This is a genomic window from Rhodoferax saidenbachensis (assembly GCF_031457975.1).
Classification (GTDB): Bacteria; Pseudomonadota; Gammaproteobacteria; order Burkholderiales; family Burkholderiaceae_C; genus Allorhodoferax; species Allorhodoferax saidenbachensis_A.
In genome coordinates this window covers 280,008-337,678 of record NZ_JAVDXO010000003.1, presented here as the reverse complement: position 1 = coordinate 337,678, position 57,671 = coordinate 280,008, and the positions used below count along the sequence as shown (strand labels likewise).

The window sequence follows — 57,671 nt, the reverse complement described above, 5'->3', positions numbered from 1 at the left end:
CGTGCTGGGCCGCATGTTCAGCGACACCTTTGCCGGCATTGCGCCGGCCAGCGCACTCGGCTTCGTGTTGGCGCAATGCGTGGGGGCCATGCTCGGCGCGGGCCTGGCCCACACCCTCTCTCCCCAGAAAGTACCTGTATGACCATCACCATCTTGCACAACCCCGCCTGCGGCACCTCGCGCAACACCCTGGCCCTGATCCGCAACAGCGGCGCGGAGCCCGAAGTGATCGAGTACCTGAAAACGCCGCCCACCAAGGCGCGCCTGCAGCAACTGCTGACCGCCATGGGTGCCGGCCCGCGCGAACTGCTGCGTGAAAAAGGGACGCCCTATGCCGAGCTGGACCTGGCCAATACGAAATGGACCGACGACGAGTTGCTGGACTTCATGCTGGCCCACCCCATCCTCATCAACCGCCCGATTGTGGAAACCCCGCTGGGCACGCGCCTGTGCCGCCCCTCCGAGTTGGTGCTGGACATCCTGCCCCATGCCCAGCAAGGCGCGTTCAGCAAGGAGGATGGCGAGGTGGTCATCAACGCGCAGGGACAGCGGGTCTGAACCCCATGCTGCTTACCGAGCCCTCCCTCACTACGCTGGCCGATGCACTGAACCACAGTTGCCGCTGCCAGACGCTGGATACAGCGCAACTGCAGCGGGAACTGGGCCGGAATGCGGGCCTGCGCGATGTGGCGGGCACGCTGGCACGCACCCATCCACACCTGTTCTCCAATACAGCGGTATTTGCATCGCAAGCCACGGTGCAGGCGGTCCAGAACGCCGTGGCAGCCTTGGAACGCACCCTCTCCCTGCCGGCCTGGACCCAGCAGGTACTGCCCATCGCCAACCCGATTGCACAAGCAGACCATGGTCCATTGGGCGTCTTCATGGGTTACGACTTTCACATCACACCCCAAGGCCCCCAGCTCATCGAGATCAACACCAATGCGGGTGGCGCCATGCTCAACGCGGTGCTGCTGCGCGCACAGGCCGTGTGCTGCGGGTTGATGAACCCGGCGCTGAACGCCTACCGCAACATGGCCACACTGGAGGACGAGTTTGTGGCCATGTTCCACGCCGAATGGGACTTGTTCAACCGTGCGCGCGGGCAGGCACCTCGCCCGTTGCGCAGCATTGCCATCGTGGACGAAGCGCCACAGAGCCAATACCTCGCGCCCGAGTTCGCACTGTTTGCCGAGCTGTTCCAGCGCCATGGCATACAGGCCGTAGTGACAGACCCGAGCCACCTGCAACTGCGCGACGGTGTGCTCTACAGCGGCGCACTGGCGTTGGACATGGTCTACAACCGCCTGACCGACTTTGACCTGTCGGACCCAGCCCATGCCGCGCTGGCACAGGCCTACACCGAAGATGTGGTGGCGGTGACTCCGCATCCACGTGCCCACGCGCTGCGTGCCAACAAACAGCATCTGGTCACGTTGGGTCAAGCCGCAGCACTACAGGCTTTGGGCGTACCACTCGCCGACCAGCAAACCTTGTTAGCCACCGTCCCCGCCTGTGAACGGGTGCACGCTGACAACGCCCCTGCCCTGTGGGAACAACGTAAACACCTGTTCTTCAAACCCCTGGATGGCTTTGGCGCCCGTGCGGTCTACCGCGGTGACAAGCTCACCAAGAAAGTTTGGGAGCAGATCCAGCAAGGCGACTACATCGCCCAGGCGCTGGTGCCGCCACCGCTGCGCGCCATGCAGGTGGGCGATGCGGCCACAGAGCTGAAGTTTGACCTGCGCGCCTACACCTATGCCGGACGCGTGCAACTGCTAGCCGCACGCACCTACAGCGGACAGACCACCAACTTCCGCACCGAGGGTGGTGGCTTCGCCCCGGTAATGTGGGTACCGGATCTGCCCGACCAGGCTTGCGGCTGCTAGGCCAGCCACTTCTGCATAAATCCAGCCTGCCCCATGGCGGGGTCCAGCTCGTAATAGGCAAAGCCCACACGCTGGTACAGCTTGACCGCGCCGCCGTTGCCAGACAGTACTTCCAGCGTCAGCTTGCAGGCACCGCGCTCCACGGCTATCTGCTCCACCAGCGCCAGCATCTTCTCGCCAATGCGCTGGCCGCGGTAACCGGGCAGCACCGCCACGTCGTGCACATTCACCAGCGGTTTGCAGGCAAAGGTGGAAAAGCCTTCGATGCAGTTGATCAGGCCTACGGGCGTGGCATCGTCCTCGGACGCGAACGCGAACGCCAGCACGCTGAAGGCCTGGGGGCGCGCAGCCAGCGAAGGCACCAGGGTCGCCTTGGCAAAATCACTCAGGCCCTCGCCACCGCCCATGGGGTCGCTGGCATAGGCGTCCAGCAGCATGACCAGCGCCGCGGCATGCACGGGGTTGGCGTAGTCAGCACGAACCACGCGGATCGTATTCGTCATGAGGTCAGACCTTCAGGGTATCGGCGATGCGCTGGGCGCAACTTTGAGCTTGCGCAGCATCGCGCGCCTCCACCATCACACGCACCAGAGGTTCGGTGCCACTGGCACGGATCAAGACACGGCCGGTGTCGCCCAGTGCGGCTTCGGCCGCCTTGGTTTCCTCCGCCATACGGGTGTTGTTCTTCCAGTCTTGGCCCGGGGCCAGGCGCACATTAATCAAGGTTTGCGGGAACAGTGTCACGTCGGCCAGCAGCTGCGCCATGGTCTTGCCACTGCGCACGCAGGCCTGCAGCACCTGCAGGGCCGAGACCAAGCCATCGCCCGTGGTGTGTTTGTCCAACGCCAGCAAGTGGCCCGAGCCTTCGCCGCCCAGAATCCACTTGTGCTTCTCCAGCTCTTCGAGCACGTAGCGGTCGCCCACCTTGGCGCGGACAAACTGCACGCCGCGTTTTTTCAGCGCCACTTCCACGGCCATGTTCGTCATCAGCGTGCCGACCACGCCGGGCACGTGCTCGTCACGGCCCAGGCGGTCGTCGGCCATGAGGTACAGCAGCTCATCGCCGTTGTAGAGGCGACCGTCCGCATCCACCAATTGCAAGCGGTCGGCATCACCGTCTAGCGCAATGCCAAAGTCGGCCTTGTGATCCTTCACGGCCTGCACCAAGGCCTCGGGGTGGGTGGCGCCCACACCCTTGTTGATGTTGAGACCATCGGGCGAGCAGCCAATGGCGAAGACCTCGGCACCCAACTCGTGGAACACCTTGGGCGCGATGTGGTACGCCGCACCATGGGCCGCGTCCACCACGATCTTCAGGCCTTTGAGGGTCAGGTCATTGGCAAAGGTGCTTTTGCAAAACTCGATGTAGCGGCCCGCTGCATCGTCCAGGCGGCGGCTTTTGCCCAGGCTGGCAGAGTCCACCCACACCGGTGGTTTCTCCAGCTCGGCTTCCACGGACAGCTCCCAGGCATCGGGCAGCTTGCTGCCTTTGGCGCTGAAGAACTTGATGCCGTTGTCAGCAAATGGGTTGTGGCTGGCGCTGATGACCACGCCCAGTGAAGCACGCTGTGCGCGGGTCAGGTAGGCCACGCCCGGCGTGGGCAGCGGCCCCAGCAGCACTACATCCACCCCTGCAGAGTTGAAACCGCTCTCCAGCGCGCTCTCCAGCATGTAACCCGAAATACGCGTGTCCTTGCCGATGAGCACCGTGGGGCGCGCCTCGGTCTCCTTGAGCACATGGCCCACGGCGTGCGCCAGACGCAGCACAAAGTCGGGGGTGATAGGGGCTTGCCCCACGGTACCGCGAATGCCGTCGGTGCCGAAATACTGTCGTCCCATTTGAATTCCTGTTGTGTTGTTGTTTTGGGTGGCGGGTTTACGCCTGTGCCTGCATTGCGGCCAGCACCTTGAGGGCGCCGACGGTGTCGCGTACATCGTGCACGCGAACCACATGCGCACCGTTCTGCACGGCCAGCACCGCAGCCGTCACGCTGGGTGCCCGGCGCTGGTCCACATCCATGCTGGCCATTTGGCTGAGCGAAGTTTGGGTCACTGCGGCCAGCGACGATTTGCGCGACCAGCCTGCCAGCACCGGGTAGCCCGCGGGCACGGCCTGGACTTGGCGTGCCAGTAGCGCAAAATTTTGCGGCACCGTCTTGCCAAAACCAATGCCTGGGTCCAGGCAAATACGCGCCGAATCGACCCCTAGCCCCCGTAAACGCTGCGCGAGCAGCTCTAAAAACGATAGCACCTGCGGCACCACGTCGCCCTCCATGGGCGCCACCTGCATGGTCTGTGGGTCGCGGTGCATGTGCATGAGGCACACGCCGCAGCTCGGGTGCGCTGCCACGACCGCATCCCCAGTAGGCCCGCCCTGGTCATCGCGCCAGCGCAGGGCCCAGATGTCGTTGATGATGTCGGCACCCAAATCCAGCACCGCCTGCATGACAGCGGGCTTGTAGGTGTCCACCGAGACCGGCACACCCAGCGTCACGGCATGTTTGACCACGGGCAGCACACGCGCCAGCTCTTCGTCTAGCGGCAGCGCTTGCGCACCGGGGCGGGTGGATTCACCGCCAATATCCAACATGTCGGCGCCGTCCCTGAGCAGCTTCTCGCAATGGGCCAGCGCTGCATCTCGCGCGGCGTACTGCCCGCCGTCGGAAAACGAATCAGGAGTGACGTTGACGATGCCCATGATCTGGGGCCGGGACAGGTCAATCGCGAAGCGGGTGGTTTGCCAATGCATGGGCTGGATTATGCAAGCCCTGAAACGCACACAGGGCCCGAAGGCCCTGTGGGTTCAGCGCGGCCTGGACTCAGGCGGCTGTGGGTGCCGGGTCGGCCGCCACGGCGGGAGCGCCACCACTGCCACCGCCACCATTGGTGGGGGTACGAGGCGTCCAGTCCTTGGGGGGACGGGGTTCACGGCCAGCCATGATGTCGTCGAGCTGGTCGCTGTCGATGGTTTCCCATTCCAGCAGGGCCTTGGCCATGGCGTGCATCTTGTCCTGGTTGTCCTCGATCAGCTTGCGCGCCAGAGCGTACTGCTGGTCGATGATGCGGCGCACTTCAGAGTCCACCTTTTGCATGGTCTGTTCGCTCATGCTGGTGGTCTTGGTCACGCTGCGGCCCAAGAAGACTTCACCTTCGTTCTCGGCGTAGACCATAGGGCCCAGCGCATCGGTCATGCCGTAGCGGGTCACCATGTCGCGGGCGATGGAGGTGGCGCGCTCAAAGTCGTTGCTGGCGCCAGTGGTCATCTGGTTCATGAACACTTCTTCGGCGATCCGGCCACCAAACAGCATGCTGATCTGGTTCAGCATGAATTCGCTGTCGTAGCTGTAGCGGTCTTGTGCGGGCAGGCTCATGGTCACGCCCAGGGCACGGCCACGGGGGATGATGGTGACCTTGTGCACCGGGTCGCACTTGGGCAGCAGCTTGCCGATCAGGGCGTGGCCGGACTCGTGATACGCCGTGTTCTTGCGCTCGTCTTCGGGCATCACCATGCTCTTGCGCTCGGGGCCCATGAGGATTTTGTCCTTGGCCTTCTCGAAGTCCTGCATTTCCACCAGGCGCGCATTGCGGCGCGCGGCCATCAGGGCGGCTTCGTTGCAGAGGTTGGCCAGGTCGGCACCGCTCATGCCGGGAGTGCCGCGGGCAATGGTCATGGCGCTCACGTCTTGGCCCAAGGGCACTTTGCGCATGTGCACATTCAGAATCTGTTCTCGGCCGCGGATATCGGGCAGCGTCACATAGACCTGGCGGTCAAAACGGCCGGGGCGCAGCAAAGCAGCATCCAGAATGTCAGGGCGGTTGGTGGCAGCGACCACGATCACGCCGACATTGGTCTCAAAGCCGTCCATCTCGACCAGCATCTGGTTGAGGGTCTGTTCGCGCTCGTCGTTGCCACCGCCCAGGCCTGCGCCACGCTGGCGGCCCACGGCGTCAATTTCGTCGATGAAAATGATGCAAGGCGCATTCTTCTTGGCGTTCTCGAACATGTCGCGCACACGGGATGCGCCCACGCCTACAAACATTTCCACGAAATCAGAACCCGAGATGCTGAAGAACGGCACCTTGGCTTCACCCGCGATGGATTTGGCCAGCAGCGTCTTACCGGTGCCAGGGGGCCCGACCAACAGCAAACCACGGGGAATGCGGCCGCCCAATTTCTGGAACTTGGAGGGGTCTTTGAGGAAGTCCACGACTTCCTTCACTTCTTCCTTGGCTTCGTCACAGCCGGCCACATCGGCAAAAGTCACAGTATTGGTGTTTTCGTCCAGCAGGCGGGCTTTGCTCTTGCCGAAGCTGAACGCCCCGCCCTTGCCGCCACCTTGCATTTGCCGCATGAAGTACACCCATACGCCAATCAGCAGCAGCATGGGGCCCCAGCTGACCAGCAGGGTCATGAGCAGGGAGCTTTCTTCACGGGGTTTGACGTCGAACTTGACGCCGTTGTTGATCAGGTCGCCGACCAGGCCACGGTCCAGGTAGGTGGCGGTGGTGCGGACCTTGCGGTCGTCGGTGGTGACGGCCAAAATTTCGGTGCCGCCCTGGCCTTCCTGGATGATGGCGCTCTTGATCTGCTTGTTGCGTACCTGCTCCAGGAAGTCGGAATAGCCGACCATGCCTGTGCTGCCCGCACCGCGCGAATCGAATTGCTTGAACACGGTGAAAAGCACCAAGGCGATCACCAACCACACTGCAATTTTTGAAAACCACTGATTATTCAAGCGAAGCTCCAATACTGGCGCAAGTAGACGAACCTTGCGTACTTGGGATCCATTTTAGGCGTTTCAAGGCATGAAAGCGGGTAATTCAAGGTTTACGGCCATAGAAACCGCATGGGAATAGCCCGGCGGCGGCTCAAACGCTACGCAAGCCCATGCCCACCAGAAAGGTTTCCGACGAACGGTCGCGGGATGCCTTGGGCTTGAAGGGCTTGACGGTGACAAAGGCCTCCTTGAAACGCTTCACCACATCGTTGTAGCTGCCGCCATGGAAGACCTTGGCCACCAGCGCGCCCTGGGGTTTCATGTGGTTTTGGGCGAATTCAATCGCAAGCTCCACCAAATATTCAATACGCGCCGCATCGGCCGAAGAAATGCCGGACAGGTTGGGCGCCATGTCAGACACCACCAGATCCGCTTGCTTGCCGGCCAGCGCGGTCTCCAATAGGGCCAGCGTCTCGGCCTCCCGAAAGTCGCCCTGGATAAACGTGACACCTTCGATGGGATCCATGGGCAGCAGGTCCAGGCCGATGATGGTGCCATCCAACTGCCCGACAGCAGCCCCCTGGGGCGACATGCGGCGGCGCAGGTATTGGCTCCAGGCGCCGGGCGTGCAGCCCAAATCCACCACGAGTTGGCCGGGTTTGATGAGCTGCAAGGTTTCGTCAATTTCCTTGAGTTTGTAGGCAGCGCGTGCCCGATACCCTTCTTTGGCCGCCAGTTTGACGTAGGGGTCGTTGATGTGGTCGTGCAACCAGGCCTTGTTGACCTTTTTGCCTTTGCTGGGTGTTTTCATGCGGGCCTTGAATGCGTTCCCTTTGTCAGGGAGGGTTCCGATTGTCGGGCTTTTCCGGGTGGGCCCGTCTGTCCTCTATAGTTGCGGCCTGCCCTTTGACGGAGATCGCCCTCGAAGGTGGCCCCAGATCGAGAGGAAGGCATGCCCCTGTTCAAGCGAAACGTCAAGCTCCACGTCACCATCAGCTGGCTGTTCGTCGTGCTGACATTGCCGGTGATCATCGCGTTTTTACTGGTCAGCTACCGGGCCAACACGCTGCTGATCGAAGACTACTCGAACAAGTTCATCGAGAAGTCCGTCCACGAGAACTTCAACAATGCCGAGCGGCTGCTGAATCCCTTCATCAGCAATGCGCGTGCCGCGGGCACCCTGATGCGCGACAAGCCCGACTACTTCCGGGAGCCCAGCGCATCCGACTACCTGCATGAAATCGTGGCCTCGAACGAAGCGGTGTATGCGGCCTACGCCGCCTTTGAGGACGGCAGCTTTCGCCAGGTCCGGCGCGTGGTGCCTGGCCGCCCGGTGCTGGACAAGCCGGTGCCCACCGACACCCAGATCATTGAACGCTTCATAGACCAGCGCAACCTGACTGGCGCCAGCGATCCGCAAGACCAGTACCGCTTCCACAGCCGCTGGGGCACGGTCGTCGGTAGTGATGCCGGGCCGGTGGCCTACGACCCGCGCACCCGTGGCTACTACAAGGAGGCGGCACGCCTGCAGACGCTTACCGTGTCCGACGTCTACCCCTTTGCCAGTTCGGGCGAGTTGGGCATCACGGTGACGGCGCCCATCGTGACCGCGGGGCATACCTCCGGCGTGTTTGCGATTGACCTGACCCTCAAGACCTTGTCGGGCTACCTCTCGGTCAACCGGGTCAGCCCCAATAGCATCACCATCATTGCCGACGACCACGGCGGCGTCATCGCGCACCCGGAGTTCGAGCGCGGTCTGACCCTCAAGGACAACGAACTGGTGCAAAACCAGCTCGGCAAGCTGGGCGATGTGCGCGTGACATCGGCACTGGCCGAACGGATTCGCAGCGGGACCGACCGCTTCCATTTCACGGCAGGGCCAGACGACACCGAGTACATCGGCGTTTTCTCCCCCTTTCCCAAAAACTTCAAAAAACCGTGGGAGCTGCTGATCATTGCCCCCACCGACGACTTTGTGGGTGGCATCAAGGACACCAACCGCCGTCTGCTGATTTTTGGAACCTTGGTGTTTTTCCTGCAGTTGGTGCTGATCTACCGCCTGTCACGCGCGCTGTCGCGCCCCATTGAGCAGTTGGCGGAAGAAGTGGTGCATATCCGCGACTTCGAATTCTTGCAAGCGCCCATGGTCGAGTCGCGCATTGCCGAAATCAGCCACCTGGCCAAGGCCGTATTCACACTGACGCGCGCGCTGGAATCGTTCACCTCTTACGTACCACGCGGGCTGGTCAAGCAGCTAATCGATTCTGGCCAGGGCACGCGGCTTGGGGTGGAGAACCGCTACCTGACGCTGTTCTTCACCGATCTGGAAGGCTTCTCCACCCTGTCGGAGTCCGAACCTTCGCAGCAGCTGTTGTCCCGGGTGTCCGACTACTTCGCCAGTGTTACCCAATCCATCGAGCAGGAACATGGCACGGTGGACAAGTACATTGGCGACGCCGTGATGGCGTTCTGGGGCGCGCCCACCCCACTGGAAAACCACGCCTACCTGGCGTGCGTGGCGGCGGTGCGCTCGCAGCGCCGCATGGCGCTGCGCAACCAGGAGTGGACCTCGCAGTCAATGTCCGCCTTGAAAGTGCGCATCGGCATCCACAGCGATTCGGTGCTGGTGGGCAATGTGGGATCGGCCGAACGGGTGAGCTACACCGTCATGGGCGATGGCGTGAACGTGGCCGCGCGGCTGGAAGGCCTGAACAAGGAACTGGGCACTTGGGTGTGCGTCAGCCACGCGGTTTACAGGGCGGCCGGTGAACGCCTGTGGCTACGCCCTATCGACACAGTCGTGGTCAAGGGCCGCAAGGGCGAGCTGCTGGTCTATGAGCTGCTGGCCATCCGCGATGGCGACGAGGAAACCGCGGCTACCCCCGAAGAAGCCCGGCTCTGCAACCTGACGGTGGAGGCCTATGCCCACTACGCAGACAACAACTTTGCGGCAGCAGCCGAGGCCTATGCCGCCATCCTGGCACGCTTCCCGCACGACACCGTGGCCCAACGCATGCTGGAAAAATGCCAGGGCCAGCGCACCAAGGACCAGTCGCCGACCTGAATGGTGCTGCCGCCATTCCGCGCCGGCACCATTGCGTCGATAATATGGGCATGCCCCAAATCCAACTGACTCCTGCCCAGCGCAAGGAACACCGCGCTGAAGCCCACCACCTGGACCCCGTTGTCATGGTCGGTGGCGATGGCCTGACAGCCAACGTCAAAAAAGAAGTTGACGCAGCACTCAACGCCCACGGCCTGATCAAGGTGCGTGTGTTTTCCGACGATCGTGTGGCCCGCGAAGAGATGTTCAAGACCCTGGCCGACGAACTGAACGCCGCGCCCATCCAGCACATCGGCAAGCTGCTGGTGCTCTGGCGCCCCCAGCCGGTGAAAGAAAAAGTGGTTGACGAAGACCGCATGGCGGGTCCGCGTGATTTCAAGGTGCTGAAGTTCAGCAAGCGCCCCGGTCAACGGCCTGAGGTCAAAACGCTGCGCGTGTTGGGCAACCAGCGCCTCACGCCCGGTGGCAACATCAAGCGCGCCAAACCCAAGCCAAAAACCAGCGTCAAGAAACGCAGCCAGACCTGAGTCGGGCACCCTTCCCTTGCAAACCGGAGCCTGGTGCTCCGGTTTTTTTATGCCTGTGCGGTGGGTTCGACTGGCAACCGGGTAGCGGCGTGGGCCAGTTTGCCAAACACCACCAGCGCACACAGCCACTGCGCCAGGTACATGGCGCTGCCCACCTTGTGCCACAGCGCCAGGTTGTCACGTGCCACGATGCGTGGCGCCACCGCCAGCTCCACCAGCAGTGCAAGCAACACACCAGCCACTACAAAAAGCGTAGCAGCTTGCGCAGTGTCCACGGGGGCTAGAGGCTTGTTTGATCTAAACACCACCAGAAGTAGCACGCCACAGGCGACCGACACCCAGGTCTGCACGGTGAACAGCTTGGCCGCCATGTGCCCGGCCATGGCGGGCGTGGGCAGGTGGACAAACAGCATGGGCACCACGAACAGGCCCAACACGCTCAGGCTGATGGCCCAGCCGGCGGCCAGCCACAGGGGCAGGCTGCGCATCAGAGGTAGTGAACGGCCACGATCTCGTAGGCCTTCTCGCCACCGGGGGCTTGCACCACGGCGGTGTCGCCCTCTTCCTTGCCGATCAGGGCACGGGCAATGGGGGAGCTGATATTGACCAGGCCCAGCTTGAGGTCGGCCTCGTCTTCACCCACGATCTGGTACTTCACGCGGTCGCCCGTGTCTTCGTCTTCCAGCTCCACGGTGGCACCAAACACCACACGGCCACCCGCATCCAGCTCGGCCGGATCGATGATTTGGGCGGCGGATAGCTTGCCTTCCACTTCCTGGATGCGCCCTTCGATGAAGCCTTGGCGGTCCTTGGCGGCTTCGTATTCGGCGTTTTCGCTCAGATCGCCTTGGGCGCGCGCTTCGGAAATCGCGTTGATCACCCAAGGGCGCTCCACGGTCTTGAGCTTGTGCAGCTCGGCCTTCAGGATTTCAGCGCCGCGCTTGGTAATAGGAATGGTTGCCATGGTGGATAGAGAAATTACAGGGCCTCAAAGTGACAAGGACAGTGCAACGCTTGCGCGCGGCACTGTCCCATGCAGTTGGATCGGATTATGCCAACTTATGCGGTGGCTTAGGCTGCAAGTTGTGCGTGCATTTCCTGCACCGACACCACCCCCAGATTGTCCAGGTACTTCATGCCTTCCACCGCGGCTTCGGCGCCAGCGATGGTGGTGTAGGTGGTGACGCGGGCCAGCAAGGCCGAGGTGCGAATCTGGCGCGAATCGGCAATCGCGTTGCGGCGCTCTTCCACGGTGTTGACCACCATGGAGATTTCCTCGTTCTTGATCATGTCCACAATGTGCGGGCGGCCTTCGGCCACCTTGTTCACCACGCCGCAGGCCACACCGGCGGCATTGATGGCAGCTGCCGTACCCTTGGTCGCCACAATCTCAAAGCCCTGCGCTGCCAGGCTGCGGGCCACTTCCACGGCGCGCGGCTTGTCGGTCTGTTTGACCGAAATAAAGGCCTTGCCACCGCGCGGCAGTTTGGCTCCCGCGCCCAGCTGCGACTTCACAAATGCTTCGCCGAAGGTCTTGCCCACGCCCATCACCTCGCCGGTGGACTTCATCTCGGGGCCGAGGATGGTGTCCACACCGGGGAACTTCACAAACGGGAACACGGCTTCCTTGACGCTGAAGTAAGGTGGTGTCACTTCTTTGCTAATACCTTGGCTGGCCAACGACTGGCCGGCCATGCAACGCGCGGCCACCTTGGCCAGCTGAATGCCCGTAGCTTTGGAGACAAAGGGCACGGTACGGCTGGCGCGGGGGTTCACTTCCAGCACATAGATGACGTCCTTACCGTCCACGTTCTGGATGGCGAACTGCACGTTCATCAGACCGACCACATTCAGGGCACCGGCCATGGCCTTGGTCTGGCGTTTGATCTCGGCCACAGTGTCCGTGCTCAGGCTGTAGGGTGGCAGGGAGCAGGCAGAGTCGCCGCTGTGCACGCCGGCTTGCTCGATATGTTCCATCACGCCGCCGATGAAGGTGTCGCCAGAGCCATCGCGGATGCAGTCCACATCGCACTCAATCGCATCGTTCAGAAAGCGGTCCAGCAGCACGGGCGAATCGTTGCTCACCTTGACGGCTTCACGCATATAGCGTTCCAGGTCGCGCTGCTCGTGCACGATTTCCATGGCGCGGCCGCCCAGCACATAGCTGGGGCGCACCACCAGGGGGTAGCCCAGGGCGGCAGCTTTTTCCAGCGCTTCAGGTTCGGTGCGGGCCGTCGCATTGGGTGGCTGGCGCAGCTTGAGTTCGTGCAGCAGCTTCTGGAAGCGCTCACGGTCTTCGGCCGCATCGATCATGTCGGGCGTGGTGCCGATGATGGGAACGCCATTGGCTTCCAAGTCCAGCGCCAATTTCAAAGGCGTTTGGCCACCGTATTGCACGATCACACCGACGGGCTTTTCTTTGTCGACGATTTCCAGCACGTCTTCCAGCGTCAGCGGTTCGAAGTACAGGCGGTCAGACGTGTCGTAGTCGGTGGACACGGTTTCGGGGTTGCAGTTGACCATGATGGTCTCGTACCCGTCTTCGCGCATGGCCAGCGCGGCGTGCACGCAGCAGTAGTCAAACTCGATGCCTTGGCCGATACGGTTGGGGCCACCGCCCAGCACCATGATTTTTTTCTTGTCCGTGGGCGCAGCTTCGCACTCGGAGCCTTCGGCCTCGTAGGTGGAGTACATGTAGGCGGTGTTGGTGGCGAACTCGGCCGCACAGGTGTCCACGCGCTTGTAGACAGGGCGCACACCCAGGGCGCGGCGCTTCTCGCGCACGGCCTTGTCGGTGGTCTTGAACTGGCGCGCCAGGCGGCGGTCCGAGAAGCCCTTTTGCTTCAAGGCACGCAGAGTGGGCGCATCGATGTTGTCTAAGGCGCTGCCGACGGCAGGCTGGGGCAGGCGCTCGATTTCGAGTTCGAGCTTCACGATCTGTTCGATCTGCACCAAGAACCAGGGGTCGATCTTGGTCAGCGCGAACACTTCGTCCACGCTCATGCCCTGGGCGAACGCGTCGCCCACGTACCAAATGCGCTCAGGGCCGGGCTCGCCCAGCTCTTTTTCCAGCACTTCGCGGTCCTGGGTCTTCTCGTTCATGCCGTCCACGCCCACTTCCAGGCCGCGCAGGGCTTTCTGGAAGGATTCCTGGAAGGTACGGCCCATGGCCATCACCTCGCCCACCGACTTCATCTGCGTGGTCAGGCGGCTGTCGGCCGTGGGGAATTTTTCAAACGCGAAACGTGGGATCTTGGTGACCACATAGTCGATGCTGGGCTCAAACGATGCGGGGGTGGCACCACCGGTGATGTCGTTGCGCAGCTCGTCCAGCGTGAAGCCGACGGCCAGCTTGGCCGCGACCTTGGCGATGGGGAAGCCCGTGGCCTTGGAAGCCAGCGCGGAGGAACGTGACACACGGGGGTTCATTTCGATGACCACCATGCGACCGTCCACCGGGTTGATGGAGAACTGCACGTTGGAGCCACCCGTGTCCACACCAATTTCGCGCAGTACTGCCAGGGAGGCGTTGCGCAGGATCTGGTATTCCTTGTCGGTCAGCGTCTGGGCTGGGGCGACGGTGATGGAGTCACCGGTGTGCACGCCCATGGGGTCCAGGTTTTCGATGGAGCAGACGATGATGCAGTTGTCCGCCTTGTCGCGCACCACTTCCATCTCGTACTCTTTCCAACCCAGCAGCGACTCTTCAATCAGCAGCTCGTTGGTGGGCGAAGCTTCCAGGCCGCGCTTGCAAATGGTCTCGAACTCTTCGGAGTTGTAGGCAATGCCGCCACCCGTGCCACCCAGCGTGAAGCTGGGGCGAATGACCGTGGGGAAGCCCAAGGTCTTTTGCACAGCCCATGCCTCTTCCATGCTGTGGGCAATGCCCGAGCGCGCAGAACCCAGACCAATCTTGGTCATAGCGTCCTTGAACTTCAGGCGGTCTTCAGCCTTGTCGATGGCTTCGGGTGTCGCGCCAATCAGCTCGACTTTGTACTTGTCCAGCACGCCGTGGTGCCACAGGTCCAGCGCGCAGTTCAGCGCGGTCTGGCCACCCATGGTGGGCAGGATGGCGTCGGGCTTTTCCTTGGCGATGATCTTCTCGACCGTTTGCCACGTGATGGGCTCGATGTAGGTGACGTCGGCGGTGGCCGGGTCGGTCATGATCGTCGCAGGGTTGCTGTTGATCAGGATGACCTTGTAGCCCTCTTCACGCAATGCCTTGCACGCTTGCACGCCGGAGTAGTCGAACTCACAAGCCTGGCCAATGATGATGGGGCCGGCGCCGATGATGAGGATGCTTTTGATGTCGGTACGTTTTGGCATGGTGAGACTCGTAGCTTTTGGGGCTCTTTACGTTTTAATTAATTCAGGCTCGCGGTGGCCAGCTTGGCGCCAAACCACACGAACAGGCCGCCCACGGCGCTGGACAGGCTGGCAGACAGGCGCTTGCGGCGGCCAAAACCCTGGGCCAGGCGGGCGCCGGCAAAGATCAGGGCAGACAGGTAGAGGGCGCTGAACACCATGATGATGGAGCCCAGGATCAGGAAGGGAATGGCGGGCGTGTCGTAGTTCGGGTCGATGAACTGCACGAAGAAGGACAGCAGAAACAAAATCGCCTTGGGGTTGAGCAGGCTGATGACCAAGGCGCGTTTGAAGGGCTGCTGCATATTGGCGGTGGCCTCGGCCACGGCTGTATCGGCAGACAGGTCCACTGCATCGGCGCTGCGCCACTTCTTGAACGCGGCGATCAGCAGGTTCACACCCACCCAAGTGAGGTAGGCGGCACCGGCGTACTTCACCACCATGAACAACGGCGGATAGGTGCGCAACAGGCTGGCCGCACCCAGCGCGGTGAAGATCAGCAAAATCGTGTCGCCCAGAAACACGCCGAACGCGCCCAGATAACCGGCTTTGACGCCACGTACGGTCGCCACCGACAGGACATAAAGCGAATTGGGGCCGGGCAACAAAATAATGCCGAACGCACCTATCACGTAGGTCCAGAGGTCAGTGACGCCGTAGAAGCTCATGCGCGTTTTTCCATCTCGGTGATGAAGCGGTCGAACAGGTAGCCGATGTCATGCGGGCCAGGCGACGCTTCAGGGTGACCCTGGAAGCAGAAGGCTGGCTTGTCGGTACGCTCCAGGCCCTGCAGCGTGTTGTCAAACAGGCTGATGTGGGTGGGGCGCAGGTTGGTCGGCAACGATTTCTCGTCCACCGCAAAGCCGTGGTTCTGGCTGGTGATCGACACGCGGCCGCTGTCCAGGTCCTTGACCGGGTGGTTGGCGCCGTGGTGGCCAAACTTCATCTTGAAAGTTTTGGCGCCGCTGGCCAAGGCCATGATCTGGTGACCCAGGCAGATACCGAACGTCGGCGTGCCGGTTTCGATAAGTTCTTTGGCCGCGGCAATCGCGTAGTCGCAAGGCTCGGGGTCGCCAGGGCCGTTCGACAGGAAGATACCGTTGGGGTTGAGCCTAAGCACCTCGGCGGCAGATGTTTGTGCGGGCACCACGGTGACCTTGCAGCCGCGCTCGGCCAGCATGCGCAGAATGTTTTTCTTCACGCCAAAGTCGTAAGCCACGACGTGGAACTTGGGCGCGGTTTGCTGGCCGTAGCCTTGGCCCAGTGTCCATTCGGCTTCGGTCCATCCATAGCGCTCAGTGCTGGAAACCACCTTGGCCAGATCCAGACCGGCCATGCTAGGCGCGCCCTTGGCAGCGGCCACGGCCTTTTCAATCGCCTCCTTGGTCACCGACTCACCGGCAGCCAGCGCCAGGATGCAGCCGTTTTGCGCACCTTGGGTGCGCAGCTGGCGGGTCAGCTGGCGGGTGTCGATGTTGGCAATCGCCACCGTGCCCTCGGCGACCAGGTACTCAGTCAGCGTCTGGGTTTTGCGGAAGTTGCTGGCCACCAGCGGCAGGTCTTTGATGATCAAGCCAGCGGCGTGGACCTTGTTGGACTCCACGTCTTCCGGGTTGACACCGTAGTTGCCGATGTGGGGGTAGGTCAGGGTGACGATCTGCTGGCAATAGCTGGGATCGGTGAGGATCTCCTGGTAGCCGGTCATGGAGGTGTTGAACACGACTTCACCGACGGTGGAGCCGGCGGCTCCAATGGAATTGCCAATGTAGACCGTGCCGTCTGCGAGCGCCAGGATGGCGGGTGGGGTGGTTCCCTTGAGAGACAAAAGCACTGGTTTCTCCGGATGGGTTACGGGTACGCCCAAACGCGCTCAAGAATGGCTCTTGGCGGGTGCTGCTGTGAGGGGATGTTCAGAGGTGCGCTTGGGACGGCTGTTTTCTGGATAGCCTCTTATTATAGCTGAGCTGCCGTCTACAGCGATGCACTCAAGCCTTGATGGGCCAAGATTTCCCCTCTCAAATAAGGCCATCTTCCTTCAGCTTGAAAACTATGACCTCCAGCACCCGTTGTGCCAACACATCGTCATAGAAACCGCCTTCATTCTTCGGGCTATCCTTGGAGCTGGCGGTCATCGTATGGGTATCCAGCGTCGCTTGCCAAACGGTTTTGCGCGAGCCCACATCAACCAATTCCACCCTGAATTCATAGTCGGCCGCCAGACTCGACGACTCATAGCTACCACGCCGCGTGGTTGTGCCAGTGCGGATTAGGCCTTTGACAGGCGCTATTCTCAATACGGCGAAAGCTCTGACGGGGTCTTCAGAAGGCTGGCGGGATACGACGATCGAACCACCCACGCGGACCACGTCGGCACTGACTAGTTCCAGCCCCTGGGCAGGCAAGAAGGTTTGTGCGCTTTTGACTACGCGCGTGCCAAAGATTGCGAAACCGTTGGTTCCGTTGTCATTGCTGGGCATACCCTGCACCCAATTGGGCGTCTGGTACGCCAATTGCACTGAGCTGAGCTTGTACGGCGTCACAAGCAATTTTTTATTGTCGTGCAGAGCTACAGAGGTGGCACAGGCGGTCAGCAATGCAACTACAGCCAACGCCATCACACGCAACAGCATCCGTCCGACAATGTGCATTCTTATCCTCCCTGATTTGAATATGCTTCCAATGTAGCAGGCAGCCGAGAGCTACTCAGGCGCAGACTGCTCGCGTGCAGGCAGATCGCGGCGGCCGCGGCCACATTGAGCGACTCTTCGCCGCCCGGCTGGCCGATACGCGCAAACACGCTGGCGCGGGCCATGAGTTCGCTGGACACGCCCTGCCCTTCGTGGCCCATGGCCCAGGCGCATGGATGGGGCAAGACCAGTTGTTGCACCAGATCACCCTGGTGCGAGCTAGTCACCACCAACGGCACCGCCAAGGCGTCCAGGTCGGACAGCGCAAGCCCTTCCACCAGCGTCAGGCCGAAATGCGCGCCCATACCGGCGCGCAACACTTTGGGACTCCACAGCGCCGCCGTACCCTTGAGCGCCAACACCTGACGAAAGCCAAAGGCCCCGGCACTGCGCAGGATGGAGCCGACGTTGCCGGCGTCCTGCACACGGTCCAGGATGACGGTGGCGGCCTTGGGCTGCAGCGCGGTATCCAGCGGCAAGTCCAGCACAAAGCCCACCTTCGCGGGCGACTCCAAACCGCTCAGTTCACGGAATAGTGCGTCGGGAATTACTATGGTTTTGATAGCTGCTCGCGCATATTCCACAGGGGCTAGCGGCCCGGACTTGGGGTTTTGCCAAAATGACTCAGCAACCACGAGCACGGCAGGCGTCAAACCACGGTGCAGGGCGGCACTGCAGAGGTGGTCACCCTCGATCCAGAAGCGCCCGGCCTTGCGGTAGGCCGTGTTGTCGGTGCTGAGCTTGCGCAGCTCCTTGAGCAGCGTGTTCTCACGGGAGGTGACGAAGACGGGTTCGCTCATGCCGATGCCCGCAGCACCTGGGTGACGGGCGCAAAGGTCTTGCGGTGTTCGGGGCATGCTCCGTGCGCCTTGAGGGCGGCCAGGTGCTCGGCCGTTCCGTAGCCCTTGTGGCCAGCAAAACCGTACTGCGGGTACTGCTGGTCCAGCGTGGCGCACCAGCGATCCCGCGTGACCTTGGCCAGGATGGACGCGGCGGAGATGGCGGGCACCGTGGCGTCGCCGCGCACAATGGCCTCGGCCAGCACATCCAGCACCGGCAGGCGGTTGCCGTCCACCAGCACCTTGGCGGGTTTCAGCCGCAGGCCTTCCACGGCGCGACGCATCGCTAGCAAGGTAGCTTGCAGGATATTGATTTCGTCAATTTCTTCCACACTAGCCTGCGCAATGGAGCAGCACAGCGCCTTGGCGCGGATTTCGTCAAACAGCTTTTCACGCCGCAGCGCCGTGAGTTTCTTGGAGTCGTTGAGGCCGGCAATGGGATTGAGGTCATCCAGAATCACCGCGGCGGCCACCACGGGCCCAGCCAGCGGGCCGCGGCCGGCCTCGTCCACGCCGGCGATCAGCCCGGGCAGGTCCCAGGCAAAGGCGACCTGCTGGGCAGGCTCAGGCTTGGAGAACTTTTTCGATGGCATCGGCGGCAAGGGTGGCGGTGTCACGCTGCAGCGTGGCGTGCAACGTGGTGAAGGTGGCGTGCAAAGCCGCTATTTTCGCAGGATCGGTGTCGCGTGCATCGAGCCAAGCCAGCACTTCGCGCGCCAAGGCCTCCGGCGTAGCGGCCTCCTGCAGCAGCTCAGGCACCACAAAGCGCTTGCACAGGATGTTGGGCAAACCCACCCAGGGCTGCAGACGTTTGCGCCGCATGATCTGCCAGGACAACCAAGCCATGTGGTAACCGATCACCATGGGACGCTTGAACAGCGCCGCCTCCAGCGTGGCGGTGCCGCTGGCAATCAGCGTCACATCGCAAGCCGCCAGCGCGGTGTGGGACTGCCCAGTGAGCAGCTGCAAGCGACCCTGCATGCCACTCTTGAGCGCCAGTGTTTCGATCTCTGGCAATAGACCGGGCACACAGGGCACTATGAATTTGGTAGCTGGTCGCGCAGATTGGACGCGGGCTGCAGCCCGAAAGAAGCGCAAAGCCAGGTGACGAATCTCTGACTGGCGGCTGCCGGGCAGGATGGCGACCACCGCATCGTCATCGTCCAAACCCAGGGCACGGCGAGCCGTAGCCTTGTCAGACTCCATGGGGATCACATTGGCCAGTGGGTGGCCCACGTAGGTGGCCGCAATACCGTGGGCCGCGAGCAGCTCGGGCTCGAACGGAAAAATGCACAGCACGTGATCAGTGCTACGGCGGATTTTCTCCACCCGCTCGGGTCGCCAGGCCCAGATGGACGGGCAGACGAAATGCACGGTTTTGACGCCCTGCCCTTTCAGGCGCGCTTCCAGGTCCAGGTTGAAGTCGGGCGCGTCCACGCCGATGAAGACATCGGGCTTATCCGCCAGCAGACGATCCCCCAACTGCCGGCGGATGCCAACGATCTCGCGGTAGCGCTTGAGCAGTTCCCAACTGAAGCCGTGCACGGCCAGCTTGTGGTGGGGCCACCAGGCCTGAAAGCCCTGCTTGGCCATCTGCGGGCCACCTATGCCCTGCGCCACGGCCTCTGGCCAGCGCTGGTGCACGCCACCGAGTAGCAAGCCGGCCAGCAGGTCGCCCGAGGCCTCCCCTGCGACCATGGCCACCGTGGGGGCGCCATTGGAGGCGTGGGATGGGTTCATACCTGGGCGAAACGCTGTGCTTAGCGAACGATGCCGCGCTGGGCGGACACGGCGCCCAGAAAGCCATTCATCATGGCCACATCGGGGGCTGTTTCAGGGTGCGCAGCTTCCAGCTCGGCAATGCGTTGCTTGGCTTGCTCCAGCGTCAGATCGTCGCGGTACAGCGCCTTGTGCATGGCTTTGACACCTGAAATGCGCTCTGGCGAGAAGCCGCGGCGGCGCAGGCCTTCAAAGTTCATGGAGCGGGCTGCGGCGGGTTGGCCCTGGCACATGACAAACGGGGGGACATCGGCAAACAGCAATGAGCACATGGCCGTCATGCTGTGGGCACCCAGGCGCACAAACTGATGCACCACGGTAAAGCCACCCAGGATCACCCAGTCGCCCACATGCACATGGCCGGCCAGCTGCGAGTTGTTGGCAAAAATCACGTTGTTGCCCACCAGACAGTCGTGCGCCAGGTGCACATAGGCCATGATCCAGTTGTCGTTGCCCAGCACCGTCTTGCCCACGTCACCGGGCGAGCCGATGTTGAACGTGCAAAACTCGCGGATGGTGTTGCGGTCACCAATGATCAGCTCGCAGGGCTCGCCCGCGTACTTCTTGTCCTGCGGAATCGCGCCCAGCGAGTTGAACTGGAAAATGCGGTTGTCCTGGCCAATGGTGGTGTGGCCTTCGATCACGCAGTGCGGGCCTACCGTGGTACCGGCTCCAATGCGCACATGCGGGCCAATGACGGTGTAGGGCCCGACGGTCACCGAGCTGTCAAGTTCGGCCTTGGGGTCAATGATCGCAGTGGCGTGAATAGCAGACACGCTCAACCCTTAAGCAATCGCGCGCATGGCGCAGGTCAGCTCGGCTTCGCAGGCCAAATCGTCACCCACGGTGGCACTGGTCTTGAACTTGAAGATACCAGCCTTCATGCGCAACAACTCCACATTCAGGATCAGCTGGTCGCCCGGCTCCACGGGACGCTTGAAGCGCGCACCATCGATGCCCGCAAAGTAGTAGACCATCTGGTCATTCGGCGATGTGTCCAGTGCATCAAAGGCCAGCAGGGCCGCAGCCTGAGCCAGCGCCTCCAGCATCAGCACGCCCGGCATCACGGGGCGGTGCGGAAAGTGGCCTTCAAAAAAAGGCTCGTTAATAGTGACATTCTTCAAGGCCTTGATGGTCTTGCCCTTGTCCAACTCCAGCACGCGGTCTACGAGCAGGAAGGGGTAACGGTGCGGCAGTTGCTTCAGAATTTTGTGGATATCCATCATTTTTTTAACTCTTTTTCCAGGTTTTTGATACGGTCGCGCAGGCTGTGCAACTGCTTCAGCGTTACAGCGTTGCGCTCCCAGGAGGCGTTCTCGTCAATCGGAAATATTCCGGTGTAGTGACCGGGCTTCAAAATCGATTTGCTGACCACCGTGGCTGCCGAAATATGCACATTGGGGCCCAAGGTCAGGTGGCCCAACACGATAGCGCCACCACCAATGGTGCAATTGGGTCCAACGGTGGCAGAGCCCGCCACCCCCACGCAACCGGCCATGGCGGTGTTGCGCCCCACACGCACGTTGTGGCCAATCTGGATCAGGTTGTCCAGCTTCACACCGTCTTCAATGACCGTGTCTTGCAGGGCACCGCGGTCGATACAGGTGTTGGCGCCGATCTCGACGTCATCGCCAATCTGCACTGCACCGAGTTGTTCAATCTTTTCCCAGCGCTCACCATCCTGTGCAAAACCGAATCCATCGGCGCCGATCACCACGCCTGCGTGAAGGACGCAACGCGCGCCAACGACGCAATCTTCGCCCAAGGTAACACGCGACTTAAGCACTGAATGAGCGCCCACACGTGCGCCAGCTTCCACCACGCACAAAGGGCCAATGGTGGCAGTTGCATCAATGGTGGCGGCAGGATCGACCACGGCACTGGCATGCACCCAAGGACCTTGTGAAGGCCCATGCGCCTTGCCTCGCGCCAGATCCCGCTGTCGTTTCCACAACTGCGTCACTTTCGCAAAATACAGATACGGTTGTTCGGTAACGATGCAGGCGCCGCGCGCAACAGCAGCATCACGCATGGCCACACCCACGATCACGCAGGCGGCGTTTGAGTCCGCCAGCTGCTGTTGGTATTTGGGATTGCTGAGAAAACTGAGTTCGTTCGAGGTAGCTGTCTCCAGTGGGGCCAAGCCCGTGACAACACGGGCTGCATCCCCATGCAGCTCCCCACCCAACGCACTCACGATGGAAGCGAGGTCCATCTGTTCTCCCCTCGCCTGCCGGTCCAAGACTTACTTGGCGCCGGAATTGAGAATCTTGAGAACCTTTTCGGTGATGTCGTGGCGACCATTGCTGTACACCACTTCCTGGATCACCAAATCGTATTTCTCCGCATCTGCCACTTGTTTGACGGCCTTGTTGGCTTTGTCCAGCACTTGCTGCAGCTCTTCGTTGCGACGACCATTCAGGTCCTCCTGAAATTCACGTTGTTTACGTTGAAAGTCGCGGCTTTGCTCGGCAAATTCTTTTTGTCGCGTCACGCGCTGGGTTTCCGCCAACGTGGGAGCATCGCGTTCGAACCGCTCACTCATGGTCTTCAGCACTTGCTGTTGATCAGTCAGCTCTTTCTGGCGCTTGGCGAACTCTTGTTCCAGCTTAGTTTGCGCCGCCTTCGCGGGGGCAGATTCTGTGGTGATACGCTGGGTATTGATGTAACCAATTTTCGACTCTTGCGCTTGCACACCTGTCGTTGCTATTGCCAATAGCAGTGCCACACCCCACATTGCTTTAACGTGTTTCATTAGAAAGTAGTTCCGATCTGGAATTGAATACCTTGGATTTTATCGCCATCAAACTTGGTAATCGGGCGTGCGAATGCCAAACGCAACGGCCCCACCGGTGAAATCCAGCTGATACCGACACCAAAAGAAGAACGCATATCCGCCAACTGGATGGATTCATCCGCTCCGTAGATGCCACCGGCATCCACAAAACCATACACGCGTAACGTACGATCGTTGCCGCCGCCAGGCAATGGAGCCAGCAATTCGCCGTTAAAGGTAATCTTTTTGGTGCCGCCAGTGGCTGTCAAACCACCAGCCCGCTGCGCCGCAGTTGTCAAACTGCCTTGTTCAAAACCACGCACAGATCCTAAGCCGCCCGAATAGTAATTCTTAAAGACTGGGTAAGAAAGGCCATTGGTACCAGCACCCAAGGAAATATCTGAACTAAATGCAGCCGTAACTTTGCGCGAAATCGGAAAGTATTGCTGATACTGGGCTGTGCCACGTGCGTAACGGAGGTCACCGCCCACGCTCCACTCACCAGAAGCGCGGATAACCTTACCAGTGCTGGGTACCAAGGCGCTGTCGCGTGTATCACGCGACCATCCAATGCTTAGAGGCAATGCCGTGCTGCTGTAGCCAAACTCATTGGCAAAGTCTTGGTATACCGTGGGCAGCAACGTTCCTGGGATGATGCGTGTGCGATCCGCGCCGATTCCTAAGTACACAGTATCGGAATCTGTGAAAGGAACGCCGAAACGGATAGCCGCGCCAGTGGTTTCAATCGCATAAGTATCCACATCGTCGTAGGGTCGGGAAGTCCGCTGGTACACGTCGATTGCACGTGACACACCATCTTCTGTGAAATAAGGATTCGTCGTACTGAACACAATCGTGCGATTGGCTTTACTGGTGTTGACTTCCATCCCCAGAGAATTCCCTGATCCGAATGCATTCTCCTGCTTGAATCCAAACGAGAGACCCAAACCATCCGCGCTAGAGAGACCTGCACCCAAACTAATACTTCCCGTTGGCTTTTCTGCCACCGTCACGTTCAGATCCACTTGGTCTGGCGAGCCAGAAACCTCCTGCGTTTCAATACCTACATTGGTAAAGTATCCCAAGCGGTCTACACGGTTGCGTGACTGGCGGATTTTTTCACCGTCGTACCAGGCGGCTTCCAATTGCCGAAACTCGCGTCGAATCACTTCATCGCGTGTCCGGTCATTGCCTGCCAGGTTGATGCGTCTCACATAAACGCGACGAGACGGGTCCGCTACCAGCGTCACGGCAACGCGGTTGGTAGTTCGGTCAATGTCTGTGCGCGCTTCTGCACGGGCGAATGCGAAACCAAAGTTCCCAAAGTAATCCGTAAATGCCTTGGTGGTTTGCGCAACCTCTGTCGCGTTGTAAGCCTCACCTGCTTTGATGGTGATCAGGGACTGGAACTCATCTTCCTTGCCCAGGTAATTGCCTACGAGCTTGATGCCTGACACCACAAATCGATCACCTTCGGTAATGTTGATGGTGATTTCAATGTCTTGCTTGTTGGGAGAAATGGCAACCTGTGTGGAATCCACCTTGAACTCCAGGTAGCCGCGTGCCAGGTAATAGGAACGCAGTGTCTCAATGTCTGCATTCAATTTGGTGCGCGAATACCGGTTCGACTTGGTGTACCAGCTCAGCCAACTTCCTGTATCGGAGTCGAACAAGCCACGCAACGTACTTTCCGAAAACGCCGTATTGCCCACAATCTTGATGGCGCTGATTTTGGCGGTGTCCCCCTCCGTCACAGAGAAGCTCACATTCACGCGATTGCGCTCTATCGGTGTCACTGTCGTCACCACTTCAGCGGCATACATGCTTTTGTTGATGTACTGTCGCTTGAGCTCCTGCTCGGCGCGGTCTACCAAAGCTTTGTCAAAAGGGCGGCCGTCCGTCAAGCCAATTTCACGCAGTGCCTTCTTCAGCACATCTTTGTCAAATTCCTTGGCGCCCACAAAGTCCACATCGGCAATGGTAGGGCGCTCTTCGACAATGACCACCAACACCCCATTGGCAGCTTCAATGCGCACGTCCTTGAAAAGTCCCAGCCCAAACAGCGCACGGATGGACGCCGCTGCCTTGTCGTCCGTGTAGGTATCCCCCACACGCACCGGCAAAGACGCAAAAATGGTTCCTGCTTCTACACGTTGCAGGCCTTCGACCCGAATATCGCGAACAGAAAATGGCTCCAATGCCAACGCAGCCTGGGCCACCAGGCCGACGGCCACAGAACACACCACAGCACGCATAGAAGATCGGTCGAAATACATAGTTACCAATTCAAAAACTCGGGATATCCGCTCGCCGGATCCGTCGAGCCAGGCACTAGCCCAGCAAATGTGTCAGGTCGTTGAAAACCGCGACGGACATCATCATCAGCAAAATGACCAGCCCCACGCGCTGCAGTTGCCCCATCCAGGCGTCCGAAACAGCCTTGCCGGTCAGCAACTCCCAAAGATAATACATCAGGTGACCACCGTCGAGCACCGGCAGCGGCAACAGGTTGAGCACGCCCAAGCTAATGCTGATCAAAGCCAAAAACACCAGAAACTGCGACCACCCTAACGCGGCGGATTTGCCCGCGTAGTCCGCAATGGTCAGCGGCCCGCTCAAGTTTTTGAGGGAAACCTCGCCAATCACCATCTTGCCCATCATGCGCAGGGTCAACGCGGAGACTTCCCAGGTGCGCTGCAGTGCGCGGGTAATGCCATCGACCACCCCGTATCGCACAAGCACCGTCGCTGGCATCGCGCCGATCATGGCGTTCACGCGGCCCACTACGACAGCACCGTTCTGTTCGCGCGTGGGTGTAACGCGTATGACCAACTGCTGCCCGCCACGCACCACCGTCCAGCGCTGCACCTGTATTTGCGGGGATTCGGCACTTGAACGAATGATTTCACGCAAATGGGCACCGTCACCAATCGCCAAGTCGTCAACCTGCAGGACAACATCCCCCGACTGCAGTCCCGCAGCCGCGGCAGCACCGCCAGCCCGAACATCTCCCACAACCGCGGCGGACCAGGGTCCAAGCCATCCTATTTTCCGGAACAACTCAGAATCCGCCGTACGCACATCCAGCGTATCCAGATTCAACCGCGCTTGCGCGATTGACCCCGCACCGGAGGACTGGTACTCCATCAGAAGTCCCTCTTGGGCCAACGCACTGCGGGTCAGCTGCCAGCGAAAGTCTTCGAATGACTGGACAGGTTTCATGCCGGCTTCAGTGGTGCCAACACGCAACACCCGCTCGCCCCCCTCCATACCCAGCCCCGCGGCCAGCGATCCAGCCACCGGTTTGGACAGCTTGGCTTCGAACTCCTGCATACCCGTCCAGTGGACCACGGAGTACAGCAACACAGCCAGCACCAAATTGGCCAGCGGCCCTGCGACCACCACAGCCGCGCGCACTTTCAACGGCTGGGTATTGAACGCCAAGTGGCGATCTTTGGGGTCCACTGCGCCTTCGCGTTCATCGAGCATCTTGACGTAGCCGCCCAGTGGCAATGCGCAAACGACAAACTCGGTGCTTGAGCGGGCAGATGTCCAGCCCCAAATTCTGGGACCAAAGCCCACAGAAAACCGCAACACCTTGACCCCGGAAGCCACCGCCATGGCGTAGTGGCCCCATTCATGCACCGCCACCAAGATTGCGATCGCAACAATGAATGAGGCAACGGTCAGCATGGTGAGGTGTCCAGCATTAGCGCGCCAACTGGCGGCTTACTTGCTCTGCAGACCGTCGCGACAGCGCATCCAAAGCAATCAGATCGTCTACCGACCCTGGTGGTTTTGGCTGAACCTGGGCTAGGGTTTCCGTGTTCACATGATGGATCTGGTCAAAACGAATCTCCCGATTCAAAAACGCTGCCACTGCCACCTCGTTGGCGGCATTCAATACCGCGGTGGTGCCTGGGACCGCGTTCAAGGCATCCCACGCCAACTGCAGGCCCGGGAAGCGGGTGCGATGTTCATTTGAATCCATGGACTCAAACGTCAGCGCGGACAGCGTCGTAAAGTCCAGCGCAGTTGCCCCGGACTCCAAGCGCTGGGGCCAGGACAACCCATAGGCAATGGGGCCTCGCATATCCGGGGTACCCAACTGGGCCACCACCGAGTTATCGACGAACTGCACCATGGAATGGATGACACTTTGTGGATGGATCACTACCTGAATCTGCTCGGGTGATACGCCAAACAAATAGCGGGCCTCAATCACCTCCAGAGCCTTGTTCATCATCGTGGCCGAATCCACAGAAATCTTGCGTCCCATCACCCAGTTGGGATGCGCACAGGCCTGCTCGGGCGTCACATCCGCCAGAGAGGACGGTAAGCGTGTGCGAAAAGGCCCGCCTGACGCCGTCAAAATGATTTTGTCCACACAAGAAGCCCAACGCGTGGAGTCTTCAGGGAGCGATTGAAAAATTGCGGAATGTTCGCTGTCAATCGGCAGCAGGGTTGCGCCACCTGCTTGCACCGCGTCCAAAAACAATTGTCCGCCCACAACCAAGGCTTCCTTGTTGGCCAGCAACAGGCGCTTGCCAGCTCGGGCCGCAGCGATACAAGGACCAAGACCTGCCGCGCCGACAATCGCGGCCATCACCGTGTCAGCCTCAGGGTGTGCAGCGACCTCTTCCAGTGCCAAAGCGCCCCACAATGCCACCGTTTTGCTGCCGGCGGCTTTCAAACGCGACTGCAATTCACGTCCATGGGACTCACTGGCCATCACGGCAAAAGCTGGAGCATGCACAAGGCATTGTTCGAGCAACAATTCCACGCGGGTCGCCGCCGTCAACGCAAACGCCTGAAACAGGTGGGGATGGCGCGCCATCACATCCAGCGTGTTGACCCCAATCGAACCCGTGGAGCCCAACACCACGACATGGCGCTTGGCTTGCGTTGTATCCTGCGTCATAAGGTATGCAACATCATGGCAAGAGGAATCACGGGCAACAAGGCGTCCAGTCGATCCAGCACACCACCATGGCCTGGCAGTAAATGGCTGCTGTCCTTGGCCCCAGCACTGCGTTTGATCAACGATTCGAGCAAATCGCCCACCACACTCCAAGCCACCAAAAACACAACGGCCAACACAGCCATCACGGGACTAATATCCGACATCTGTCGGTAAATACTGGAAGTTGTGGACCCCAAAAACCGTTCAACCCACTGCCACGCAAAGGCGCAAATCAGAACACCCACAGCACCTCCGGCGACACCCTCCCAGGTTTTCCCCGGACTGATTGAGGGGGCCAGCTTTCTCTTGAAAAGTCGCCCACCCAACAAGCGCCCTGAAAAATACGCAAACACATCTGCCACCCAGACCAACACCAACACTGAAAACAGAAAATTGTTCCCTAAGCTGCGCGCCTGCGCAACCGCCAGCCACGCTGCACACAACGCGGATACACCGACGCACCAGCGTACCGGCCGCGGGATGGTGCGCCAAGTCCCCACGCCCCGAAAAAGCAACCAACTACCGCCTAAAACCCAGACAGCCCCCACCGCCAACCAAAGCTCTCGTAATGGCAGGCTTACCAGGCCGGATCCCAAAAACAAGCAACACAATGCGGCGCACAGCAGTCCTGTACCCCAAGCCCAGACGTCGCCATACTGGTTCAATCGCGCCCATTCCCATCCACCCGCACCGATCAGCAACAAGGCAACAACCTGGAACGCCAAAGGATTGGGATAAAAGACCGCCGGCAGCAATATGGCCAGCAACAGGATGGCGGTGATCACTCTCTGCTTCAACATGGGTAGTCCTTGTTCATGGGGCTTGCGGGACATCCGCCACGATTTGGGCCGAGGTTTTCCCAAACCTGCGTTCCCGCGCTTGGTACTCTGCCAAAGCGGCATCCAGGGCAGCTTCATCAAAATCGGGCCAAAACAGAGGACTGAAATACAACTCGGTGTACGCACACTGCCACAAGAGAAAGTTACTGATACGGAACTCTCCGCCAGTACGAATCAACAGGTCAGGATCCGCTATAAACGCCAGAGACAATGCGGCGGATAACGATGTCTCATCGATGGCAGTTCCCGATTCGGCCAGTTGACGTGCTGCCTGAACAATATCCCAGCGACCGCCATAGTTGAAGCACACATTCAACACCAAACGGGTATTGGAACTGGTTTCCGTTTCTGCATCGGAAAACCCCTGCCGCACGCGCGCAGACAAACCCGTCCGATCACCCACGAAATGCAGCCGAACACCATCGCGCTTGAGTTGGGATACTTCCTTGGCAAGCGCACCGGCCAAGATGTCCATCAAGCCAGAGACCTCTTCCGCGGGCCGATTCCAGTTTTCAGACGAGAATGCAAAAACAGTCAGCGCTTCAATCTGCCGGTGCGCGCACGCGCGCACGATTTTCTTGAGGGTCTCTACCCCTTGCTTGTGCCCAGCAATGCGAGGCAAAAACCGCTTGGAAGCCCAACGTCCATTTCCGTCCATGACGATGGCCACATGCCGTGGCACTGCAACGTGGGTTGCCATAGTCTTATGGCCTCAAACCGCCATGATGTCTTGCTCTTTGGAAGCTACCAGGCGATCAATTTCAATGATGTGTTTGTCCGTGGCCTTTTGAACATCCGCTTCGCAGCGCTTTTGGTCATCTTCGGAAGCCAGTTTGTCTTTCACCAGCTTCTTGACCGCTTCGTTGGCATCACGACGGAGATTGCGCACGGCGACCTTGGAGGCTTCACCTTCCGTGCGCACCACCTTGGTCAATTCACGACGGCGTTCTTCAGTCATGGCGGGCATAGGCACACGAATCAGATCGCCCATGCTGGAGGGATTGAGCCCCAGATCGCTATCGCGAATCGCTTTCTCGATCTTTGCACCCATGCCTTTTTCCCAAGGCTGCACGCTGATCGTACGGGAATCCAAGAGCGAAAGATTGGCTACCTGGCTGATTGGCAGCATGGAGCCGTAATAGTCCACCTGCACCGTATCCAGCAAGGCCGGGTTAGCCCGCCCTGTACGAATTTTGGTGAGATTGTTTTTGAGCGCGCCGATGGACTGGTCCATCTTGCTCTCAAGGCTCTTTTTGATGTCTTCAATTGACATGATTTCTTCCTCAGATCAACTCAACCAGACAGCCCGTCTAATGGGCTTACACGTGAACCAGCGTACCCTCATCTTCACCGAGCACCACGCGCTTCAGAGCACCATGTTTGAAGATGGAAAACACCTTGATAGGCAGCTTTTGGTCACGGCATAGCGCAAAGGCTGCAGCGTCCATGATGCCGAGATTTTGCGTCATGGCGGCATCGAAAGTGATACTGGCATAGCGCGTAGCGGACGCATCTTTTTTGGGGTCAGCTGTGTAGACACCGTCTACCTTTGTCGCCTTCAGCACGATCTCTGCGCCGATTTCGGCACCACGCAATGCAGCGGCCGTGTCGGTAGTGAAGAACGGGTTGCCAGTGCCAGCGGCAAAAATCACCACTTTGCCCTCTTCGAGGTACTGCAAGGCCTTGGGGCGCACATAGGGTTCAACAACCTGCTCAATGCCAATAGCCGACATGACACGAGCGGTCAGTCCTGCCTTGTTCATGGTGTCACCCAGGGCCAATGCATTCATGACCGTGGCCAACATACCCATGTAGTCGGCGGTAGCACGGTCCATCCCCACCGAGCCGCCCGCCACACCGCGGAAAATGTTGCCACCACCAATGACCACTGCAACCTCCACTCCCAGCCGGGTCACTTCAGCAATCTCATCCACCATGCGAACGATGGTGTCACGGTTGATGCCGAACTGATCATCCCCCATCAAAGCCTCGCCCGACAGCTTTAGCAATATGCGCTTGTAGGCGGGCTTTTCTTGGCTCATGGAGATCTCCGATAGGGGAATGGAAGGTTTATAGGGGGCAGAATTTAAGCAGCTTGCTTGGCAGCAGCGACTTGTGCAGCCACCTCGGCAGCAAAGTCGTCAACCTTTTTCTCAATGCCTTCACCAACCACATACAGGGTGAAACCCTTGACAGTGGTGTTGACAGACTTCAGCATCTGCTCAACGGTCTGCTTGTCGTTCTTGACGAAAGGCTGGTTGAACAAAGAAACTTCCTTGAGAAACTTCTGCACGCCGCCTTCGATGCGCTTGGCCACGATTTCAGCGGATTGGACAGGTTTTCCGGCAGCAGTTGCTACAGCAGCGTCTTCGGCAGCCTTGGCAGCAGCCACAGACCGCTCACGCTCCACCAACTCGGCGGGTACTTGGTCAGACGACAACGACACCGGTTTCATTGCTGCCACATGCATGGCCACGTCCTTGGCGGCGACTTCTTCACCGTCAAATTCCACCACCACACCAATGCGGGTACCGTGCAGGTAAGAAGCGAGTTTGGTAGAGCCGTCGAAATGCTTGAAACGGCGGAATGTCATGTTTTCACCAATCTTGCCGATCAGACCCTTGCGAACGTCTTCCAGGGTGGGGCCAAAACCATCTTGCTCGTAAGCCAGAGCGCTCAAAGCGGCGACGTCAGCAGGATTGTGCTTGGCAACCAAAGAAGCTGCGGCATTCGCCAATGCCAAGAAGCTGTCGTTCTTGGTCACAAAGTCGGTTTCGCAGTTAACTTCGATCAGTGCACCAGCAGCGCCTTCAATGCTGGTCGCAACCACGCCTTCGGCGGTCACGCGGGCAGCGGCTTTACCAGCCTTGCTACCCAGCTTGACGCGCAACAGTTCCTCTGCCTTGGCCATATCGCCCTCGGCTTCGGTCAATGCCTTTTTGCATTCCATCATGGGGGCATCGGTCTTGCCACGCAGTTCTGCCACCATGCTTGCTGTAATTGCTGCCATTTGGGATTCTCCGTAATTCAGTAGTTTAAATAAGAGCTAAAAAAAAGGGGCAACAAAGCCCCCTTTTTAGGGTGAAAAGCTGCTTAAGCAGACGCTTCACTCACTTCAACGAACTCGTCATCGCCTTCAGCGGCAACGGCCTTCACAACGTCATCCACGGCGTTGGCACGGCCTTCCAGAATCGCATCGGCGATGCCGCGGGCGTACAAAGTGACAGCCTTGGAGGAGTCATCGTTGCCGGGGATCACATAGTCAATACCTTCTGGGGAGTGGTTGGAGTCCACCACACCGATCAGAGGAATGCCCAGCTTCTTGGCTTCGGCGATGGCGATCTTGTGGTAGCCCACGTCAATCACGAAAATCGCGTCAGGCAAGGTGTTCATGTCCTGAATGCCGCCGATGTCTTTTTCCAGCTTTTCCAGTTCACGGGCAAACATCAACTGCTCTTTTTTGCTCATGCTGTCCAGGCCAGCTTCTTGCTGAACCTTCATGTCCTTCAAACGCTTGATGGACGTCTTCACGGTCTTGAAGTTGGTCAGCATGCCACCCAACCAGCGTTGGTCCACGAATGGAACGCCAGCGCGCTGGGCTTCTGCGGACACGATTTCACGGGCCTGGCGCTTGGTGCCCACCATCAGGATGGTGCCGCGCTTGGCGGACAGCTGGCGGACAAACTTGGCCGCGTCCTGGAACATCGGCAACGACTTTTCCAGGTTGATGATGTGGATTTTGTTGCGGTGGCCGAAGATGAACGGGGCCATCTTGGGGTTCCAGAAGCGGGTTTGGTGTCCAAAGTGAACGCCGGCTTCCAGCATTTCGCGCATAGTAACTGCCATATTTAACTCCAAAGGTTAGGTCTTAAATCCGGTCCGCTCATTGCTGCGAAGCACTGCTTCAACAACAACACCTTGGCTGGACCGGTTTGCGATTGCTTGCCTAATAGCGAAACGCTCTCAGCAAAGCCCATCGAGTATACCACGCGCACCTTTCTTGCTTGAACTGATGCGTTTCCGGACACGTAACAAACGCCATCACTACGTCTGAACCTGGAAAACCAGCCCCAGCTTGTGAAAAAATGCGGTTTTGGGTGGCTAGGATTGCGCTACCGGGTTACAGAAAGAAACAATGAAGATTGCAGTAGTGGGAGCCGGGGTGGTGGGCATTGTTACGGCCTACGAGTTGGCGCTGGATGGGCATTCCGTCACGGTCCTGGAAAAAGCGGCCGCGGCATGTGAAGGCGCCAGCTTTGCCAACAATGGCGTAGTGGCCCCCAGCTTCACCCAGCCGTTCTCCACACCCGAGTGGCATGGCAATGGTTTCGCGCGCCTGGTTCGCAGCGCACGGCGCCTGACACGCACACCCTGGAAATCTGGCCAGCAGCTGAAATGGTTGCGGCGCTGGACCAAGCTCCACTCCCCCCAAAACTATACGGAGGTGCAGCGCGCTGGCCAGCAGCTGGCCGCCTACAGCGCCGAGCGCTTGACCCACATCGCCGGCGCCTGCCAGCTGGAACTAGAGCGCAGTGAAGGGCAATTGCTGCTGCTGCGCGCAGCCACTACGCCTGATGAGCTACAGCCCGTGCTAGAGACACTCAAAGCACAAGGCATCGTTTGCAAGCTGCTCAGCGCAGAAGAAGCCAGACAGCATGAACCCGCTTTGCATGCAGCAGCACCTTTTCAGGGCGCGCTGTGGCTTCCTGGCAACCAGGTCACCAATTGTCGGCAGTTTGCGCTGCTGCTGCGACAGGAAGCGCAGCGGCTGGGGGTGCAATTTCGCTTCAACACCGTAGTGGAACAGTTGCATGCACACGCCACGCCCAGCCTCGCTCTGGCCAGCGACGGTGAACGTCAAACGCAAAGCTTCGACCACATTGTTTTTTGCACCGGCGGCTTGCCAGACGTATTGCCAGCCACATTGCGACAAAGGGTGCCGTTAATGGCGCTGCATGGCTACGTCTTGAGCGTGACCGTGCGGGAGCCGCTCAACGCCCCCCGAAGTGCCGTACAAGACCTGCAGAGTGGTGTCAGCATCAACCGCTTGGGCCAACGCATCCGAGTGAGCGGTGGGGCCGAACTGGGAGAGGACACCGGCACCAAAGACGATGCCACTGTCAACCAGTTGTATCGCGCCCTGGAGCAGTACTACCCCGGCGCAGCCAACTACCCCTCGGGCACCCAGGTGTGGCGCGGTACGCGCCACTTGGTGGCGGATGGCATGCCTCTGATTGGCCCCAGTGGCTTGGCGGGCGTCTCGCTGAATTTGGGGCATGGCGCCAACGGCTGGACACTGGCCTGCGGCTCTGCCCGGCTGCTAGCCGATTTGGTCGGCGCCAAGGACACTGCACTGCCAACTGCGCATCTGTTGCCTACGCGTTTTGCGGTGTAAAAAAGTGTTGTCTTTGAACAAAATCTGCTGACACAATCCAATAAGGGAGATGTTCAGCCCATGAGTCCAGAGCTTTCACAGAAATTGGCCGCCGCCGTGGACGGCATGCCAGCGTTCCCCAAAAGCGTGCAACGCATTTTGGAATTGACGCGCGACGTCAACAGCACGCCCAAAGACCTTGTCGAAGTCATCGACAAGGATCCGGTGGTCACCGTCAAGATTCTCAAAGTCGTTAACTCGGCGTACTACAGCCTGCCCAAGCAGGTGACGTCCATTGGCCATGCCGTGGTGTACCTGGGCTTCAACACCATCAAAAACCTGGCCCTGAGCATTGCCGCCATTGGAATGCTCCCCAAAGACAACGCGGCAGGCTTTGATGTCAACCAGTACCTGCTGCATTCGCTGGCAACCGCGGGTATTGCCAAACAATTGGCCCTCAAGGTAGACGATGCGGACCCCATGGACTGCTTCATTGCTGGGCTGCTGCACGACTTTGGCAAGGTGGTGTTTGCCCAATTCATGCCCGCAGAATTCAAGGCGGCTCTACAGATCAGCCAAGAAACCCAAAGCTCCTTGCACGCCGCCCTGCAAGCCACCATTGGCGCGGACCACGCGGTGGTGGGTGCCATGCTGGTGGAGAAATGGCGCTTCGCGCCCCATTTGATTGACACCATCCGGCACCAGCGCGTGGACGATCTCAAAGACACGGACATGATCGCCTGCGTGTTTGCCGCCAACCAGATCAGCAAAAAATTGCAGTTCGGCTTTGCGGGCAACTACGGCATAGAAGAACTGCCACCCACCATCCAAAAGCGGCTGGGAGGCCCCCTGGACCAGGTGATTGACTCGATGGGGGATCTGAACACCCTGTTCGCAGAAGCCCAAGTGTTCGCCAAACTATGAAGGAGACGGCATGAAGGTGAAGTTCTGGGGGGTACGCGGCTCTATAGCCTCGCCGGGCCCCAAAACGGTTCGCTACGGTGGCAATACCACTTGTATCGAAATTCGTACGGACAACAACGAGCTCATCATCCTGGACGCTGGCACGGGCATTTTCCCGCTGTCCCAAACCCTGTTGGCCGAGATGCCGGTGACCGCCAACGTGCTGATCACCCACTCCCACTGGGACCATATCCAGGGCCTGCCCTTTTTCATCCCCAACTTCATCCCCGGCAACACCTTACGCCTGCACGGCTGCTTTGATCCTGTGTCGGGCAAAGGCATTGAGCAGGTGATGGCGGTGCAACTCCAGTACAGCTACTTCCCGGTACGTGAAGCCGAAATGAAGGCCCGCATCGAGTACGTCACGCTCATGCCAGACCAGCCGATTCAGATTGGCTCGGCCACCGTGACGCCCTGCTTGCTGAACCACCCGGTGATTGACTTTGGCTACCGCATTGAATGCAACGGCAAGTCCGTGTTCTTCACGGGTGACCACGAGCCTCCGTACAACATCTACGAACCGGGCGACGAGGCCTATGCCGAGTACCAGGTGTTTGTGGATGAGAAGGAACGCTCCATCCAGGACGCGATCCGCGGCGTGGACGTTTACATTGCTGACAGCTCTTACACAGACGCCGAATACCCTGCAAAAAAAGGCTGGGGCCACGGGACCTTCAGCAGCAGCATTGCCAGCGCACATGGCGCAGGCGCGAAGCTGCTGTTTTGCACCCACCATGAACCCACACGCAGTGACGATGCGCTCGAAGCTGCATTTGCAGAGGCATTGAGTACCAACGCTGCGCTCACCCAGGGCATGGACATTCGCTTGGCGCGTGAAGGTGATGTCTACGAATTCTGAGTGGGTACTGGGCCCGCGTGGCCCGGTTGCGCTGCACGCCTACCCGCTGTGCACGGCGCAGCAGACACGGGCCCTTGAAACCCAGACGGCCAGCGCGCTCCCCGCCCACACCCTAATGCAGCGCGCCGGGCTGGCGCTTGCGCGCCTGGCCCTGGCCAATGCGCCGCACGCGCAAACGTTTTGGGCGGCTTGTGGACGTGGCAATAACGGGGGGGACGGCTTGGAGGCCGCCATGCACTTGCAACGATGGGGTAAAACTGCCGTTGTCACGTTGTTGGACGGACCCTCAGCCTTGCCCACGGACGCAGCACGCTCCCTGCAGCGCGCCCAGGAAGCTGGCGTTATTTTTCTGGATTCGCCGCCAACGGATTGGGATGTGTGCATTGACGCCCTGCTGGGTATCGGTTTGCGCCTAGCGCCGGATGGAGCGGTGCGGCAATACATCCACGCCATTCGGGCCGGTTCGGGCTTGGTTGTGGCAGCCGACCTGCCCAGCGGCCTGCAGGCGGATACCGGACAGCCGCCAGGCGAATGCATTCGGGCGGACGTAACCCTGTCCTTTCTCACCCTCAAGCCAGGTCTGCTCACCGCACAGGGGCGTGACCTTTGTGGAGACCTATGGCTCAACACCCTGAACGTGGAGCCGCCCGTGTCGCCCGACGCCTGGGTCAACGCCCCCCAGACGCCTGCCCCACGCCTTCACGCGTCGCATAAAGGCTCCTTTGGCGATATAGCAGTTTTGGGAGGAGCCACTGGCCTGGCTGGTGCCGCGCACTTGGCCGCCAGCGCGGCATTGCATGCAGGTGCAGGGCGGGTGTACCTGGGACTGCTGGACACCGCACAGGCAGGTGGAGCCTTGGCGATTCAACCAGAACTGATGGTGAAACCCTTGGCACAATGGGATCTGGCCACCATGGCCGTGGTAGCCGGTTGCGGGGGCGGCGCGGACATCGCCGCACATTTGCCGGAGCTAATTCGCAACGCCAAATACCTGGTGCTCGACGCGGATGCACTGAACGCACTGGCGGCACAACCCGCATGGAAGACGCTGATGGCGAATCGCAGACCGGAGAGCACCATCCTCACGCCACATCCACTGGAAGCCGCGCGCTTGTTGGGCAACACCACAGCCGCTGTGCAGGCCGACCGCCTGGCCAGCGCTCAGGCTTTAGCAACCCAGTTCGGCTGCACAGTCATCCTCAAGGGGTCCGGCAGCGTGATTGCCGCACCAGGCCAAACGCCCCGCATCAACCCCACAGGCAATGCGCGCCTTGCCACAGCAGGCACGGGAGACGTACTGGCAGGCTTGGTAGGCAGCCTCATGGCACAGGGCTATTCAAGTTGGCAAGCCGCCTGCCTGGGCGTTTACCGCCATGGCAGGGTGGCGGACACCTGGTCACACCCGCAGGCACTCACAGCAGTAGCTCTTGCGCACAACATATAGTAGAAAAGGCAGCTAACCCGCGCAGAATATGCGCGAGAAGCTACCATTTCAATAGCAACTAGCGTCGCTTTTTGGCTGCCTTCTTGGGAGCAGCAGACGCTTTGGCGCCGGCCTTGGCGTTGCGTGCAGGTTTGGCACTGGCATGCTGGCGCACCTTGCTCTTGTAACTGGTGTTGCCGGGCATTTCTGCGTCAACACGGTCAGAAAACTCCGCCCGCCCCTTGCCTTCACGCGCTCCCCCCTTGTCGGGGCCCGGGCGCGGCTGCAAGCTTTGCCCTTCTTGCACCAAGCGGAAGTCGATCTTGCGACCGTCCAAGTCCACACGGCTCACCTGGATGCGAACCCGCGTACCAATGGCGTAGCGGATGCCGGTGCGCTCCCCACGCAGTTCCTGGCGGGCCTCGTCAAAGCGGAAGTACTCACCACCCAACTCGGTGATGTGCACCAAGCCCTCTACATACATGGCGTCCAGTGTGACGAACAAGCCGAAGGTGGTGGCCGAGGTGACCACACCACCATATTCCTCCCCCAAATGCTCGCGCATGTACTTGCACTTGAGCCAGGCTTCCACATCGCGGCTGGCTTCGTCCGCGCGGCGCTCGTTGGCACTGCAATGCAGGCCAGCGGCCTGCCAAGCCATGCCCTCGGCATTCATCTTCTTAGGCTTGATTCCAGGTTCTGCCACGCGGCTGGCTAGGTTTTTCTCCAGGCGGCGCGCCAGCTTGGCATGTGCCTCGCCCGGCGTGGGCAGCGCAGGCAGTTGGTATTTGGACCTGGCCAAAATGGCCTTGATGACCCGGTGCACCAGCAGGTCAGGGTAGCGACGAATCGGGCTGGTGAAGTGGGTGTAAGCGTCAAACGCCAAACCAAAGTGGCCGCTGTTGATGGGCGTGTAAATCGCTTGCGACATGGAGCGCAACAACATCGAATGGATTTGCTGCGCGTCCGGCCGGTCCTTGGTCGCCATGGCGATGGCTTGGAACTCACCGGGCGAGGGCTTGTCGCTGATGCTCATTCCAATGCCACTGGCCTTGAGGTAGTTGCGCAGAGTCTCCTGCTTCTCCGGCGTGGGGCCTTCGTGCACACGGAACAGACCGGGGTGCTTGTTTTCTGCAATGAAATCGGCACTGCACACGTTCGCCGCCAGCATGGCTTCTTCAATCAGGCGGTGGGCGGTGTTGCGGGTGCGCGGCACGATCTTCTCGATCCGGCCGTTTTCATCGCACACGATTTGTGTCTCGGTTGTTTCAAAGTCCACCGCACCCCGCTTGTGGCGTGACTTCAGCAGAGCCTGGTACACACCATGCAAGTCGAGCAACTGGGGCACCAGATCACGCCGTTTGCTGGCCTCCGGCCCGCGGGTGTTACCCAAGATGGCCGCCACCTCGGTATAGGTAAAGCGCGCATGGCTCCACATCACCGCGGGGTAGAACTGGTAGGCATCCACTTCGCCATCGGCGGTGACGAACATATCGCACACCATGCACAGCCGCTCCACCTCGGGGTTCAGCGAGCACAAGCCGTTGGACAGTTTCTCGGGCAGCATAGGAATCACGCGGCGCGGGAAATAGACGCTGGTGGCGCGGTCATAGGCGTCCACATCGATGGCCGAGCCCGTCTCTACATAGTGACTCACATCGGCAATCGCCACCAGCAAGCGCCAACCCTTAAGAGCCGTCTTGCCACGGCCTTTGGTCGCAGGTTCGCAATACACCGCATCGTCAAAGTCGCGCGCGTCTTCGCCATCGATGGTCACCAGTGGAATGTCGGTGAGGTCTACACGATGCACCTTATCCTGTGGGCGCACTTTGTCGGGCAAGGTGCGGGCCAGAGCGACACAGGCGTCTGAGAATTCATGCGGCACGCTGTATTTGCGCACGGCAATTTCAATCTCCATGCCGGGGTCGTCCACTTCGCCCAACACTTCCTTGATGCGGCCAACGGGTTGACCGAACAGAGCGGGTGGCTCTACCAGTTCGACTACGACAACCTGTCCTGCTTTAGCGGCACTGGTCGCCCCCTTGGGGATCAGCACATCCTGGCCATAGCGCTTGTCTTCAGGCGCTACCAGCCACACACCACTCTCTTGCAGCAGGCGGCCAATGATGGGCTGTGTGGAGCGTTCCATGATTTCGGCCACGCGACCCTCGGGCCGGCCCTTGCGGTCGCTGCGAACAATGCGCACCTTCACACGGTCTTTGTGCAGCACTGCACGCATCTCGTTCGGGGGTAAATAAATGTCGGGGGCACCGTCGTCGCGGGACACAAAACCGTGCCCGTCGCGATGACCTTGCACAATTCCTTCAACTTCTTCCAGCAATGCGCTGTTGGGGCTTAAATTTTTGATATACTTCTCTCTTTCCTGAGATACCCAGATGGCGGAATTGGTAGACGCACTAGTTTCAGGTACTAGCGAGTAACATCGTGGAGGTTCGAGTCCTCTTCTGGGCACCAACAATGGTAATGTAGATATAGAAAAGCCGCTGTGAAAACAGCGGCTTTTTTTTGCCTGTTTGATTCATGCCACTGACCTGTTGTTGCATGGGTCAGTGGCACTGAATTTAGATGGGCAAGGCCACGAGATCGTGCCCTTGTGCACTCACAATGCGCGCCTTGGTGAATTCACCCACTTTGAGGGTCTTGCTAATCTTCTCAGGTGGCAGCAAACGCACGACACCATCAATTTCGGGTGCATCAGCATAACTGCGCCCCACCCCACCCTTGCGGCCCAAGGCTGGCGCAGAATCCACCAACACCTGCATGACCGAGCCCACACGGCGCTGCAGGCGCGCAGCGGACACTTCTTCCGCCACGGCCATGAAGCGTGCACGGCGTTCTTCACGCAACTCGACGGGCAACATGCCTGGCAGGTCATTGGCAGTAGCCCCATTCACCGCGCTATAGGCAAAGCAGCCCGCACGGTCAATCTGGGCTTCACGGATGAAGTCCAGCAAATGTTCAAACTCGGCTTCCGTCTCACCGGGAAAGCCGGCAATGAAGGTGCTGCGCACCACGAGCTCGGGGCAGGCTGCGCGCCACTGCTGCAAACGGTCCAGATTTTTCTCACCACTGGCAGGGCGTTTCATGCGGCGCAGCACATCGGGGTGGCTGTGTTGCAGCGGAACATCCAGGTACGGCAGTACGCGCCCGGTCGCCATCAAGGGAATGATCTCGTCCACGCTGGGGTAAGGGTACACATAGTGCAAACGCACCCAAGCGCCATAAGGTTCGGCGATGTCGCCCAGCGCCTGCACCAGCTCCAGCATGCGGGTCTTCACGGGCTTGCCGTCCCAGAAACCTGTGCGGTACTTCACATCGACACCATAGGCCGACGTATCTTGGCTGATCACCAGCAATTCTTTCACACCACCTTCGAACAGCGCTTTCGCTTCGGTCAGCACATCACCAATCGGGCGGGATACCAAGTCGCCACGCATGCTGGGGATGATGCAGAACGTGCAGCGGTGGTTGCAACCTTCGCTGATCTTCAGGTACGCGTAGTGGCGTGGCGTGAGTTTGATGCCAGCCACACCAAACGACTGGGGCACCAGATCCAGAAACGGATCGTGGGGTTTGGGCAGGTTCAGGTGCACCGCATCCATCACCTCTTGCGTGGCGTGCGGGCCTGTGACGGCCAACACCTTGGGGTGCATTTGGCGGACCATATTTTCACCACCGTCGGTGGTCTTGGCGCCCAGGCAACCGGTGACGATCACGCGGCCGTTCTCGGCCAAGGCCTCGCCGATCGTGTCCAGGCTTTCCTTGACCGCATCGTCAATGAAGCCACAGGTGTTCACGATAACCAGGTCCGCGCCCTGGAAGGTCTTGGAGGTTTGGTAACCCTCTGCGCTCAGTTGCGTGAGGATCAGCTCGGAATCGGTCAAGGCTTTGGGGCAACCCAAGCTGACAAAACCGACTTTGGGAACTTGGGAGGGACTGACAGGGGATAAAACTTCGCTCATGCCCCTATTGTCCCAGTATTCAGCCTCCGCGCCCAGCCGACTGGATATCGTGCGCCTGCCAGTTCAGCGTTTGAGGCCGAAGGTACCCAGGAATTGCTCTGTCTGCTTTTGCATTTGTTCCTGCATTTGCTGAAACATATTGCTGCCCGCCACGCCCGGCACGATGGGAACTTGCATGTCCATCAGTGCCTGCATGTTTTTCTCAAGGTAGCCACCCATCATGCCCTGCATGGTGTGCCCGTAAAACCGGATGATGTTGGCCAGCACCGGCGTAGTAAACATGGGAGAGCCATTAGCCTCTTCTTCCAAAATGATTTGAAGAAGGATGCTGCGCGTAATGTCTTCGCCAGATTTGGCATCGACCACCGCAAAGGCCTCGTTGTCCATCACCAGGCGCCGAATCTCTGCAAGCGTGATGTAGGTCGACGTGTCGGTATCGTAGAGACGGCGGTTCGGGTATTTTTTTATGACCCGTTGCGACGTCTTGGAATCTTTGGAGCTAGGTTTTTGCATTGCGATCGCCGCCACTGAAAGTGAAAGTCAAAAAAGTGTTGCGCTGCAGCACATTCTAGAGGTGGGCAGCCCCGCTGCGACCTAGGATAACCCTAGCGCGAAAGACGTCACTGCAACTGGATCGGGATTTTCTTGAGCCGCCTGTGCAGATTGGGGTACTGAAAGGCAATGCGCTTGAATTCCAGCTCCACCTGCTTCACTGTCAGCTTTTGGTTGCGAAATAGCGCTGCATACAGTACGGAAAAATTCTTCTCAAACACCCAGCGATGGTGGAGGTTAACGAAGATCGCTTCCCGCGAAAGAGTTGCCGAGGTACCAAAGGTCCGCCAGGTGCCATCGCCCACACCAACGGCCCGATCCGACTGGGTAAACCCGGTATAGGACACATCATGCATGGCTTGGTAGTCCTCGGACTGAGCCAGCATGCCTTCGTAACTTGCCAGGATCTGAAACTCGCCGAGCTTGAGTGTGTTGTTGAGCTTCGCACCCCATACCTGCAAAAAGCTTTCAGCCAGATCCCGCGTCACCTTGCCAGGCCCAAAGAGCGTATTCACTCCTTTGCCCCCATCCTGGCTGGCATTACCAACCAGCGTAGCGTGCCGGCCGGGCATGGTGGTAATGAAAAACTCGGTACCCGAAGCGAGCGATGGCAAGACCGGAGAGAAGCCGCGCGAGCGTTCATCGGCGGCGTAAATCGCAACATAGCGCTTGACATTGCGGCCCAGGGTAATCCTGCGGGTGTCAAAGTTGCCAGAGCCCGGCACGGGATCGCAGGCAAAGATATTGACCGGCATGTTGGACCAGCCTTCCATCTCGGCCAAGGCATTGGCAAACATGTGGCAGGTCACACCGCCCCGACTCCAGCCCACGACGTTCACGCAGTCGATGGGCTTGTTCTTGCGCATGATCTGGATTTTTCTTTGCTGCAGCGCCTGCGGCGAGATGCGAGCATGCAAATCGAAGTTAACCGTCTTGGTTGCCCCCAGCAGCGCCCTTTCGATCTTTCCCGTGCGCTCCACGGTGTCCACCCCCACCCCGGCCGCCCGCAAAATCTTTGTCTCGGCGCGGGTGTGCGCTTTGCGTTCTTCGTAGTTCGTGCCTATCAGCACGGCGATGGCGTGCTTGACGTTCTCTTCCCAGCCTTTGCCTTGCAGCGTGCCGCGAATGCCAGAGTAATTACCTGCCGGCACCCACTTTTCTGCTTCCTGGATGTTGCCGCTGCCAGGGCCATCGACAATGATCCAGTCAACGAATTCATGTCCCGCATGGTTCTTCGCCAAGGTCGAAATCAATTCGCCCTGGTGGTAGTTCGTATTCGCAAAGTCGTAACTATTCGAACCCGTCCCGCAGAAGAAGATGGTGAATGCAGCCATTCGCCGCATTCTAGGGGTAAGGGAAACGGCTGCGACAGGCAACAAAAAAGCACTTAACGTTGCCGCTAAGTGCTTGGATTCTTTTCGAAATTTGGTAGGCGCAATTGGACTCGAACCAACGACCCCCACCATGTCAAGGTGGTGCTCTAACCAGCTGAGCTATGCGCCTACATATATCCGAGAGGCCGAAGTATAGCAGCATAAATGCCGCCTCCCTGCCCCACACCGGTGAAAGTCGCCGTGGGCTGCGCCATAATTGACGTTAACGTAAACGTCAATCCATCCATTCACAAGGAGTTCTCTATGGAAATCGCAGGCAAGGTCTTCATCGTTACCGGCGGCGCGTCGGGCTTGGGCGAAGGCACGGCGCGCATGCTGGCGGCCAAAGGTGGCAAGGTGGTGATTGCCGACATGCAGGTTGAAAAAGGCGAAACGATTGCCAAGGACATTGGCGGCGCATTTGTGAAATGTGACGTCAGCAGCGAAGCCGATGGCCAAGCCGTGGTGGCCAAGGCAATCTCTTTGGGCAAGCTCATGGGCCTGGTGAACTGCGCAGGCATTGCCCCGGCAGAAAAGACCGTGGGCAAGAACGGCGCACACGCGCTGGCCTCCTTCAGCAAAACCATCACCGTCAACCTGATTGGCAGCTTCAACATGATTCGCCTGGCAGCCGACGCCATGAGTAAGAACGAACCCGAAGCAACCGGTGAGCGTGGCGCGATGATCTCCACCGCTTCGGTGGCTGCCTATGATGGACAAATTGGCCAGGCCGCCTACAGCGCCTCCAAGGGCGGTGTGGTCGGCATGACGCTGCCGATTGCACGCGACCTGGCACGCAACGGCATCCGCAACATGACGATTGCCCCCGGTATTTTCGGCACGCCCATGCTGTTCAGCATGCCGCAGGAAGTGCAGGACGCGCTGGCCGCCGGCGTGCCCTTCCCTTCGCGCCTGGGCACGCCGCAGGACTACGCCAAGCTCGCGGTGCACATCTTTGAGAATGACATGCTCAACGGCGAAGTGATACGCCTGGACGGCGCCATTCGCCTGGCACCGAAGTGAGTCATTAGTGCCCTCCGGGTCGCTCGCTTTTAGCGATGCGCCCGGATGGACGCGACAATGCCCAACACGAACACCGCGCTGGCCACAAGTTGCAACCAGTGCGGCCACACGCCGTAGCCCACAAACGCGTAGAGCAAGGCAAACAGCGTCTCGCTCACAATCAGCTGTCCACACAGGCTGGCACTCAGGCGGCGGCTGGCAATGCTCCAGAGTACCGTGGCCAGCCAGGCCGAGCCCACCCCAGTTGCTATACAAACCATAGCTGCTTGCGCAATATCTGCGCGGGCTAGCAGTTCTTTTGACTCCGAACCCAGCACCAACCACAAGGCGACAGCGCCCAACCCGGATGCGACGCCTAGCCAGTTGGTCCAGTCCGTCACATTCACTTCGTGGTGGTGCTTGAGCCAGGCTGAGTTCAGCACGGCAAATGCGGTCCAGCAGAGCATGGACAAAAGCGCGAAGCCGATGCCGCGCCAGTACACCCAACCCTGCGTGGCGTGCGCCGCAGCGCCAGCGGTTTCTGTGCCCATCATCAACAGCACGCCTGTGATCGTGAGCAGCAGGCCCGGCAACAGGCCGCGCCACAGCAGATGCTCTGGCTTGCCCAACAGCATGACCCAAATGGGAATGGTGCCGATAATGAGCGTGGGCACTTCCACCCCCGCGTCGCGGATGGACAGCACCAGCAGCAGGTAGTAGCCCGAGAAACCCACCACGCTCAAGCCCAATGCTGCGCCTAACTGGCTCAAAGTAGGCCAACGCCGCTTGCCACGTGCGAACAGCATCACCAGCAGCGCCGTCAACCCATAGCAGGCGAAGCGGCCTGCGGCCAGATCCACCGCCGCCAGCCCAGGTGCCAGTGCGGGAGCCACAAACACCAAGCCCCACAGCGCTCCTGCTGCCAGGCCGGCCAGAATGCCGACTAGCAACCGCGCACCCAACGGTTCACACGCAGGCCCTCAAATACCAAAACCATCGTCCGCAGCGATCACAGCACCGTTGATAAAGTGGCTTTGGTCCGAGCACAGCGTCACCAGAATCGCATCCAGGTCTTGCGGGTGACCAATGCGCTTGCGCGGCAGCATCTGCACCAGCTTCTGGCCGGCGTCCGTTTGCCAATGGTGGTGGTTGATTTCGGTATCGATGTAGCCGGGGCACAGCGCGTTGACATTGATGCCGAACTTGCCCCACTCCAGCGCCATGGCTTTGGTCATTTGGATGACTGCAGCTTTGCTCACGCAGTAGACCCCGATTTGTGGCAGCGGCCGCAACCCTGCCATGGACGCCACATTCACAATGCGCCCGCCGGTGTAGTTGCCCGGCGCCGAGCCCTTCGCGCGTGCCAGCATGCGCTTACCGACCTCCTGAGCCACGAAGAAAGCGCCCTTCACATTGGTGTTGAACATGAAGTCGTAGTCATCTGGCGTCACGTCCTGCAGGCGCTGCGTGGTGCTGACTCCGGAGTTGTTGATCAGGATGTCGATCGAGCCCACTTCCGTCTCCGCGTGCGCCACCGCCGACTTGATGGAGTCATGGTCCGTCACATCCAGTTCCACCACATGGGCATCGCCCCCCAGCCCCGTGATTTCTGCGCGCAGGTCTTTGAGTTTGTCCACTCGGCGACTGGCCAGCACGACGGCGGCGCCAGCGCCCGCCAAAGTTTTGGCAAACTGCGCGCCTAGTCCACCTGAGGCGCCCGTGATGAAAGCGACACGGCCTGAGAGATCGATGCTGTAAGCCATTTAGAGTGCCTCCTCGAAATAAAAAGAACGACCGTTCTTTTTTGTGAAATCAGCGAATAAAATCCAACTCCAGTTCGATGCGCCTTTGCATGCGCGCACCAATCGGAAGACCACCCATTATTAAGCGAGACACCCCATGACAAACCAGGAAATTCTGGCCCAGTTCGGCCCCCGTGAATCCATGGAATACGACGTCGTTGTCGTCGGTGGTGGCCCCGGTGGTTTGGCAACAGCCATCCGCCTGAAACAGCAGGCCGCCAAGAAAGGCACCGATGTTTCGGTGGTGGTGCTGGAGAAGGGTTCCGAGCCCGGTGCGCACATTCTTTCGGGCGCCATCATGGACCCCAAGGCCCTGACCGAACTGATCCCCAACTGGAAAGAACTGGGTGCCCCGCTGAACCAACCGGTCACGGACGATGCGTATGTTTTCTTGGGTGAAAAAACTGGCGTGCGCGTACCCAATGTGGTGCTGCCGCCCTTCGCCCACAATGACGGCAACTACATCATCAGCTTGGGTGCCGTGACCAAATGGATGGCCGAGCAGGCCGAGGCACTTGGCGTGGAGATCTTCCCAGGCTTCACGGCCGCCGAAGTGCTCTACAACGACAACGGATCCGTCAAGGGCGTGGCCACCGGCAACCTGGGTGTAGGCAAAGATGGCGAACCCACCGAGAACTTCCAGCTCGGCATGGAGCTGCTGGGCAAATACACCGTGTTTGCCGAAGGTGCACGTGGTCACCTGGGCAAACAACTGATCGCCAAGTTCAAACTGGACGATGGCAAAGACCCACAGAGCTGGGGCATCGGCATCAAAGAGCTGTGGGAGATTGACCCCAGCCGCCACAAGCCTGGTTTTGTCATGCACACCGCAGGCTGGCCGATGGAATCCGACACCTACGGCGGCGCGTTTTTGTACCACCTGGAAGGTAACAAGGTTGCACTGGGCTTTGTCACCGGCTTGGGCTATTCCAATCCGTACCTCAGTCCATTTGAAGAATTCCAGCGCTGGAAGACGCACCCGAACGTGCGCTACTACTTTGAGAACGACAAAGGCGAAGTCAACGCCAAGCGCCTGGGCTATGGCGCGCGCGCGATCAACGCCAGTGGCATCAACGCATTGCCCAAGACCGTGTTCCCCGGTGGCTGCCTGATTGGCTGCAACGCAGGCTACCTGAACGTGGGCCGCATCAAGGGCAGTCACGCCGCCATCAAGACCGGCATGCAGGCCGCCGAAGCCGCATACGACGCCGTGGTAGCCGGCCGCCAGCACGACGAACTGAGCGCCTACCCCGAAGCGTTTGAGAAGAGCTGGTTGCACACCGAGCTGAACAAGGACCGTAACTTCAAGAACTGGTTCAAATACGGCCTGACCGTGGCAACCCTCATGAACGGCTTTGAGCAATTCGTACTGCGCGGCCACATTCCTTGGACGCTGCGCCGCACCAAGCCCGACTACGCCTACCTGAAGCCCGCGGCCGAGTGCAAGCCCATTGTCTACCCCAAGCCCGATGGCAAGCTGACCTTTGACCGCCTGAGCAGCGTGTTCATCAGCAACACCAACCACGAAGAGCAACAGCCCGCGCACTTGACGCTCAAAGATGCGTCGGTGCCCGTGAGCATCAACCTGGCCAAGTACGCTGGCCCGGAAGCCCGCTACTGCCCTGCCGGCGTATACGAGTTTGTGCCCGACACCGCCAAGGGCGGCGATGCCCAGCGCTTGCAGATCAACGCGCAAAACTGCGTGCACTGCAAGACCTGCGACATCAAGGATCCGACGCAAAACATCGTCTGGGTCACACCAGAAGGCGGCGGTGGCCCGAACTACGCGGGGATGTAAAAACGGGGCCTCGCGCCCCGTTTTTTTTATCCGCTTTTTTCATGCCGGCGCGGCCACACTCCATTGCCGAGTCACCTCACCCGCGCCGTTCACACTTTCCAGCGCCACGCCAAAACCCCAGAGTCGTGCTGTGTGCTTGAGCACCTCCAGCGTGCTGTCACCCAGTGGCCTGTTTTGGTACTGGGTGTGCCGCAGCGTCAGCGTGCGGTCGCCGCGCAGGTTCACGTTCCAAACCTGAATGTTGGGTTCTCGCGTACCCAGGTCGTACTGCTGTGAAAGCGATTGGCGCAACTCACGGTAGCCAATCTCGTCGTGAATGGCCGCCACTTCCAACTGCGCTTTTTTCTCGTCGTCATGAACGGCAAACAGCCGCATGTCCCGCATCAGCTTGGGGCTTAAAAACTGCCCGATGAAGCTCTCGTCCTTGAAATTGCGCATGGCGTGGTCCAGGGTGGGCAGCCAAGGGCTTCCGGCAATGTCCGGAAACCACGCACGGTCTTCGTCGGTGGGCGCGTCGCAAATTCGCTTGATGTCGGTGTACATGGCAAAGCCCAGCGCATAGGGGTTGATGCCGCTGTAGCCCCGGTGACCCACGGGGGGCTGGAAGATCACGTTGGTGTGGGAACTCAACCACTCCATCATCATGCCGTTGCTCAGATGGCCATCGTCATACAGCGTGTTGAGCAGCTTGTGGTGCCAGAACGTGGCCCAGCCCTCGTTCATCACCTGGGTCTGGCGCTGCGGGTAAAAGTACTGGGCGATTTTTCGCACCAACCGCACCACCTCGCGCTGCCAGGGCTCTAGCAGCGGTGCATTCTTCTCGATAAAGTACAGCAGGTTTTCTTGCGGCTCAGCCGGAAAGCGCTGACTCTCGGGCGTGCCGTCCGGCTTGTCCGCACCCTTGGGCACGGTGCGCCACAGGTCGTTGACCTGCTGCTGCGCATAGGCCTCGCGCGCGCGCCGTGCGCTGAGTTCCTGCGCCAGACTCTTCTTGCTGGGTCTGCGGTAGCGGTCTACCCCAAAATTGGCCAGCGCGTGGCAGGAATCCAGAAACAGCTCCACCGTCTCCAGCCCATAGCGCTCCTCACATTCGCTGATATAGCGGCGTGCGAACACCAAGTAATCAATGATGCTGGAGGCATCGGTCCACATGCGGAACAGGTAGTTGCCCTTGAAGAAACTGTTGTGGCCGTAAGCCGCATGGGCAATCACCAACGCCTGCATGGCGGTGGTGTTTTCCTCCATCAGGTAGCTGATGCAGGGGTCGGAGTTGATGACGATCTCGTAGGCCAGACCCATATGGCCGCGGCGGTAGCGTTTGTCGGTGGCGATGAACTCCTTGCCGTAGCTCCAGTGTCGGTAATTGATGGGCATGCCCACGCTGGCATAAGCGTCCATCATCTGCTCTGCGGTGATGATCTCCAGCTGGTTGGTGTATGTATCCAGGCCAAAGCGCGCCGCGGTTTCACGGATCACATCGTGGTAGCGCTCGATCAACTCAAACGTCCAGTCGCTGGTGTCGGGCAGTGGCTCCTTCGCCCGTGCAGGGGCGGGCAAGGGCTGCTGCAGCACGACGCGTGCGCGACGCTCCCCGCTGGGCGGAATGCGGGCTGGATCGTCCAGGTGGCGGTGTTCCACGGGGCGCTGCGCGAGGATGGGAAGCAGGTCGCTCATGCGGTTTCTCCTTCCTTCTTGAACAGGTCCCGGAATACGGGATAAATGTTCTCGGGCGTGGTGACCTTGCGGATCGCGAAGTTGGCGTGCGCCTCAGCCAATTGGGTGTATTCCTCCCATAGGTCCTGCTCGGTGTCGGCCACCTGCACATAGGCAAAGTAGCGGCATAGCGGCAACAGCGCGTCGGACAGCAGGTCGCGGCAACGCCCGCTGTCATTGCTGAAATTGTCACCATCGCTGGCCTGGGCCCCGTAGATGTTCCACTCGCTCGCTGGGTAACGCTGCTCCAGAATTTTTTGCATGAGCTCCAGTGCGCTGCTCACCACGGTACCGCCGCTCTCGGTGGCGTGGAAGAAAGTGTCCTCGTCCACCTCCTGCGCCTGCGTGTGGTGGCGGATGAAGACGATGTCAATCTTCTCGTAGTGGCGCGTCAGGAACAGGTAGAGCAGGATGAAAAACTGCTTGGCCAGGCCCTTGCGCTCCTCGTCCATGGAGCCAGACACATCCATCAGGCAAAACATCACCGCTTTGGAGGTTGGCACCGGTGTTTTGACCCGGCCGCGGAACCGCAAATCCACGGGGTCCAGAAAAGGAATCTTCTTGATGCGCAGCTCCAGCGCCTCGATCTCCTGGCGCAGCGTGCGTATTTCGCGTTCGTGGCCCAAGGGCGACCGCTCCAACTGCGCCAGCAACAGCTTTTTCTGCGCCAGCTCACGCCGCGTACCCGTCCCCAGCGCCAAGCGGCGACCCAGCGCGCCGCGCATGGAACGCAGGACATGCAGGTTGTTGGGTGTGCCGTCGCGCGTGTAGCCCGCGCGGTGAGTTTTCCATTCGGGCGTGTCGCCAATCTGGGTGCGCATCAGGTGGGGCAAGGCCAAGCCTTCGAAAAACACCTGCATGAATTCTTCCTTGCTGAGGGTGAAGACAAAGTCGTCTTCACCCTCGCCCGAATCGCTGGCCTGGCCCTTGCCGCCTCCCGCACCACCCTGCGGGCGTTTGATCTGATCACCGCGAAGGTGGTCGGTGTTGCCAGGGTGCACAGTGTCGCGCACGCCGCCCTCGCCGTGATGGAACACGGGCTCGCTGATGTCTTTCTTGGGGATGGTGATGTTCTCGGCCTGCTCGATGTCGCGGATGCCGCGGCCTGTCACGGCCTTGCGCACGGCCTCGCGAATCTGCTCCTGGTGGCGACGCAAAAACCGCTCCCGGTTGCCAATGGACTTGTTCTTGCCCGCCAGCCGGCGGTCAACGATTTGCAGGGCCATCTTCAACCTTTCGTGTCGGACTCCTTACGAACTCTTGCGCACCCGCAGGTACCACTCGCACAGCAGGCGTACCTGCTTGGCGGTGTAGCCTTTCTCCACCATGCGTGTTACGAAATCTTCGTGCTTCTTAGCTTCGTCCGCACTCGCCTTGGCATTGAAGCTGATGACGGGCAACAGTTCCTCGGTGTTGGAGAACATCTTTTTCTCGATCACCTGGCGCAGCTTTTCGTAGCTGGTCCATGCCGGGTTCTTGCCCTGGTTGTTGGCCCGGGCGCGCAACACAAAGTTGACGATCTCGTTGCGGAAGTCTTTGGGATTGGCAATGCCCGCGGGCTTTTCGATCTTCTCCAGCTCGGCATTCAGGGCCACGCGGTCAAACACCTCGCCGGTGTCGGTGTCGCGGTACTCGTTGTCCTGGATCCAGTAGTCGGCGTAGGTTACATAACGGTCAAAAATGTTCTGCCCGTATTCGCTGTAGCTCTCCAGATAGGCCTTCTGGATCTCCTTGCCGATGAACTCGGCATAGCGTGGGGCCAGCAGCTCCTTGATGAAGCCGGTGTACTTCTGCTCCAGATCAGTCGGAAATTGCTCGCGCTCGATCTGCTGCTCCAGCACATACATCAGGTGCACGGGGTTGGCGGCCACCTCAGCGCTGTCAAAGTTGAACACCTTGGACAAAATCTTGAAGGCAAAGCGCGTGGAGACCCCGTTCATGCCCTCGTCCATGCCCGCGTAGTCGCGGTACTCGTGGTAGCTCTTGGCGCGCGGGTCGGTGTCCTTCAAGCTCTCGCCGTCGTACACCTCCATCTTGCTGAACAGGCTGGAGTTTTCGGGCTCCTTCAGGCGCGTGAGGATGGCAAACTGGCTCATCATCTTCAGCGTGCCGGGGGCGCATTTGGCTTGGCCCAGCGACGAATCGCGAATCAGCTTTTCGTAGATCTTGATCTCTTCGCTCACACGCAGGCAGTACGGCACCTTGACGATGTAGATGCGGTCCAGAAACGCCTCGTTGTGCTTGTTGTTGCGAAAGGCCTTCCACTCGCTCTCATTGCTGTGGGCCAGCACAATGCCGTCAAACGGAATCGCCCCAAAACCTTCCGTTCCCTTGAAGTTGCCCTCTTGTGTGGCGGTCAGCAACGGGTGCAGCACCTTGATGGGCGCCTTGAACATTTCCACAAACTCCAGCAGCCCCTGGTTCGCCAGGCACAGGCCGCCCGAGAAACTGTAGGCATCGGGATCGTCCTGCGAAAAGCTTTCCAGCTTGCGGATGTCCACCTTGCCAACCAGGGACGAAATGTCCTGGTTGTTCTCGTCCCCGGGTTCGGTCTTGGCCACGCCAATTTGCCGCAGCGTGTTGGGGAAGCGCTTCACCACCTTGAACTGGCGAATGTCGCCGCCAAACTCGTCAAGCCGCTTCACCGCCCAGGGCGACAAGATGCGCTGCAGGTAGCGCGGTGGAATGCCGTAGTTGTCTTGCAACACCGGGCCGTCTTCCACCGCATCAAACAGGCCCAGCGGGCTTTCGTTCACCGGGGATCCCTTGATGGCATAGAACGGCACCTGCTGCATGAGGTGTTTCAGCCGCTCGGCCAACGAGCTTTTGCCGCCACCTACCGGGCCCAGCAAATAGAGAATTTGTTTGCGCTCTTCCAGCCCCTGCGCTGCATGGCGGAAGTAGCTCACCACCTGTTCGATGGCGTCTTCCATGCCGTAAAACTCGGAGAAGGCGGGGTAGACCTTGATGAGCTTGTTGGCAAAGATGCGCGAGAGCTGGGGGTTGTTGCGCGTATCCAGCACCACCGGCTCACCGATGGCGGCCAACATGCGCTCAGCCGCTGTGGCGTAAGTGAGCGGGTTGCGTTTGCACTCAGCGAGATACTCGTCCAGAGACATCTCTTCTTCACGGCTGCGTGCGTGGCGGGCTACGTAGTTACCAATGGCGTCCATAAGACCTCCTGGCTGGAACAACAAACCTGAATCCCTGGCGACGGATTCTTGATTTCAGTATATGCCTTGGACTGCAATAGAGTCCAGTTGGTTCCCCATACCCATGTTGTTTGGAAAGCGAATAAACGCGGTGTGATGTCGCCGCTTATTGCAGGACTATGCGGCGCGCTAGCTCAGTTGTACATCCTGCGCAGCCAAACCCGCCACCATCTGCATGCGGCAACGCTCCATCAGCGCGGGCATGTCGTCTAGCGTCATGCCCGTGGTGGCGATAGGCAGCAGGGTCTTGATGACGATGGTGCCGCTGTGCCAGCGGTTGAGCTGCATGCTGCTTTTGTAATTGCTGCAGCACAGGGGGATGATGGGCACGCCCGCATTGATGGCCATCTGGAATGCCCCTTTTTTAAAAGGGAGTAAACCCTGCCCCAGGTTGCGCGTGCCTTCCGGGAACACCCAGATGGAGGTGTCCTCGTGCTGCATCACGTCGGTGGTTTTGAGCATGGCCTGCTTGGCTTTGAAGGCATTACCCCGATCGATGAGGATGTTGCCGGCCAACCAGTAAATCTGGCCAAAGAAAGGAATCCACTTCAGGCTCTTTTTGCCCAGCGACACGGTGCGCCGCGGCACCGCGCAGCCCAGTACAAACAGGTCCCAGTTGGACTGGTGGTTGCACACGATGACAAAGGGATTGGGTTGTGCCAGCATGTCCGCCGTCTCTAGCCGCACCGTGAGCCCCAGGATGCGCAGTGCTGGCGCCGAATACACCCAGCCGCACAGCCGCGAGTTGTCGGGGTTGAATGGCCGGGAAAGGCAGATGACGAAGTTGATCGCCGAGGCCACTAGGAAATACAGGCCCAGTACGATGAGGCGAATGAGGTAAAGCATACAAGATTGGCGGTAAAACTAGGCGGGAGTGTAGGCCGGTCCACGCAGACCGAGCTTGCGGCATATCAGACTGGCATCAACCCGTTTTCGACTGGCCACCGGATGGCGGCTGGTTTAGAATCCTGCCCAGTCAGGAGAGAGCTTCCCACGCGGAGGCCGCCGAAGGCGCAGGATGGCTGATTGCAGCGGTCTGAACGCTCAGGCAAAAGGACTGACACCCGTTGGGACATGCGTGCATGACCCAGCGACACCCCACTGGAGAGAGGCTGCAGCACTTGGTGCACAGCCCACCGAAGGAGCAACCCGCAGTCTGCGCACCCCGTTGTGCACGCAGACCCGGCGAATCTCTCAGGTAAAGCGGACAGCGGGGGCAGCACCGGGCGAGCGCAGCCATGCACTCGCCCCGGGTTTTGACTTGCCCCTACCTGGATTGCCGCCATGTCCGCCACCGACACCGCTTTGTTGACCACACCGCTCAATGCCCTGCACATTGAGCTCGGCGCCCGCATGGTGCCGTTTGCTGGCTATTCCATGCCCGTGCAATATCCCGCCGGCCTGATGGCCGAACACCACCACACCCGCAACGCCGCCGGCCTGTTCGACGTCTCCCACATGGGCCAGCTGCGCCTGGTCGGCCCGGACGCCGCCGCCGCGTTCGAGACGCTGATGCCCGTGGACGTGATCGACCTGCCTATTGGCAAGCAGCGCTACGGCCTGCTGCTAACGGATGAAGGCACCATCATTGATGATCTGATGTTCTTCAACAAGGGCGACAACGAGCTGTTCGTCATCGTCAACGGCGCCTGCAAGGTGGGCGACATTGCGCACATCCAGGCCAAGATCGGCAACCGCTGCCAAGTCATCCCCCTGCCCGACTACGCACTGCTCGCCTTACAAGGGCCGCAGGCGGTTACCGCGCTGGCCCGCCTGGCACCCGGCGTGGAAAAGCTGGTGTTCATGACCGGTGGCAATTTCACGGTGGACACCGGCACCCAAAAGATTGAGGTATTTTTGACCCGCAGCGGCTACACCGGTGAAGACGGGTTTGAAATCTCCGTCCACAACGACCACGCCGACGCGCTGGCCCGCGCCCTGCTGGCCCAACCCGAAGTCAAGCCGATTGGCCTGGGCGCACGCAACTCGCTGCGCCTGGAAGCCGGCCTGTGCCTGTACGGCAATGACATTGATACGACCACCAACCCGGTGGAAGCCAGCTTGCTGTGGGCCATGCAAAAGGTACGCCGCGCCGGCGGTGCGCGCGAAGGCGGCTTCCCGGGCGCTACAAAAATACTAGCTGCTCTCGCAGATTCCACGGGGGCTGGAGCCAGAAAACGCGTAGGACTGATCGCCTTGGAGCGCATCCCCGTGCGCGACCACACCGAGCTGCAGGATGGCGCGGGCAACAAGATTGGCGAGGTGACCAGCGGCCTGCTTGGCCCCACCATCGACAAGCCCGTGGCCATGGGCTATGTGGACACCGCCTGGGCGGCGGTGGGCAGCAAAGTGGTGGCCATCGTGCGCGGCAAGCCCGTGCCCATGGAGGTGAGCGCCATGCCCTTTGTGCCCACACGCTACTACCGCGGCTAAACCACAGCGCCGGGCGGCTAAAGTCTGTCCTGGCAGGTTCGTTTTTATTGTTTGATTCCTTTCCAATTACCCGTTTTTCAGGAGTTCTCCATGTCCATCAAGTACACCCCCGACCACGAATGGCTCAACGTTGAAGGTGGCATCGCCACCGTGGGCATCACCCACCATGCGCAAGACGCGCTGGGCGACGTGGTGTTTGTGGATCTGCCCGAAGTGGGCGCCTCCATTGACGCCAAGGCCGTAGCCGGTGTGGTGGAGTCCGTCAAGGCCGCTGCCGACGTCTACATGCCTGTGACCGGCGAGATCACCGAAGTGAACGAAGCCCTGCGCGCCGACCCCAGCCTGGCCAACACCGACCCGTTGGGCGCTGGCTGGTTCTTCAAGGTCAAGCTGTCCAACCCCGCCGAGCTCGACGGCCTGATGGACGAAACCAGCTACACCGCCTTCTCCGCTGCCTAAACACCTTCGCCTGCCTGCCATGCCAACGACCTCTGCCCCCACTCTCGCCCAGCTGGAAAACGCCAGCGAATTTCACGCGCGCCACATCGGCATCGATGCGGCCGACGAAGCGCTGATGCTCAAGGCCATCGGCGAGACCTCGCGCCGTACGCTGATCGACAGCATCGTTCCGCGCTCGATTGCGCGCAGCACCAAGATGGACATTCCCGCGGCGATTTCTGAGGCCGCAGCGCTGGCCGAGATCAAGGTATTGGCAGGCAAGAACAAGGTGCTCAAGAGCTTCATTGGCCAGGGCTACTACGGCACGCACACACCGGGCGTCATCCTGCGCAACATCCTGGAAAACCCCGCCTGGTACACCGCCTACACGCCCTACCAGGCCGAGATTTCCCAGGGCCGCATGGAAGCGCTGGTGAACTTCCAGACCATGGTGTGTGACCTGACCGGCATGCCCATGGCCAACGCGTCCATGCTGGACGAAGCCACGGCCGCGGCCGAAGCCATGACGCTGGCCAAGCGCAGCGTCAAGAGCAAGAGCCATGTGTTTGTGGTGGCTGGCGACTGCCATCCGCAAACCATCGAAGTGATCCAGACCCGCGCCAAGCCGCTGGGTATCACCGTGCAACTGGCTAATTCCGCCCCCGAGTGGGAAGCCGCGCTGGCCGGTGATTACTTTGCCGTGCTGGCGCAGTACCCCGCCACCAGCGGCCGCATTGACGACCTGCGCGCGGATGTTGCGTTGGTGCACGGCAAACAGGCTGCCTTCATCGTGGCCGCCGACCTGCTGGCGCTCACGCTGCTGACGCCACCCGGCGAGTTTGATGCGGACATTGTGGTGGGTACCACGCAGCGCTTCGGCATGCCCCTGTGCAACGGTGGCCCGCACGCCGCCTACATGGCCTGCCGTGACGAGTACAAACGCTCCATGCCCGGACGCATTGTGGGCGTCAGTATCGACACCCACGGCAACCCCGCCTACCGCCTGGCGCTACAAACGCGCGAGCAACACATCCGCCGCGAGAAGGCCACCTCCAACATCTGCACCGCGCAAGTGCTGCCGGCCGTCATCGCCAGCATGTACGCCGTGTACCACGGCCCCGAGGGCCTGACCCGCATTGCGCAACGCGTGGCGAAGTTCACCGCCATTTTGGCCAAGGGCCTGGAGCAACTGGGTGCACCGGTGCGCGCGCAGGCCACCTTTGACACGGTCACACTGAAAACCGATGGCGCTACCAATTCGATAGCTGCTCGCGCAGTAACGCTGGGGGCTAACCTGCGGATTTACTTTGAAAACTACCTGTGCATCAGCCTGGATGAAACCACCACGCGCGAAGACATCACGCTGCTCTGGAGCCTGTTTGCGCAACCCGGAATGCCCCTGCCGAGCGTGGAAGCGCTGGAGGCATCGGCAGAGTCGCTGATCCCCGCCGCACTGCGCCGCACATCCAAATTCATGACCCACCCGGTGTTCAACACCCACCATTCCGAAACCGGCATGCTGCGCTACATCCGCATGCTCTCTGACAAGGACCTGGCGCTGGACCGCAGCATGATTCCGCTGGGCTCTTGCACCATGAAGCTCAACGCCACCAGCGAGATGATCCCCATCACCTGGCCCGAGTTTGCCAACATCCACCCCTTCGCCCCCGCCGACCAGCGCCAGGGTTATACCGAGCTGGACGCGCAACTGCGCGCCTGGCTGTGCGCCGCCACCGGTTACGCCGGCATCAGCCTGCAGCCCAATGCCGGCAGCCAGGGCGAATACGCGGGCCTTTTGGCCATCCAGGCCTTCCACGCCAGCAAGGGCCAGGCCCACCGCAATATCTGCCTGATCCCCAGCAGCGCCCACGGCACCAACCCCGCCAGCGCGCAGATGGTGGGCATGCAAGTGGTCGTCACCAAGTGCGACGACAACGGCAACGTGGACATGGCCGACCTGCAAGCCAAGTGCAAGCAGCACAGCGCCAACCTGGCTGCGGTGATGATCACCTACCCCAGCACGCACGGCGTGTTTGAAACGTCTGTGAAAGAGCTGTGCGCCCTGGTGCACCAGCACGGCGGCCGCGTGTATGTGGACGGCGCCAACATGAACGCGCTGGTGGGCACCGCCGCCCCCGGCGAGTTTGGCGGCGACGTGAGCCACCTGAACCTGCACAAGACCTTCTGCATCCCCCACGGCGGTGGCGGCCCCGGTGTCGGCCCCGTCTGCGTTGTCGAAGACCTGGTGCCCTTCCTGCCCGGCCACGCTACCGGTGGTGTGCCTGGCACAGGTGCAG

51 protein-coding genes, 1 tRNA gene and 2 riboswitches (2 of these 54 cut by a window edge) are annotated in these 57,671 nt (G+C 60.0%); of the genes, 14 read left to right on the top strand and 38 right to left on the bottom strand.

Translation table 11 applies throughout. The features are described from left to right. The 3 genes in view from J2X15_RS09600 to J2X15_RS09590 are tightly spaced (at most 5 nt apart) and all read left to right on the top strand, a layout consistent with a single transcriptional unit that may run on beyond the window. Window positions 1-142, top strand: the final stretch of a protein-coding gene (locus tag J2X15_RS09600; protein WP_310341981.1) for an MIP/aquaporin family protein. Its footprint begins 548 nt before the window's first position; 142 of the gene's 690 nt are visible here — the last part of the coding sequence; its start codon lies off the left edge, out of view; the stop codon is at window positions 140-142. Then, complete coding sequence (gene arsC / locus J2X15_RS09595; RefSeq protein ID WP_310341977.1) at window positions 139-558, top strand: arsenate reductase (glutaredoxin); 420 nt, start codon at window positions 139-141, stop codon at window positions 556-558. The genes J2X15_RS09600 and arsC overlap by 4 nt, the downstream gene beginning before the upstream one ends. A 5-nt stretch (window positions 559-563) precedes the next feature. Beyond that, window positions 564-1,889: an ATP-grasp domain-containing protein gene (locus J2X15_RS09590; RefSeq protein ID WP_310341974.1), complete on the top strand. Its 1,326-nt coding sequence runs from the start codon at window positions 564-566 to the stop codon at window positions 1,887-1,889. Here J2X15_RS09590 and J2X15_RS09585 read toward each other — a convergent pair. The 5 genes from J2X15_RS09585 to J2X15_RS09565 form a co-directional block, all read right to left on the bottom strand. Further along, complete coding sequence (locus J2X15_RS09585) at window positions 1,886-2,392, bottom strand: GNAT family N-acetyltransferase (protein WP_310341972.1); 507 nt, start codon at window positions 2,390-2,392, stop codon at window positions 1,886-1,888. The two genes, J2X15_RS09590 and J2X15_RS09585, sit on opposite strands and share 4 nt — an antisense overlap. Before the next feature lie 4 nt (window positions 2,393-2,396). After that, window positions 2,397-3,728 carry a phosphoglucosamine mutase gene (gene glmM, locus J2X15_RS09580; protein WP_310341969.1) on the bottom strand — a complete coding sequence of 444 codons (1,332 nt, stop codon included), beginning with the start codon at window positions 3,726-3,728 and terminating at the stop codon, window positions 2,397-2,399. Window positions 3,729-3,765: 37 nt separating this feature from the next. Beyond that, window positions 3,766-4,638, bottom strand: coding sequence for a dihydropteroate synthase (gene folP / locus J2X15_RS09575; RefSeq protein ID WP_310341967.1), 873 nt, complete (start codon window positions 4,636-4,638; stop codon window positions 3,766-3,768). Window positions 4,639-4,708: 70 nt separating this feature from the next. Further along, window positions 4,709-6,625, bottom strand: a complete 1,917-nt coding sequence (gene ftsH / locus J2X15_RS09570; RefSeq protein WP_310341965.1) for an ATP-dependent zinc metalloprotease FtsH — start codon at window positions 6,623-6,625, stop codon at window positions 4,709-4,711. Between the two features lie 133 nt (window positions 6,626-6,758). Beyond that, entirely contained in the window at window positions 6,759-7,418 is a 660-nt protein-coding gene (locus J2X15_RS09565) for an RlmE family RNA methyltransferase (RefSeq protein WP_310341963.1), read from the bottom strand. Window positions 7,419-7,559: 141 nt separating this feature from the next. Between J2X15_RS09565 and J2X15_RS09560 the strand changes: the two genes are divergently transcribed. Both J2X15_RS09560 and J2X15_RS09555 read left to right on the top strand, forming a co-directional pair. Beyond that, on the top strand, window positions 7,560-9,674 hold the full coding sequence (locus tag J2X15_RS09560; RefSeq protein ID WP_310341960.1) for an adenylate/guanylate cyclase domain-containing protein: 2,115 nt from the start codon (window positions 7,560-7,562) through the stop codon (window positions 9,672-9,674). 50 nt (window positions 9,675-9,724) lie between these two features. Further along, a complete protein-coding gene (locus J2X15_RS09555) occupies window positions 9,725-10,201 on the top strand; it encodes a YhbY family RNA-binding protein (protein ID WP_310341959.1) in 477 nt (158 codons plus the stop codon). Window positions 10,202-10,248: 47 nt separating this feature from the next. On the opposite strand, the gene J2X15_RS09550 is transcribed toward J2X15_RS09555, so the two are convergent. From J2X15_RS09550 to rpsB, 22 genes are all read right to left on the bottom strand, one after another. Then, window positions 10,249-10,689, bottom strand: coding sequence for a DUF4149 domain-containing protein (locus tag J2X15_RS09550; protein WP_310341958.1), 441 nt, complete (start codon window positions 10,687-10,689; stop codon window positions 10,249-10,251). Further along, window positions 10,689-11,165, bottom strand: a complete 477-nt coding sequence (gene greA, locus J2X15_RS09545; protein ID WP_310341956.1) for a transcription elongation factor GreA — start codon at window positions 11,163-11,165, stop codon at window positions 10,689-10,691. Before greA ends, J2X15_RS09550 begins: the two co-directional genes overlap by 1 nt. 107 nt (window positions 11,166-11,272) lie before the next feature. Then, window positions 11,273-14,527, bottom strand: a complete 3,255-nt coding sequence (gene carB / locus J2X15_RS09540; RefSeq protein WP_310341952.1) for a carbamoyl-phosphate synthase large subunit — start codon at window positions 14,525-14,527, stop codon at window positions 11,273-11,275. A 38-nt stretch (window positions 14,528-14,565) separates the two neighbouring features. Continuing rightward, entirely contained in the window at window positions 14,566-15,234 is a 669-nt protein-coding gene (gene leuE / locus J2X15_RS09535) for a leucine efflux protein LeuE (protein ID WP_310341950.1), read from the bottom strand. Then, window positions 15,231-16,397 (bottom strand): glutamine-hydrolyzing carbamoyl-phosphate synthase small subunit, encoded by a 1,167-nt coding sequence (gene carA, locus J2X15_RS09530; RefSeq protein ID WP_310341947.1) that lies wholly within the window; start codon window positions 16,395-16,397, stop codon window positions 15,231-15,233. The genes leuE and carA overlap by 4 nt, the downstream gene beginning before the upstream one ends. Window positions 16,398-16,581: 184 nt before the next feature. Next, window positions 16,582-17,214 (bottom strand): hypothetical protein, encoded by a 633-nt coding sequence (locus tag J2X15_RS09525; RefSeq protein WP_310341944.1) that lies wholly within the window; start codon window positions 17,212-17,214, stop codon window positions 16,582-16,584. 2 nt (window positions 17,215-17,216) lie between these two features. Continuing rightward, window positions 17,217-18,053 (bottom strand): TrmH family RNA methyltransferase, encoded by an 837-nt coding sequence (locus tag J2X15_RS09520; RefSeq protein ID WP_310341941.1) that lies wholly within the window; start codon window positions 18,051-18,053, stop codon window positions 17,217-17,219. After that, entirely contained in the window at window positions 18,050-18,685 is a 636-nt protein-coding gene (gene rnhB / locus J2X15_RS09515; RefSeq protein WP_310341939.1) for a ribonuclease HII, read from the bottom strand. The genes J2X15_RS09520 and rnhB overlap by 4 nt, the downstream gene beginning before the upstream one ends. Next, the gene (gene lpxB / locus J2X15_RS09510; protein ID WP_310341936.1) at window positions 18,657-19,832 is read right to left on the bottom strand and encodes a lipid-A-disaccharide synthase; all 1,176 of its coding nucleotides are present in this window, start codon (window positions 19,830-19,832) and stop codon (window positions 18,657-18,659) included. The genes rnhB and lpxB overlap by 29 nt, the downstream gene beginning before the upstream one ends. A 20-nt stretch (window positions 19,833-19,852) precedes the next feature. Further along, a complete protein-coding gene (lpxA, locus tag J2X15_RS09505; protein ID WP_310341933.1) occupies window positions 19,853-20,647 on the bottom strand; it encodes an acyl-ACP--UDP-N-acetylglucosamine O-acyltransferase in 795 nt (264 codons plus the stop codon). Window positions 20,648-20,656: 9 nt separating this feature from the next. Beyond that, window positions 20,657-21,097: a 3-hydroxyacyl-ACP dehydratase FabZ gene (gene fabZ, locus J2X15_RS09500; RefSeq protein ID WP_310341931.1), complete on the bottom strand. Its 441-nt coding sequence runs from the start codon at window positions 21,095-21,097 to the stop codon at window positions 20,657-20,659. Continuing rightward, complete coding sequence (gene lpxD / locus J2X15_RS09495) at window positions 21,094-22,086, bottom strand: UDP-3-O-(3-hydroxymyristoyl)glucosamine N-acyltransferase (RefSeq protein ID WP_310341930.1); 993 nt, start codon at window positions 22,084-22,086, stop codon at window positions 21,094-21,096. Before lpxD ends, fabZ begins: the two co-directional genes overlap by 4 nt. Before the next feature lie 30 nt (window positions 22,087-22,116). Continuing rightward, complete coding sequence (locus J2X15_RS09490) at window positions 22,117-22,626, bottom strand: OmpH/Skp family outer membrane protein (protein ID WP_310341927.1); 510 nt, start codon at window positions 22,624-22,626, stop codon at window positions 22,117-22,119. Then, window positions 22,626-24,923: an outer membrane protein assembly factor BamA gene (gene bamA, locus J2X15_RS09485; protein ID WP_310341925.1), complete on the bottom strand. Its 2,298-nt coding sequence runs from the start codon at window positions 24,921-24,923 to the stop codon at window positions 22,626-22,628. Before bamA ends, J2X15_RS09490 begins: the two co-directional genes overlap by 1 nt. 55 nt (window positions 24,924-24,978) lie before the next feature. After that, on the bottom strand, window positions 24,979-26,340 hold the full coding sequence (rseP, locus tag J2X15_RS09480) for an RIP metalloprotease RseP (protein ID WP_310341923.1): 1,362 nt from the start codon (window positions 26,338-26,340) through the stop codon (window positions 24,979-24,981). A 16-nt stretch (window positions 26,341-26,356) separates the two neighbouring features. After that, complete coding sequence (locus J2X15_RS09475; RefSeq protein ID WP_310341921.1) at window positions 26,357-27,568, bottom strand: 1-deoxy-D-xylulose-5-phosphate reductoisomerase; 1,212 nt, start codon at window positions 27,566-27,568, stop codon at window positions 26,357-26,359. Next, entirely contained in the window at window positions 27,565-28,410 is an 846-nt protein-coding gene (locus J2X15_RS09470; RefSeq protein ID WP_310341918.1) for a phosphatidate cytidylyltransferase, read from the bottom strand. The genes J2X15_RS09475 and J2X15_RS09470 overlap by 4 nt, the downstream gene beginning before the upstream one ends. Window positions 28,411-28,423: 13 nt before the next feature. Continuing rightward, a complete protein-coding gene (uppS, locus tag J2X15_RS09465; RefSeq protein WP_310341915.1) occupies window positions 28,424-29,149 on the bottom strand; it encodes a polyprenyl diphosphate synthase in 726 nt (241 codons plus the stop codon). A 12-nt stretch (window positions 29,150-29,161) separates the two neighbouring features. Continuing rightward, entirely contained in the window at window positions 29,162-29,722 is a 561-nt protein-coding gene (frr, locus tag J2X15_RS09460) for a ribosome recycling factor (protein WP_310341911.1), read from the bottom strand. 46 nt (window positions 29,723-29,768) lie between these two features. Further along, window positions 29,769-30,491 carry a UMP kinase gene (gene pyrH / locus J2X15_RS09455; RefSeq protein WP_310341908.1) on the bottom strand — a complete coding sequence of 241 codons (723 nt, stop codon included), beginning with the start codon at window positions 30,489-30,491 and terminating at the stop codon, window positions 29,769-29,771. Between the two features lie 44 nt (window positions 30,492-30,535). Next, window positions 30,536-31,459 carry a translation elongation factor Ts gene (tsf, locus tag J2X15_RS09450; RefSeq protein WP_310341906.1) on the bottom strand — a complete coding sequence of 308 codons (924 nt, stop codon included), beginning with the start codon at window positions 31,457-31,459 and terminating at the stop codon, window positions 30,536-30,538. Between the two features lie 83 nt (window positions 31,460-31,542). Further along, the gene (gene rpsB, locus J2X15_RS09445; RefSeq protein WP_310341903.1) at window positions 31,543-32,295 is read right to left on the bottom strand and encodes a 30S ribosomal protein S2; all 753 of its coding nucleotides are present in this window, start codon (window positions 32,293-32,295) and stop codon (window positions 31,543-31,545) included. 289 nt (window positions 32,296-32,584) lie between these two features. On the opposite strand from rpsB, the gene J2X15_RS09440 reads away from it, so the two are divergent. Genes J2X15_RS09440 through J2X15_RS09425 form a run of 4 tightly spaced genes read left to right on the top strand, consistent with a single transcriptional unit; the run spans window position 32,585 to window position 37,089 of the window. Next, entirely contained in the window at window positions 32,585-33,844 is a 1,260-nt protein-coding gene (locus tag J2X15_RS09440) for an FAD-dependent oxidoreductase (RefSeq protein ID WP_310341900.1), read from the top strand. 60 nt (window positions 33,845-33,904) lie between these two features. After that, window positions 33,905-34,747 carry an HDOD domain-containing protein gene (locus J2X15_RS09435; protein ID WP_310341897.1) on the top strand — a complete coding sequence of 281 codons (843 nt, stop codon included), beginning with the start codon at window positions 33,905-33,907 and terminating at the stop codon, window positions 34,745-34,747. 10 nt (window positions 34,748-34,757) lie between these two features. Continuing rightward, entirely contained in the window at window positions 34,758-35,645 is an 888-nt protein-coding gene (locus J2X15_RS09430; protein ID WP_310341894.1) for an MBL fold metallo-hydrolase, read from the top strand. Next, on the top strand, window positions 35,629-37,089 hold the full coding sequence (locus tag J2X15_RS09425) for an NAD(P)H-hydrate dehydratase (RefSeq protein WP_310341891.1): 1,461 nt from the start codon (window positions 35,629-35,631) through the stop codon (window positions 37,087-37,089). Before J2X15_RS09430 ends, J2X15_RS09425 begins: the two co-directional genes overlap by 17 nt. Window positions 37,090-37,147: 58 nt before the next feature. On the opposite strand, the gene rnr is transcribed toward J2X15_RS09425, so the two are convergent. From rnr to J2X15_RS09400, 5 genes are all read right to left on the bottom strand, one after another. Further along, window positions 37,148-39,409, bottom strand: a complete 2,262-nt coding sequence (gene rnr / locus J2X15_RS09420; protein WP_409034264.1) for a ribonuclease R — start codon at window positions 39,407-39,409, stop codon at window positions 37,148-37,150. A gap of 241 nt (window positions 39,410-39,650) precedes the next feature. Next, complete coding sequence (gene rimO / locus J2X15_RS09415; protein ID WP_310341888.1) at window positions 39,651-41,051, bottom strand: 30S ribosomal protein S12 methylthiotransferase RimO; 1,401 nt, start codon at window positions 41,049-41,051, stop codon at window positions 39,651-39,653. A gap of 63 nt (window positions 41,052-41,114) precedes the next feature. After that, window positions 41,115-41,564: a polyhydroxyalkanoate synthesis repressor PhaR gene (gene phaR / locus J2X15_RS09410; RefSeq protein ID WP_310341885.1), complete on the bottom strand. Its 450-nt coding sequence runs from the start codon at window positions 41,562-41,564 to the stop codon at window positions 41,115-41,117. A 107-nt stretch (window positions 41,565-41,671) separates the two neighbouring features. Beyond that, entirely contained in the window at window positions 41,672-42,937 is a 1,266-nt protein-coding gene (locus J2X15_RS09405) for a hypothetical protein (protein ID WP_310341883.1), read from the bottom strand. A gap of 92 nt (window positions 42,938-43,029) precedes the next feature. Further along, window positions 43,030-43,106: transfer RNA gene (locus J2X15_RS09400), tRNA-Val, on the bottom strand. Between the two features lie 134 nt (window positions 43,107-43,240). On the opposite strand from J2X15_RS09400, the gene J2X15_RS09395 reads away from it, so the two are divergent. Then, window positions 43,241-43,999: a 3-hydroxyacyl-CoA dehydrogenase gene (locus J2X15_RS09395; RefSeq protein WP_310341880.1), complete on the top strand. Its 759-nt coding sequence runs from the start codon at window positions 43,241-43,243 to the stop codon at window positions 43,997-43,999. A gap of 29 nt (window positions 44,000-44,028) precedes the next feature. Here J2X15_RS09395 and J2X15_RS09390 read toward each other — a convergent pair whose 3' ends face one another. Continuing rightward, window positions 44,029-44,928 (bottom strand): DMT family transporter, encoded by a 900-nt coding sequence (locus J2X15_RS09390; RefSeq protein WP_310341877.1) that lies wholly within the window; start codon window positions 44,926-44,928, stop codon window positions 44,029-44,031. 30 nt (window positions 44,929-44,958) lie between these two features. Then, window positions 44,959-45,741, bottom strand: a complete 783-nt coding sequence (locus tag J2X15_RS09385) for an SDR family oxidoreductase (RefSeq protein ID WP_310341875.1) — start codon at window positions 45,739-45,741, stop codon at window positions 44,959-44,961. Window positions 45,742-45,877: 136 nt separating this feature from the next. On the opposite strand from J2X15_RS09385, the gene J2X15_RS09380 reads away from it, so the two are divergent. Next, window positions 45,878-47,578: an electron transfer flavoprotein-ubiquinone oxidoreductase gene (locus J2X15_RS09380; RefSeq protein WP_310341872.1), complete on the top strand. Its 1,701-nt coding sequence runs from the start codon at window positions 45,878-45,880 to the stop codon at window positions 47,576-47,578. A 39-nt stretch (window positions 47,579-47,617) separates the two neighbouring features. Here J2X15_RS09380 and J2X15_RS09375 read toward each other — a convergent pair whose 3' ends face one another. From J2X15_RS09375 to J2X15_RS09360, 4 genes are all read right to left on the bottom strand, one after another. Next, the gene (locus tag J2X15_RS09375) at window positions 47,618-49,252 is read right to left on the bottom strand and encodes a SpoVR family protein (RefSeq protein ID WP_310341869.1); all 1,635 of its coding nucleotides are present in this window, start codon (window positions 49,250-49,252) and stop codon (window positions 47,618-47,620) included. Next, window positions 49,249-50,517, bottom strand: coding sequence for a YeaH/YhbH family protein (locus J2X15_RS09370; protein ID WP_310341866.1), 1,269 nt, complete (start codon window positions 50,515-50,517; stop codon window positions 49,249-49,251). Before J2X15_RS09370 ends, J2X15_RS09375 begins: the two co-directional genes overlap by 4 nt. Window positions 50,518-50,541: 24 nt before the next feature. Then, entirely contained in the window at window positions 50,542-52,464 is a 1,923-nt protein-coding gene (locus tag J2X15_RS09365; protein ID WP_310341864.1) for a PrkA family serine protein kinase, read from the bottom strand. Between the two features lie 168 nt (window positions 52,465-52,632). Then, a complete protein-coding gene (locus tag J2X15_RS09360; RefSeq protein WP_310341861.1) occupies window positions 52,633-53,349 on the bottom strand; it encodes a lysophospholipid acyltransferase family protein in 717 nt (238 codons plus the stop codon). Between the two features lie 121 nt (window positions 53,350-53,470). Next, window positions 53,471-53,573: riboswitch (glycine riboswitch) on the top strand. A 21-nt stretch (window positions 53,574-53,594) separates the two neighbouring features. After that, window positions 53,595-53,724, top strand: a riboswitch (glycine riboswitch). Window positions 53,725-53,787: 63 nt separating this feature from the next. Here J2X15_RS09360 and gcvT point away from each other — a divergent pair. The 3 genes from gcvT to gcvP form a co-directional block, all read left to right on the top strand. After that, complete coding sequence (gene gcvT, locus J2X15_RS09355) at window positions 53,788-54,936, top strand: glycine cleavage system aminomethyltransferase GcvT (protein ID WP_310341858.1); 1,149 nt, start codon at window positions 53,788-53,790, stop codon at window positions 54,934-54,936. A 90-nt stretch (window positions 54,937-55,026) separates the two neighbouring features. After that, window positions 55,027-55,395 carry a glycine cleavage system protein GcvH gene (gene gcvH / locus J2X15_RS09350; RefSeq protein ID WP_310341855.1) on the top strand — a complete coding sequence of 123 codons (369 nt, stop codon included), beginning with the start codon at window positions 55,027-55,029 and terminating at the stop codon, window positions 55,393-55,395. 19 nt (window positions 55,396-55,414) lie between these two features. After that, a protein-coding gene (gene gcvP, locus J2X15_RS09345) for an aminomethyl-transferring glycine dehydrogenase (protein ID WP_310341853.1) crosses the window boundary here: on the top strand, window positions 55,415-57,671 show its 5' portion. 635 nt of this gene lie beyond the right edge of the window; the window shows 2,257 of its 2,892 coding nt (coding positions 1-2,257); it begins with the start codon at window positions 55,415-55,417; the stop codon falls past the right edge of the window.

Coding starts and splice junctions, on each gene's coding strand:
- arsC (WP_310341977.1), top strand. CDS start 139: ATGACCATCACCATCTTGCACAACCCCGCCTGCGGCACCTCGCGCAAC.
- J2X15_RS09590 (WP_310341974.1), top strand. CDS start 564: ATGCTGCTTACCGAGCCCTCCCTCACTACGCTGGCCGATGCACTGAAC.
- J2X15_RS09585 (WP_310341972.1), bottom strand. CDS start 2,392: ATGACGAATACGATCCGCGTGGTTCGTGCTGACTACGCCAACCCCGTG.
- glmM (WP_310341969.1), bottom strand. CDS start 3,728: ATGGGACGACAGTATTTCGGCACCGACGGCATTCGCGGTACCGTGGGG.
- folP (WP_310341967.1), bottom strand. CDS start 4,638: ATGCATTGGCAAACCACCCGCTTCGCGATTGACCTGTCCCGGCCCCAG.
- J2X15_RS09565 (WP_310341963.1), bottom strand. CDS start 7,418: ATGAAAACACCCAGCAAAGGCAAAAAGGTCAACAAGGCCTGGTTGCAC.
- J2X15_RS09560 (WP_310341960.1), top strand. CDS start 7,560: ATGCCCCTGTTCAAGCGAAACGTCAAGCTCCACGTCACCATCAGCTGG.
- J2X15_RS09555 (WP_310341959.1), top strand. CDS start 9,725: ATGCCCCAAATCCAACTGACTCCTGCCCAGCGCAAGGAACACCGCGCT.
- J2X15_RS09550 (WP_310341958.1), bottom strand. CDS start 10,689: ATGCGCAGCCTGCCCCTGTGGCTGGCCGCCGGCTGGGCCATCAGCCTG.
- greA (WP_310341956.1), bottom strand. CDS start 11,165: ATGGCAACCATTCCTATTACCAAGCGCGGCGCTGAAATCCTGAAGGCC.
- carB (WP_310341952.1), bottom strand. CDS start 14,527: ATGCCAAAACGTACCGACATCAAAAGCATCCTCATCATCGGCGCCGGC.
- leuE (WP_310341950.1), bottom strand. CDS start 15,234: ATGAGCTTCTACGGCGTCACTGACCTCTGGACCTACGTGATAGGTGCG.
- J2X15_RS09525 (WP_310341944.1), bottom strand. CDS start 17,214: ATGCACATTGTCGGACGGATGCTGTTGCGTGTGATGGCGTTGGCTGTA.
- J2X15_RS09520 (WP_310341941.1), bottom strand. CDS start 18,053: ATGAGCGAACCCGTCTTCGTCACCTCCCGTGAGAACACGCTGCTCAAG.
- rnhB (WP_310341939.1), bottom strand. CDS start 18,685: ATGCCATCGAAAAAGTTCTCCAAGCCTGAGCCTGCCCAGCAGGTCGCC.
- lpxB (WP_310341936.1), bottom strand. CDS start 19,832: ATGAACCCATCCCACGCCTCCAATGGCGCCCCCACGGTGGCCATGGTC.
- fabZ (WP_310341931.1), bottom strand. CDS start 21,097: ATGATGGATATCCACAAAATTCTGAAGCAACTGCCGCACCGTTACCCC.
- lpxD (WP_310341930.1), bottom strand. CDS start 22,086: ATGGACCTCGCTTCCATCGTGAGTGCGTTGGGTGGGGAGCTGCATGGG.
- J2X15_RS09490 (WP_310341927.1), bottom strand. CDS start 22,626: ATGAAACACGTTAAAGCAATGTGGGGTGTGGCACTGCTATTGGCAATA.
- bamA (WP_310341925.1), bottom strand. CDS start 24,923: ATGTATTTCGACCGATCTTCTATGCGTGCTGTGGTGTGTTCTGTGGCC.
- rseP (WP_310341923.1), bottom strand. CDS start 26,340: ATGCTGACCGTTGCCTCATTCATTGTTGCGATCGCAATCTTGGTGGCG.
- J2X15_RS09475 (WP_310341921.1), bottom strand. CDS start 27,568: ATGACGCAGGATACAACGCAAGCCAAGCGCCATGTCGTGGTGTTGGGC.
- J2X15_RS09470 (WP_310341918.1), bottom strand. CDS start 28,410: ATGTTGAAGCAGAGAGTGATCACCGCCATCCTGTTGCTGGCCATATTG.
- uppS (WP_310341915.1), bottom strand. CDS start 29,149: ATGGCAACCCACGTTGCAGTGCCACGGCATGTGGCCATCGTCATGGAC.
- frr (WP_310341911.1), bottom strand. CDS start 29,722: ATGTCAATTGAAGACATCAAAAAGAGCCTTGAGAGCAAGATGGACCAG.
- pyrH (WP_310341908.1), bottom strand. CDS start 30,491: ATGAGCCAAGAAAAGCCCGCCTACAAGCGCATATTGCTAAAGCTGTCG.
- tsf (WP_310341906.1), bottom strand. CDS start 31,459: ATGGCAGCAATTACAGCAAGCATGGTGGCAGAACTGCGTGGCAAGACC.
- rpsB (WP_310341903.1), bottom strand. CDS start 32,295: ATGGCAGTTACTATGCGCGAAATGCTGGAAGCCGGCGTTCACTTTGGA.
- J2X15_RS09440 (WP_310341900.1), top strand. CDS start 32,585: ATGAAGATTGCAGTAGTGGGAGCCGGGGTGGTGGGCATTGTTACGGCC.
- J2X15_RS09435 (WP_310341897.1), top strand. CDS start 33,905: ATGAGTCCAGAGCTTTCACAGAAATTGGCCGCCGCCGTGGACGGCATG.
- J2X15_RS09430 (WP_310341894.1), top strand. CDS start 34,758: ATGAAGGTGAAGTTCTGGGGGGTACGCGGCTCTATAGCCTCGCCGGGC.
- J2X15_RS09425 (WP_310341891.1), top strand. CDS start 35,629: ATGTCTACGAATTCTGAGTGGGTACTGGGCCCGCGTGGCCCGGTTGCG.
- rimO (WP_310341888.1), bottom strand. CDS start 41,051: ATGAGCGAAGTTTTATCCCCTGTCAGTCCCTCCCAAGTTCCCAAAGTC.
- phaR (WP_310341885.1), bottom strand. CDS start 41,564: ATGCAAAAACCTAGCTCCAAAGATTCCAAGACGTCGCAACGGGTCATA.
- J2X15_RS09405 (WP_310341883.1), bottom strand. CDS start 42,937: ATGGCTGCATTCACCATCTTCTTCTGCGGGACGGGTTCGAATAGTTAC.
- J2X15_RS09395 (WP_310341880.1), top strand. CDS start 43,241: ATGGAAATCGCAGGCAAGGTCTTCATCGTTACCGGCGGCGCGTCGGGC.
- J2X15_RS09385 (WP_310341875.1), bottom strand. CDS start 45,741: ATGGCTTACAGCATCGATCTCTCAGGCCGTGTCGCTTTCATCACGGGC.
- J2X15_RS09380 (WP_310341872.1), top strand. CDS start 45,878: ATGACAAACCAGGAAATTCTGGCCCAGTTCGGCCCCCGTGAATCCATG.
- J2X15_RS09375 (WP_310341869.1), bottom strand. CDS start 49,252: ATGAGCGACCTGCTTCCCATCCTCGCGCAGCGCCCCGTGGAACACCGC.
- J2X15_RS09370 (WP_310341866.1), bottom strand. CDS start 50,517: ATGGCCCTGCAAATCGTTGACCGCCGGCTGGCGGGCAAGAACAAGTCC.
- J2X15_RS09365 (WP_310341864.1), bottom strand. CDS start 52,464: ATGGACGCCATTGGTAACTACGTAGCCCGCCACGCACGCAGCCGTGAA.
- J2X15_RS09360 (WP_310341861.1), bottom strand. CDS start 53,349: ATGCTTTACCTCATTCGCCTCATCGTACTGGGCCTGTATTTCCTAGTG.
- gcvT (WP_310341858.1), top strand. CDS start 53,788: ATGTCCGCCACCGACACCGCTTTGTTGACCACACCGCTCAATGCCCTG.
- gcvH (WP_310341855.1), top strand. CDS start 55,027: ATGTCCATCAAGTACACCCCCGACCACGAATGGCTCAACGTTGAAGGT.